A 56,586-nucleotide genomic window follows, 5' to 3' on the forward strand; every position below is an offset into this window, starting at 1 on the left:
GCGGTGGGGCCCCCGCGGGGGGCCCCGGGCGCGGGGGTGGGGTCCCCCCCCGGCCCCCCCCGGGGGGGGGCCCCCGGGGGGGGGGGGGGCCGGGGGGGGGGGGGGGGGGCCCCCCCCCCCCCCCCGCCCTCCCTCACGTCCCTCAGGCCCCGGAGACCTCGGCCAGGTAGGCGGACGTCTTCTCCGGGTCGAAGAAGAAGTTCTCGAAGTCCGCCGGGTCGTTGAAGCCGTTCGCGAAGCGGTCGGCGACCGGCTGGAGGCCGCCCGCGGCGCCGAGCAGGTTGAGGACGTGCTCCGGCGGGACGCCGAGCATCGCGTTCGTCCACTTGGTGACGTGCTGGGCCGTGTCCCAGTAACGGTCGAACGTGGCCTGCATCCACTCCTCGTCGAACGGCTTGTCGCCGTGCTCGACGATCGACGCCAGGTAGGCGGCGGCGCACTTCGAGGCCGAGTTCGAGCCCTGGCCGGTGATCGGGTCGTTGGCGACCACGACGTCCGCGACGCCCAGGACCAGACCGCCGCCGGGGAGGCGGCCGATCGGGTTGCGGACGGTCGGGGCGTAGCGGCCCGCGAGGGTGCCGTTGGCGTCGGTCAGTTCGACCTTGGTGGCGCGCGCGTACTCCCAGGGCGTGAACTTCTCCATCAGCTCCAGGGTGAGCGACAGGTGCTCCGCCGGGTCCTTGACGCCCTGGAAGACGTCGAGCGGACCGCCGGGGATGCCCTCCCAGAAGAGGATGTCCGCACGGCCCGAGGTGGTCAGCGTCGGCATGACGAAGAGCTCGCCGACGCCGGGGACCAGGTTGCAGCGTACGGCGTCGAAGTCCGGGTGCTCGGGGCGCGGGCCGAGGCCGTGGACGTACGCGACGGCCAGGGCCCGCTGCGGCTCGCCGTACGGGGAACGCGCGGCGTCCCGGCCGAACATGGAGACCAACTCGCCCTTTCCGGCGGAGACGAGCACCAGGTCGTACGTGCGGGAGAAGAAGTCCAGGTCGGAGACTGCCGCGCCGTGGATGACGAGCTGCCCTCCGCGCTGGGCGAAGGTCTCCATCCAGCCGGCCATCTTCACGCGCTGGTCCACGGACTGGGCGTAGCCGTCGAGCTTGCCGACCCAGTCGATCACACGCTGCTCCGGGCCGGCGACGGAGACGCCGAGTCCCTCGATCCGGGGGGCCTGGGACTCCCAGAAGTTGATGCCGAGGTCACGCTCGTGCTGGAGGGCGGTGTCGAACATGCACTGGGTGGACATGACCCGGCCGGCCCGGATCTCGTCCGCCGTGCGGTTGGACATGAGGGTGACTTCGTACCCCTGCGACTGGAGTCCGAGGGCGAGCTGGAGACCGGACTGACCGGCGCCGACGATGAGTATCTTCCGCATGGCGGGTGTTCCTTACGAGGGGTCCGACTATTCGGGGGAGGATTCGAGCGCGTGCCCGACCATCGCGAGCAGGGTCTCGACGACGCTGTACCGCTTGCGCGCGTCCATGATCACGACGGGTACGTGCGGGGGAACCGTGAGGGCCTCCCGGACGTCCTCGGGCTCGAACCGCTCGGTGCCCTCGAAGTGGTTGACGGCGACGATGTACGGCAGCCCGCAGCTCTCGAAGTAGTCGAGGGCGGCGAAGCAGTCGGTCAGCCGGCGGGTGTCGGCGAGCACGATCGCGCCGATCGCGCCCCGCACCAGGTCGTCCCACATGAACCAGAAGCGCTGCTGGCCGGGCGTACCGAAGACGTACAGCACGAGGTCGTCGTCGAGGGTGATCCGGCCGAAGTCCATCGCCACGGTCGTGGTGAGCTTCTCTGGCGTCGCGGAGAGATCGTCGGTCTCCTCGCTGGCCTGCGTCATCAGGGCCTCGGTCTGGAGCGGGGTGATCTCCGAGACGGCCCGGACGAAGGTCGTCTTGCCGACCCCGAACCCGCCCGCGACGACGACCTTGGTCGCGATGGGGGCCCTGGTGTGGTCGAGCTGCCAGTCCCGGGCGCCGTCCTCCGTGGCGACATCGGCGGGCCGGGGCTGCGCGGGGATTCCGGCGGACGCCGGGGCTACGGCTTCAGAGACGGCGGAGTCCACTCAGCACCCTTTCGAGGAGCGCGCGGTCGGGCTGGCCGGTGCCGTGACCGGTCCCGTACACACGGATCTTTCCCTGGTCGGCCAGGTCGCTGAGCAGCACCCGGACGACACCCAGCGGCATCTTCAGGAGCGCCGAGATCTCCGCGACGGTACGCATCCGGCGGCAGATCTCGACGATGGCCCGCATCTCCGGCATGAGCCCGCGGGCGGCGGGGCCGCCGTCCGTCAGGACCTTGCGCTCCGGCGCCGCCTCCAGCGCCGCGACGAACGTCTCGACGAGCAGGACGTGACCGAAGCGGGTGCGGCCGCCGGTGAGGGAGTACGGGCGTACGCGCGCGGGGCGGCGGCCCTCCCCCCGTAGCGGCAGCTTGTGGGCGTGGTAGACCGACGGCACGGACGTCACTGGGCGCTCTCCATCGATTTGCGCAGCTCACTGCGGAGTTCGGGGGTGAGTACGTGTCCGGCGCGGCCGACGAAGAGGGCCATGTGGTACGCCACGACGCTCATGTCGCAGTCCGGCTCGGCGTGCACGCCGAGCAGCGAGCCGTCGCTGATGGACATGACGAAGACACTGCCCTCGTCCATCGCCACCATCGTCTGCTTGACCCCGCCGCCGTCCATCAGCCGGGCGGCGCCGACGGTGAGGCTGCCGATCCCGGAGACGATCGTGGCGAGGTCGGCGCTCGATCCCCTCGGTCCGGCCGGGCGCCGCTCGGCGGGCGCGGCGTTCTGAACCGCCGGGTCGGACGACAGCAGCAGGAGTCCGTCGGAGGAGACGACGGCGACCGAACGGACCCCGGGCACCTCCTCGACGAGGTTGCCCAGCAGCCAGTGCAGATTGCGGGCTTCCCTGCTCAGTCCGAATGTTCCGGTCGCAGTCAACTGCGTGCCTCCTCGACTGTGTCCCCCGTCTTCTCCTCGGTACGCGCGGTGTCCACGGCCGCGTTCTCGGTCTCGGTCTCGGCCGTGGTCCCGGCCTTCTCGGTCTCGGCCGTGGTCCCGGCCTCGGCCCTCTTGGTCTCGGTGGCGGCCGCCCCGATCTCGGCCTCCACGTCGCGGCGCCCTTCCTTGGCCCCCTGGTGGAAGCCGCCGAGCCGGCGGCGCAGGGCCTCGGCGTCCACTCCGCCCGTACGGGGGGTGGGCGAGGTGCCGGCCTGCTGGACGATCCGCGGTGTGCGCTTGGGCAGGCCCTTGTCCGTGAGCCGCTGGGCGCCGGGACCGGCCTCCTCGGAGGCGCGCTCGTGGGCGTCGGGCTCCGGGGGCGGGTCGGGCAGGCGGACCTGGAGGGTGGTCTCGGCGAGCGTGGGTCCGTCGGCCTCGGTGCGCTCGGCGGGTCCGTCGGCCTCGACGGCTCCGTCGGCCTCGGTTCGCTCGGCGGGTCCGTCGGCCTCGACGGCTCCGTCGGCCTCGATGGGCTCGGCGTGCCCGGTGGGCTGCGCCGGCACGGCGGGTCCGGCCTGCTCCGGGGCGGCCTCGCCGGCCTCCACGGTCTCCGCGGCCTCCGCCGCCGCCCTCGTCTCCTCCGCCGCCGCCTCGAAGGCGCGCTCCGCGGCCTCCACGAGCGGGTCGCGGGTGCGGGACGGCAGGGTGTTGGAGTTGGCCTCGGCGACCGAGCCCGGAAGGTTCAGCGTGGGGGCCGCGCCCGCGACCGGGACGACCGGGGGGCCCGCGGTCGGCGGGGCCGACGGGAGGAGCGGGAGCGGCAGGACGACGACGGCCGCGATACCCCCCTGCTTCTGCTCCCGCAGCTGCACCCGTACGCCGTGACGCGCCGCGAGCAGGGCGGCGACGCGGATGCCGAGCCCCTCCCCCGCGACGTCGGCCGGATCGGCCTCGGCGAGCCGGGCGTTGAGCTCGGCGAGCCGGGACTCGGTCATGCCGATGCCCTCGTCCTGGACGGAGAGCATGACCTCGCCGGACTCCAGGAGCCAGCCCGAGAGCTGGACCTGGGTGTCGGGCGGCGAGAAGGAGGTGGCGTTCTCCAGGAGTTCGGCGATCAGGTGGCTGAGGTCGTCCGCGGCGAAGCCGGCGATCTGGGCGTGCGGCGGCAGGGACTGGATCGCGACCCGCTCGTACCGCTCGATCTCGCTGACGGCGGCGCGCAGCACGTCCACGAGCGGGACGGGCCCGGGGTGGCCGTGGACGTGCTCGTGGCCGGCGAGGACGAGGAGGTTCTCGCTGTGGCGGCGCATGACGGTCGCCATGTGGTCGAGCTTGAAGAGGGTGGCGAGCCGCTCCGGGTCCTGCTCGCGCTCCTCCAGCTTCTCGATCACTCCGAGCTGGCGCTCCACCAGTCCGAGGCTGCGCAGCGAGAGGTTGACGAAGGTGTGGTGGACGCTGTGCCGGAGCCGTTCGAGCTCGGCGGTGAGGAGCGCGGTGTGGCCCTGGAGTTCGGCGCGCTGGGCGGCGAGCTCCGCGGTGAGGGCCTCGCGGGCTCCGGTGAGGTCGGCGCGCTCGCTGTCGAGCTGCGCGGTGCGCCGGCCGAGGTCGGCGAGCTTGCCGTGGAGGGTGTTGAGGGACCGTACGACCTGGGCGAACTCGTCGTTGCGGCCGGTGAAGCGGACCGGCTCCTCGCTCTCCGGCTCCGGGGCCGCGGCGAGACGGGCGGCACCGATGCGCAGGACGGCGAGCGGGCGGGTGAGGGTGCGGGCGACGTAGGTGGAGATGCCGATCGCGACCAGGAGGCAGCCGCCGAGGAAGGCGATGCGGACCTCGAGCGCGGTGACGTCGTCGTCGCGGAGCTGGGAGAGCCGCTCCACCCTTGTGGCGGCGAGGGCGGACTCGACGCCGCGCATCTGCTCGACACGGGCGGAGAGCGCGGCCTCCAGCTTCTCCGGGTCGGTCTTGCGCTCGGACTTGCTGAGCTCCGGCTGGTCGGTGAGCCGCGCCAGGAGCCGCTCGGCGTTCTTGACGTCGGGGCCGGTGACGGTGGCGGCGAGGGAGTCACGTCCGGCGCTGGAGGCGGCCTGGTCGAAGTCGGCGAGGGTGGCCAGTTCGCGGACCCGGGCCTGCTGGGCGGCGGCCGTGAGGGCGTTGCGGATCCGCTCGGCCTCGTCGGCGCCCTCCGCCTTGACGGGGACGTACGTGCCGGTGACCGGGTCGTAGGTGACACCGCTGGACTCGGGCTGGGGCACGGCCAGGGCGGCGAGGAGCAGTCCGCGCGTGGCGGACGCCTGCTCGACGGCGCGGCCGAGGGCGGCGGGCGCCCTGGTGTCCTGGGCGGCGCGGGCCGGGGTCTGTTCGGCGAGCTCGTCGGCGAGGGCCTGGAGCTTGGCGATGACGTCCGTGTACGCCTTGTGGGCCTCCAGGGCGGTGCCCTTGCCGGTGAGCGCGGTACGGCGGATGGAGGGCAGGCCCGCGAGGTCGCGGCGCAGCTCGGCGGGGGCGGTGGGCCGGATCTCGTCGATCTGGCGGTCGACGCGGGTGGAGCGGGCGCTGGTGACCTGCCGCTTCTCGTCGCTGTCGCCCTTCTGCTCGTCGCGGCCCGCGGCGATGTACGCGACGACCTCGTCGCGCTCGTCGGCGAGGGAGTGCGCGAGGGTGACGGCCTGGCGGTCGAGTTCGGCGAGGGTGACCAGGCTCTGGGAGTCGTTCAGTTCGCCGGAGGCGGTGAGGACCGCGGGGGCGCCGGCGGCGAGGACGGTGACGCCGACGAGGGCGACTCCGGCGACGAGGCGGTTGCGGACGCGCTTGGACCGGCCCGGCTTCGCCTGCGGGGGCACGGCGGCGGCACCCGTGCCCGGCTGTGCGGGGACGACGACAGGGCCCGTGGCGCCGCCCGTGCTCAGCGGGTCACCGGGGGCCTGGCTCCGGCTGCCGTTGTTGCTCCGAGGCCGCTTCTTCTGCACCGGTGCTCGCATTCTCGACTCGTCCGCCCATGAAGCAGAGGTGACGACCGGTCATGTGCTAGAGCGCCCCCACCCCTGGTACGGCTTCCGACCATTCCAGCGCTTCTGGGAAGGGGACGCGCATCGGCCGCTCCGCCACCCGAACGAGTGAACAACACTCCTGAGTTGGGGAACAACTTCCGGCCGCGCCGTCCGCGCGCCCGCGCGGGCTGCCGGTTGGATCTTCCGCCCGACCTTTGGCAGGATGCGCGCCCGCAGCTTGCCGGAGGTTCCGCTTCCGCCTCTCGGGCGGCCCTGGAGAGCCTGGTGCGAGGCCCGTTCGTCTCTATGGAGACGCCGTGAAGGTGCCGTGCGGGCACGGTCGGCCGGAGGCAGACTGGGGATCATGCGCACCGAAGCCGCAACCCTCCCCGGCCACCCCGAACGCCCCAACGAGGACTGGGCGGCCACGGCTCTTCCCGCGTACGGCGCGGGCGGGACGGTGGTGGTCCTCGACGGGGTGACACCGCCGGCGGGCGATGACGGTTGTGTGCACGACGTGCCGTGGTTCACCGCCCGCCTCGGCGGCGCGCTGACCGAACTGTCCGCTTCGCGGCATGACATGACGCTGAGCGGGATCCTCTCGGAGGCAATCCGGCGCACCGCGGACGCCCACCGCGACAGCTGTGACCTTTCTCACGTCCGCACGCCCCAGGCGACTGTGGCGATGGCGCGTTGGGACGCGGTGACCGTCGAGTACCTGGTGCTGTCGGACGCCGTGCTCCTCCTGGCGGCGCCGGACGGGTCCGTACGGGCGGTGCTCGACGACCGTCTCGACCGGATCCCGGACGCGGTCAGGCGTTCGCTGGAGGCGACGGACCGGCTGCGGAACCGCGAGGGCGGCTTCTTCACGGCCGCGGCGGACCCGTACGTGGCACGGCGGGCGGTCACCGGAACGGAGCCCCGTGCGGCCGTACGGGCACTGGCGGCGCTCACGGACGGGGCGGCGCGCTGGGTGGAGCTGTTCGGGCAGGGCGACTGGGCCGACTGCATGGGGGTGCTCGGCAAGGAGGGCGCGCACGGACTGCTGGCGCGCGTCCGGTCGCTGGAGGAGGGGAACGAGGCGGCGGGCCGACCCCTTCGCGGGAAGCTCCACGACGACGCGACGGCGGCGTACGCGGTTCTCTGAGGCGGCCCCGCCCGGCCCCGCCCGGACGCACCCGGACGCACCCGGCCCGGAGGCACCCGACCCGGACGCACCCGGCCCGGGCCGGGGCTCAGCCCTCGGCGCGGGTGTTCAGCTGGTGGAGCAGGCGCGCCAGTTCGGCGACCTCGCCGCGGTCCCAGTCGGCGAGCTTGCGGACGTACCGCCCGCGCCGCGCGTCCCGCACCCGCCGGAAGCGGAGCCGGCCCTCCTCGGTCAGCCGGACGAGCGAGGCGCGCCCGTCGGCGGGGTCGGGGTCGCGGGCGACGAGTCCGAGTTCTTCCAGGGCGCGCAGCTGGCGGCTCATGGTCGCCTTGCCGACGCCGAAGTAGCCCGCGAGTTCGGTGGCGCGCTGGGGCCCGGTGTCGTCGAGCCGTACGAAGAGGCCGTACGCGGAGGATTCGAGCTCGGGATGGACCTCGCGGGCCATCTCGCCGGACTGGGCGCGGGCGCGGCGCAGAAAGACCGCCAGTTCCCGTTCCAGGGCCAGGAATTCCTGGTCCACACCACTCCTCGCCGTGGGTTCGCCTTCACTCCCCGTACCGCTTCCGTGCACGTCAGCACCCCTCGCGCGCTTTCCGGTCGCTGAAAGTTTCTTTCGTCCGCGGTCATCGCCGCAGCTCCTTCAGTATTTCGCAGGCATAGACCAACGGCGGCACCCGGCCCCCCTTCCGCCGAACCGGTCTACGTGCGTAGCGTCATCGGTGACATGTCCACACCAGGACTGTCCCGGCACGCTCCCCCACCGAGCCTTTCGGAGGCACGCAATGCCCGTGCACAGATCCGGAAAGACCCTCGCCGGCGCCGCTCTCGCGGCCCTGGCCCTCCTCCTGCCCCTCACCCTCTCCGGCCCCGCGAACGCTGCCGACGCCGACGCCGTCCCCCCACGCGGCTCCGCCCACATGGGCATGGGTGTCGTCGAGCACGACGGCCGGAGCGGCACGCCCGGAACGCCCCGGGCGGCCCAGACCGAAGGCGTGGACGTCTCCAGCCACCAGGGGAACGTGGCCTGGTCGACGCTGTGGAACAGCGGGGTGAAGTGGGCTTACGTCAAGGCGACGGAAGGCACCTACTACAAGAACCCCTACTTCGCGCAGCAGTACAACGGTTCGTACAACGTGGGCATGATCCGCGGCGCGTACCACTTCGCCACCCCGGACACGACGACGGGCGCGGCGCAGGCGGACTACTTCGTCGACAACGGCGGCGGCTGGTCGAGGGACGGCAGGACCCTGCCGGGTGCGCTGGACATCGAGTGGAACCCGTACGGCGCGACCTGCTACGGCAAGTCGCAGTCGGCGATGGTCACATGGATCCGCGACTTCCTCAACCGCTACAAGGCGCGGACCGGTCGTGACGCGGTGATCTACACGGCGACGAGCTGGTGGACACAGTGCACGGGCAACTACGGCGGTTTCGGCGCGAGCAACCCGCTGTGGGTCGCGCGGTACGCGTCGACGGTCGGCACGCTGCCGGCCGGCTGGGCGTACTACACGATGTGGCAGTACACCTCGACCGGTCCGACGGTCGGCGACCACAACCGCTTCAACGGCGACCTCTCGCGGGTACAGGCGCTGGCGAACGGCTGAGCAGGCCTTCGCCCTCGTTCGGCGGTCCCCCGGGTGCGCGGCGGCGCGCCCGGGGGACCGCCTTCGCCTTTCCCCTCCGCCTCCCTGCACTCTCCCCGTCATTTTCGCTCCCCCTCTTGCCGATTGGTATGGACCAATGCGAGTCTCTGGGGCGACGCGTGCGGCTTTCAACTTCCGTACGCCACCCGCTCATTGCTCGTTCCGTCCTCCCCCACGCACGAGAGAGAGCCCCGACATGCCGTCCTCGTACCGCCGCACCGCCGCAGCCGTCACCCTGTCCGCGGCCGCGCTGATCCCCCTCACCCCGTCCACCGCGGGCGCGCACGGCGCCGTCTTCAACCCGGTGAGCCGGGTCGCGGCCTGTTACGCGGAGGGGCCCGAGTCCCCCGACTCACAGGTCTGCAAGGACCTCGTCGCCGACTCCGGCACGCAGCCGCTCTACGACTGGAACGAGGTGAACATCGCCAACGCGAACGGGCAGCACCAGGTGGTCATCCCCGACGGCAAGCTCTGCTCGGCCAACCGCGAGAAGTACCGCGCGCTGGACTGGGCCCGGACCGACTGGCCCGCGACGGCGGTCGGGGCGGGATCCTTCGACTTCAAGGTGCGGGTCACGGCGGCGCACTCGGGCACGATGACGGTCTACATCACCAAGCAGGGCTTCGACCCCACGAAGCCGCTGAAGTGGTCGGACCTGGACGCGACGCCCGTGGCCACCTACGCCACGCCGCGCACCTCGGCGGACGGCTACTACAACTTCACCGGCAACCTGCCCGCGCGCACGGGCCGCCACATCGTCTACAAGGTCTGGCAGCGCAACGACAGCCCGGAGGCGTTCTACAGCTGCTCGGACGTCACCTACGGCGGTGCGACGACGGTGGCGGGCTCGGCGCCGAGCGAGGCCGGGATCGCCGCGGGCGCCGACCGTTCGACGGTGAGCCACGCGGGCCACGGTGGCGACGAGCAGGCCCCGGCGCTCTCCGCCGAGGCCGCGCGCACCTCCCCGTCCCCGCTTCCCCTGGCCCTCGCCGGAGCGGGCGCCCTGGCGGCTTTCGCCGCGGGCAGCCTGCTCCTGACGCGGCGCCGGAACGTGTCGTGACGGTACGGCCGGATCGGCAGGCTCCTCGTCAGACGCTCCGGCCCGTGGTGGAGGCGAAGCCGAGCCAGGTGTGACGGTTGTTCCACCAACACCATCCGACCTTCGGGGCGTTGCGCCGCTCGCGGCCGTCCCGCCCGGTCCCGTTGCTGATCCAGATCGCCGGGGTGCGTGCGTCGAAGGCGCCGTTCGCCTTGCGGAGCCGGGAGCCGATGGTCATGAAGCAGAGGTTCCGCTCCAGGGCCGCCGGCTGCTGGATGACCCAGTGGATGCCCTCGCTGAGCAGCAGCGGGGTGCGGTCCTCGGCGGCGAGGGCGGGCAGCGCCTCGTCGGGGCTCCAGTTGGACATGCGGTCTCCGCGGTCGACGCCGGAGACGAGGTAGAGGGGAGCGTCCGGCAGCTCGACGGTGTCGAGCGGCGCGAAGTCGTCGACGTCGGGCATGTCGACGACGACGAAGCCGGGCTTGTCGTCACGGCGGAGCAGCGGCGCGAGGGCGGAGGCGGGCGCGCGGTCGGGGTGCACGGCGAGCAGGGCGTCCACCCGCCCGCCGCCGGCTCCCGTGGCGAAGGCACGCAGCTCGTCCGCCGGAATCCCGGCGAGCTCGTGCACCCCGAGCTCGATCAGCCGCTCCGCCTGGGCGGTGAGCGACGGGAGGGCTGTGAGCGACGGGAGGGTGTGCGGGGGCGACGGGAGGGTTTGCGGGTCGGGGCCGGTCGACGGCGTCTGGGTCAAGGCACTCCTCGGTCCGTGGTGCGAGTGGTCGGCAGAGCGTCAACGGAGCGCCCTCCCTCGATGTTCCCGCCCCGCGCGCCGCCGGGCACGGGAGAAGCGGGGCGCCCCGGTGAGGGGCGCCCCGCTTCTCGCAGCCGCCGGAACCGCGAGCGGCGCCGGCGGCTGCGACCGGAACCCCTTACGCGGCCGCGCTCACCGTCACCTCCGCGGGCGCGAGGGCGATCTCCAGGACCTGGCGGACGTCCGTCACCGGGTGAACCTCCAGCTTCTCCAGGATCTCGGCCGGGACGTCGTCCAGGTCCGCCTCGTTCCGCTTCGGGATCACGACCGTCGTGATGCCGGCCCGGTGGGCCGCGAGCAGCTTCTGCTTCACACCGCCGATCGGGAGGACGCGACCGGTCAGCGACACCTCACCGGTCATCGCCACATCCGTCCGGACCAGCCGGCCGGAGAGCAGCGACGCCAGCGCGGTCGTCATCGTGATGCCCGCGCTCGGGCCGTCCTTCGGCACCGCTCCCGCCGGGAAGTGGATGTGCACGCCCCGGTCCTTCAGGCCGATCACGGGCAGCTCCAGCTCCGCGCCGTGCGACCGCAGGAAGGAGAGCGCGATCTGCGCCGACTCCTTCATGACGTCGCCCAGCTGGCCCGTCAGGGTCAGCCCCGCAGCGCCCGTCTCAGGGTCGGCGAGCGACGCCTCCACGAAGAGGACGTCACCGCCCGCGCCCGTGACGGCCAGCCCGGTCGCCACGCCCGGCACCGCCGTGCGGCGCTCGGCCGGATCCTGGGCCGACTCCGGGATGTGGTGCGGACGCCCGATCAGCCCGCGCAGATCGTCGACGCCGACCGCGAACGGCAGCTCCCGGTCGCCCAGTTCGTGCTGCGCCGCGACCTTCCGCAGCAGCCTCGCGATGGACCGCTCCAGGTTCCGTACGCCCGCCTCACGGGTGTACTCGCCCGCCAGCTTCCGCAGCGACGCGTCCTCGAGGACCACCTCGCCCGGCTCCAGACCCGCGCGCTCCAGCTGCCGGGGCAGCAGGTGGTCGCGGGCGATGACGACCTTCTCGTCCTCCGTGTACCCGTCGAGGCGCACCAGCTCCATCCGGTCGAGCAGCGCCTCCGGGATGGCCTCCAGGACGTTCGCCGTCGCCAGGAAGACGACGTCGGAGAGGTCGAGTTCGACCTCCAGGTAGTGGTCGCGGAAGGTGTGGTTCTGCGCCGGGTCGAGGACTTCGAGGAGCGCGGCCGCGGGGTCGCCTCGATAGTCCGAGCCGACCTTGTCGATCTCGTCGAGCAGGACCACCGGGTTCATCGACCCGGCCTCCTTGACCGCCCGCACGATCCGGCCCGGCAGCGCGCCGACGTACGTACGGCGGTGGCCGCGGATCTCCGCCTCGTCCCGTACGCCGCCGAGCGCGACGCGGACGAACTTCCGCCCCATCGCGTGCGCGACGGACTCGCCCAGCGACGTCTTTCCGACACCGGGCGGGCCGACCAGGGCCAGGACGGCGCCGCCGCGACGGCCGCCGACGACCCCGAGCCCGCGCTCGGCGCGCCGCTTGCGGACCGCCAGGTACTCGGTGATCCGTTCCTTCACGTCGTCCAGGCCCGCGTGCTCGGCGTCGAGCACCGCCTTGGCGCCCTGGATGTCGTACTGGTCCTCGGTCCGTTCGTTCCACGGCAGTTCGAGGACGGTGTCGAGCCAGGTGCGGATCCAGGAGCCCTCCGGGGACTGGTCGCTGGACCGCTCCAGCTTCTCGACCTCCTTGAGGGCCGCCTCCCGTACGTTCTCGGGCAGGTCGGCGGCCTCGACGCGGGCCCGGTAGTCGTCGGACTCGTCGCCGTCCGTCTCACCGTTGAGGTCGCGCAGCTCCTTGCGTACGGCGTCGAGCTGGCGCCGCAGCAGGAACTCCCGCTGCTGCTTGTCGACGCCCTCCTGGACGTCCTTCGCGATGGACTCGGCCACGTCCTGCTCGGCCAGGTGCTCGCGGAGCAGGGCCGTCGCGAGCTTGAGGCGGGCGACCGGGTCGGCGGTCTCCAGGAGCTCGACCTTCTGCTCCAGGGTGAGGAACGGCGAGTAGCCGGAGTTGTCGGCGAGGGCGGACACGTCGTCGATCTGCTGGACACGGTCCACGACCTGCCAGGCGCCGCGCTTCTTCAGCCAGCTGGTGGCCAGCGCCTTGTACTCCTTGACCAGCTCGGTCACGGAGCCGGGCAGCGGGTCGGGGAGGGCCTCCTCGACGACGGTGCCCTCGACCCAGAGGGCGGCGCCGGGGCCCGTCGTACCGGCGCCGATCCTGACGCGGCCGCGGCCGCGGATGAGCGCGCCGGGGTCGCCGTCGGACAGCCGGCCGACCTGTTCGACGGTGCCGAGGACGCCGGTCCCCGCGTACGTCCCGTCTACCCGGGGCACGAGGAGCACCCTGGGCTTGCCCGCCCCGGAAGGGGCGGCGGCCTGGGCGGCCTCGACCGCCGCGCGTACGTCGTTGTCGGACAGGTCGAGCGGCACCACCATTCCCGGCAGCACGACCTCGTCGTCGAGCGGCAGCACAGGCAGAGTGAGCGGCGCGGACGCCATGGACTCGGAAGCCATGATCTCCCCTTCGGCAGTCAAGTTGAGCTATGTGGACTCAATGCACATGAGCCTTGGGTTGTTCCCCGAGCGGCGTTCGCTCTGAGCGATCGGGGCACGGCAGGACGTATCGGATTCGGCCGGCCGTAGGCTGGATTCCTTCGCGAGCGAGGACGAGGAGACCGAGGTGACCGAGGTGACGACCGGGACTGCCGGGGCTGCCGGGGCTGCCGGGGCTGCCGGGGCTGCCGGGGCGACGCTGGCGCGGGTCATGACCGACCTGGCCGGGCTCGAGGACCCGAAGATGCGCGCGGCGAACGAGAAGCGCGGTGACGATCACGGCGTGAACCTCACCCGGCTGCGCGCGCTCGCGAAGGAGCTCAGGACGCAGCAGGATCTCGCCCGCGACCTCTGGGCGACGGACGACACCGCCGCGAGGCTTCTGGCGCTGCTGATCTGCCGCCCGAAGGCGTTCGGGCGGGACGAGCTGGACACCATGGTGCGTGAGGCGCGGGCCCCCAAGGTGCACGACTGGCTCGTGAACTACGTGGTGAAGAAGAGCCCGCACGCCGAGGAGCTGCGCCTCGCCTGGTCGGCGGACCCGGACCCGGTGGTCGCGAGCGCCGGGTGGGCGCTGACCGCCGAGCGTGTGGTGAAGAAGCCCGCCGGCCTGGACCTCGACGGACTGCTCGACGTCGTCGAGGCGGAGATGAAGGACGCCCCCGACCGGCTGCAGTGGGCGATGAACGCCTGCCTGGCCCAGATCGGGATCCAGCACCCCGAGCATCGCGCCCGCGCGGTGGGCATCGGCGAGCGCCTGGAGGTCCTCAAGGACTACCCGACCGCCCCGAACTGCACCTCTCCCTTCGCCCCCACGTGGATCGCCGAGATGGTGCGCCGCCAGGAGGCCGGCCGGCCGTAAGGGGTGGGGCGGGGCGCCGGGCGCCGGTATCCCGCGCATCGGGAAAAACACGCGGAACTGCAACCTCCGTACCCTTCCCGTGCGTTCACCGGTCGTGACGACGAGTTATCCCGGGTGCGGGCAGTGCACCGAGGACCGGCCGGCGGTCGAGGACGACGCGTGCGACGGGCAACTCGTCCACGCCGTCGCCGACGGCGACAAGGACGCGCTGTCCCGGCTCTTCGCCCGGCACGCGGGCCCCCTCTTCGCCCATCTCCTCAACCGCGGCTTCCCCGCCCAGACCGTCGAGGACGCCGTCCAGGAGACCTTCCTGACCGTGTGGAAGAGCGCCTCCGGCTTCCACGAGGGCAGCGTCCCCGCCTGGCTGCGGCGAATAGCCCACTGCCGCGCGATCGACCTCGAACGGGCCGCCGGCCGCCAGCGGGCCCTCGCCGACAGGGCCCGGGAGCACACGCCCGCCTCCGCCGGAACCGCGCCCTCGGCGGAGGAGTGCCTGCTGGCCTCCTCGCCCCGTTACGCGGCCGTCGCGTACGCGCTCGCCGGGCTCCCGGCCCCGCAGCGCGAGGTCATCGAGCTGCGCTACCTCCAGCACTACAGCGTCCGCGAGACCGCCGAGCGCCTGGCCGTCCCCGAAGGCACGGTCAAGGCCCGCGCAGCCCGCGGCTGCGCCCGGCTGCGCGAGTGGCTCGTGGCCCAGGGCGAGGCGGAGGCGATGGACGGCGCCCGGGGGAACGGCGGGGGCCCGGGAACGGGTGGAGGAGGTGCCCATGACCTCGACCGGGTCCCCCGCCCCCGCCCGTGACGGGGCCACCACCCCGGCTCCGGACCGGGCCGCCGCCCCGGCTCCGGACCAGGTCCCGGCCTCCGCATTCGCCTCCACCTCCACCTCCACCCGGATCCTCGCCGTCGTCCCTCACCAGGCCTCCGGCCCCACTCCGCCCCCACCTCCGAAAGCGGCCCCCGCATGACCGAGTTCTCGCCCCCCGTCACCCCCGCGCCCGCCCCCGCGTCCACGTCCCTGCCCACACTCGCCCCCGCGCCCGCGCCCGCGGGGCATCGGCATCTGCCCGCGGACTGGGTGGAGGCGTACGCCCGCGGGGAGCTCTCCACCGACGTCCTCGGCCACGCCGAGGCCCATCTCGAACGGTGCAGAGCGTGCGCGGACGCCGTCGACCTGGCGGTACGGAGCGGGCCGTACGGTCCCCGCCTCGATGCCGCGCTCGCGGCCCTGGTCAACCGGGTCGGGTGAGGGCAGGATCGTGTCCATGACGTTCAAGGGCGGTAACGCGAGGCTCTGGGCCGCGTCGGCGGCGCTGGTTCCGGTACTGGCGCTGACCGGCTGCGGCGACCAGGGCACCCCGCCGGGGCCCGCCGCGCCCCGGGAGGGAAGCCCGGCATCCGCATCGGTACCGACTCCGGACCGGACCGGCGACGTCTCCGTCCCGCCGGTCCCGACCGCGACGGACGGGACCGTGCACAACGACCACGAGCCCGGTCCGCGCGAGGTCCTCGTCGAGGTGAACGTCAACGGCGGGCTCGCCGGCGTCCGCAACCAGCTGGTCGTCCACTACGACGGCAGCTACACCACCCGCTCCGGGACGGAGGAGCCGCGCGCGGGCCGTATGACCGCCGCCGAAGTGGCCGAGCTGCGCGCGGCGCTGGAGGACCCGGCGTACGCCAAGGTCCCCGCCCGGCCGACGGGCGCGACCGTCCAGGACGGTTTCCGGTACGTCTTCACGTACCGGTACCGCGTCGTCGTCGCGGCGGACGGCGAGCGTCCTCCCGCCCTGCAACGCGTCTTCGAGGCCCTGCCCGACGGCGGCCCCCCGACCGGCCCCTGACGGCCCTCACGCCCGGACCCCTCACCGGGCGCCCGGGAGCCCCTCCCCCGTCGCCGAGATCCCCCTCAACTGGCGGTCCAGGTACTCCCGTACGCGCCCCGGCATGTCCATCGCCCCGGGATCCAGCGCCCACTGGAGCTGCAGACCGTCCATGACGGCGAGCTGCTCCTGCGCGACGGTCCGGCAGTCGACGCCCTCCCGCAGCTCCCCGCGCCGCACCGCCGCCTCCATCAGGTCGACGGTGTGGCGCAGCACGCGCGCGTACCGCTCCTTGAAGTAGGCGTGCCGAACGGGCGGCGGCGCTGATCGCCGACTACGGGGCGGGCGACGACGCCCTGCTCGACGTGGCGTTCGGCCGGGCGACGGCGGAGGGGCGGCTCCCCTTCGAGCTGCCGCGCTCGATGGCGGCGGTGGAAGCGGCCCGCCCCGACGTCCCGAACGACACGGCGGACCCGGTCTTCGCCCATGGCCACGGCCTGTCGATCTGAGACCGGATCCAACGGACCGGATCCAACAGATCGGATCCGGCCTCGCAGATCCGAGATCGCTGGATCCAATAGATCGGATCCACGATCCGATATCCAGGATCCGATCCCCTTCGACCGCGGGGTTCCTGACGACCCCGCACCCGGTCCGGGGCCGGCCCGTGGGGTCCCGGCCCCGGACCGCTCTCTTCCGGTTGTCCCGGCCACCGGCATCCCGCAAGGATGGACGGCCACGACGACCCCGAGAGCCCGATCGGAGCGAGTACCCATGTCCCAGCCCGTCACCCTCGACCGCCGCGAGGGACCGTACGGCGAGGTCGTGCTGCGCCGGCGCGACGAGCACTTCGAGATCATCGCCAACGGCACCTTCCTGATGGACACCTCCGACGGCCGCTCGGAGCGGCTGCTGATCGACGCGGCGATGGACGCGCTCGGCGGCCGGCCCGGCACCTCCGTGCTGATCGGCGGGCTCGGCGTCGGCTTCTCCCTCGCACACGCCGCCGCCGACCCCCGCTGGGCCAGGATCGTGGTCGTCGAGCGCGAGCAGGCGATCATCGACTGGCACCACGAGGGACCGCTGGCCGCGATCTCCGGAGCGGCTCTGGCCGATCCGCGCAACGTGATCCTTCACACGGACCTGGTCGAGCACCTCCACACCTCCCCGGACCACTACGACGCCCTCTGCCTGGACATCGACAACGGACCCGACTGGACGGTGACCGAGGACAACCAAAGCCTTTACTCCGCCGAGGGGTTGGAGGCCTGCGCACGGCGCCTGAACCCGGGCGGAATCCTCGCCGTGTGGTCCGCCCGGCCGTCCGCCGATTTCGAAGAGTCATTGCGGAATGCCGGATTCAGCGGGGTACGGACGGAAGAGATCCCGGTTGCCCGGGGCGTCCCTGACGTGGTGCACCTCGCCGTAAGGCCTGCGTAGCCGGGACGCTCCCCGTGCCTCTAGGCTGCTGGCCGACACCAGCGATGCGAGGCGGGGCAATGGAGCAGACACACACCACTCATCACGGTGCGGCGGCCACTCCGGGTGCGCAGCGACGAGTGCTGGTCGTCGAGGACGACACGACGATCGTGGAAGCGATCTCCGCGCGGCTGCGCGCGGAGGGCTTCCTCGTCCAGACGGCGACCGACGGCCCGGCGGCCGTGGACGCTGCCGAGGCCTGGCAGCCCGACCTGATGGTCCTCGACGTGATGCTGCCCGGCTTCGACGGCCTGGAGGTCTGCCGCCGGGTCCAGGCGCAGCGTCCGGTCCCGGTCCTGATGCTGACCGCGCGGGACGACGAGACGGACATGCTGGTGGGGCTCGGCGTCGGCGCCGACGACTACATGACCAAGCCGTTCTCGATGCGCGAGCTGGCCGCGCGGGTCCACGTCCTGCTGCGCCGGGTGGAGCGCGCCGCTCTGGCGGCCGTGACCCCGCGGAGCGGGATCCTGCGCCTCGGCGAGCTGGAGATCGACCACGCGCAGCGCCGGGTCAGGGTCCGCAACGACGACGTGCATCTGACGCCGACCGAGTTCGACCTGCTGGTCTGCCTGGCGAACACCCCGCGCGCGGTCCTCTCCCGCGAGCAGCTGCTCGCCGAGGTCTGGGACTGGGCGGACGCCTCCGGTACGCGCACGGTCGACAGCCACATCAAGGCGCTGCGCCGGAAGATCGGGGCCGAGCGGATCCGTACGGTCCACGGCGTCGGTTACGCACTGGAGACGCCGGCGTCATGAGACGCCGGGGGCAGCGCCCCGAGCGCCGGAGCAGGCGCCGGATCGTGATCTCGATCAAGACCAAGCTGGGCACGCTGGTCGTCGGGGCGGTCCTGCTGACCTCCGGGCTCGCGCTGGTGGCGATCCGGACCTCGACGGAGTTCCGCTACATCACGATCTTCGCGATGATCGCGACGCTGTTGATCACCCAGTTCGTGGCGCAGTCCCTGACGGCGCCGCTGGACGAGATGAACACGGTGGCCGGGTCGATCTCACGCGGCGACTTCAGCCGGCGCGTGCGCGGCGCGGACCGCCGTGACGAGCTGGGCGACCTCGCCTCGACGATCAACCGCATGGCGGACGACCTGGAGGCGGTCGACCTGAACCGCAAGGAGCTGGTCGCCAACGTCTCGCACGAGCTGCGCACCCCCATCGCCGCCCTCCGCGCCGTCCTGGAGAACGTCGTCGACGGCGTCTCCGAGGCCGACCCGGAGACGATGCGGACGGCTCTGAAGCAGACCGAACGGCTCGGCCGGCTGGTCGAGACGCTGCTCGACCTGTCACGTCTTGACAACGGTGTCGTCACGCTCAAGGCACGGCGTTTTGAAGTCTGGCCGTACCTCTCCGGCGTGCTCCGCGAAGCCAACCTCGCCGCCTCCCAGCGCGGTCTGTCCTCGACGTCGGGGCTGCACAACCGTACGGACGTCCATCTGCACCTGGACGTCTCACCGCCCGAGCTGACCGCGCACGCGGACGCCGAGCGGCTGCACCAGGTGATGGCGAACCTGATCGACAACGCGGTGAAGCACTCCCCTCCGCACGGCCGGGTGACCGTACGTGCGCGACGCGGGTCGTGGCCGGACTCGCTGGCCCTGGAGGTCGAGGACGAGGGCCCGGGCATCCCGGAGTCGCTCCGCCACACGGTCTTCGAGCGGTTCAACCGGGGGCAGGTGCCGGCGCAGTCCGGCAAGGGCAGCGACGGCGGTACGGGTCTGGGGCTCGCGATCGCCCGCTGGGCGGTGGATCTGCACGGCGGCGAGATCGGCGTGGCCGAATCGTCACGGGGCTGCCGGATCCAGGTCACTCTTCCGGGAAGCATTCCGGCGCGCGATTGACGTAGGGTCGAACCGGAAGCACATGTTCTGCGTGTACATGAACAGGACACGATCAGGACGTGGTCAGGGATGCGTGCCTCACGGGCCGCAACCCGGGTCTCCTGTACCCACGGGAGGCAGAACCACGCTTGTTTCCCGCCATTCCCTGCCCCGAAACACCGCGTCAAGTGTGACTTGCGCGACGTTGGAGCTGCCCGGCCTGCACCTGTCGGTCAGGGAGGCGTAGCCTTTATTTCCGCTGTCCATCACCTTGTGAAGCGGAAGAGGGCGGTTACCGCCGTGTCGTCTCAGTCCCCCAGTACCCCGAGTACCTCCACCGGCCAAGACGGGCAGGGTCAGAACCCTGCGACCGCCTTCGGCGCCAATGAGTGGCTCGTCGACGAGATCTATCAGCAGTACCTCCAGGACCCGAATTCGGTCGATCGCGCCTGGTGGGACTTCTTCGCCGACTACAAGCCCGGTGCGACGGAGACTCCGGCCGCCGCGCCGCAGGTGAGCCCCGCACAGGCCGCACCTGCCGCGCCCGCCGCTCCGGCGCCCGCCCAGGCTCCCGCCAAGGCCGTCCCGGCCCCGGCCGCCGCTGCCCCGGCCGCTGCCGCCCCGGCGCCCGCCAAGCCCGCCGCGGCGGCTCCGGCGAAGCCCGCCGCCGCCGCTCCGGCGCCCGCGAAGGCCGCGCCCGCCGCGAGCACCGGCTCCACCGGAGCGGCTGGCGCCGCGCGCCCTGCCGCCGAGGCGCCCGCCGGCCCCGAGCTGATCACGCTGCGCGGCCCCGCCGCCGCCGTCGCGAAGAACATGAACGCCTCGCTGGAGGTGCCGACGGCCACGTCCGTCCGCGCCGTCCCGGTGAAGCTGCTCTTCGACAACCGGATCGTGATCAACAACCACCTGAAGCGCGCCCGGGGCGGGAAGATCTCCTTCACGCACCTCATCGGCTACGCGATGGTGCAGGCGATCAAGGCCATGCCGTCGATGAACCACTCCTTCGCGGAGAAGGACGGCAAGCCGACCCTGGTCAAGCCGGACCACGTGAACTTCGGCCTCGCGATCGACCTGGTGAAGCCGAACGGCGACCGCCAGCTCGTCGTCGCCGGCATCAAGAAGGCCGAGACGCTGAACTTCTTCGAGTTCTGGCAGGCCTACGAGGACATCGTCAAGCGCGCCCGCGTCGGCAAGCTGACGATGGAGGACTTCACCGGCGTCACGGTCTCGCTGACCAACCCCGGCGGCCTCGGCACCGTCCACTCCGTGCCGCGTCTGATGCCCGGACAGTCCGTGATCATGGGCGTCGGCTCGATGGACTACCCGGCCGAGTTCCAGGGCACCTCCCAGGACACCCTGAACAAGCTGGGCATCTCCAAGGTCATGACCCTGACCTCGACGTACGACCACCGGGTCATCCAGGGCGCCGCCTCCGGCGAGTTCCTGCGAGTCGTCGCGAACTACCTCCTCGGCGAGGAGGGCTTCTACGACGAGATCTTCAAGGCCCTGCGGATCCCCTACGAGCCGGTCCGCTGGCTCAAGGACATCGACGCCTCGCACGACGACGACGTCACCAAGGCCGCCCGCGTCTTCGAGCTGATCCACTCCTACCGGGTCCGCGGCCACGTCATGGCCGACACCGACCCGCTGGAGTACCGCCAGCGCAAGCACCCCGACCTGGACATCACCGAGCACGGCCTCACCCTGTGGGACCTGGAGCGCGAGTTCGCGGTCGGCGGCTTCGCCGGCAAGTCGATGATGAAGCTCCGCGACATCCTCGGCGTGCTGCGCGACTCGTACTGCCGCACCACCGGCGTCGAGTTCATGCACATCCAGGACCCGAAGCAGCGCAAGTGGATCCAGGACCGCGTCGAGCGCTCGCACTCCAAGCCGGAGCGCGAGGAGCAGCTGCGGATCCTGCGCCGCCTGAACGCGGCCGAGGCGTTCGAGACCTTCCTGCAGACCAAGTACGTCGGTCAGAAGCGGTTCTCCCTGGAGGGCGGCGAGTCCGTCATCCCGCTGCTCGACGCGGTCATCGACTCCGCCGCCGAGTCCCGCCTGGACGAGGTCGTCATCGGCATGGCCCACCGCGGCCGCCTGAACGTCCTGGCGAACATCGTGGGCAAGTCGTACGCGCAGATCTTCCGCGAGTTCGAGGGCAACCTCGACCCGAAGTCGATGCACGGCTCCGGCGACGTGAAGTACCACCTGGGCGCCGAGGGCACCTTCACCGGCCTGGACGGCGAGCAGATCAAGGTCTCGCTCGCCGCCAACCCCTCGCACCTGGAGGCGGTCGACCCGGTCCTGGAGGGCGTCGTCCGCGCCAAGCAGGACGTCATCAACAAGGGCGGCACGGACTTCACCGTCCTCCCCGTCGCCCTGCACGGTGACGCGGCCTTCGCCGGCCAGGGTGTCGTCGCCGAGACGCTGAACATGTCGCAGCTGCGCGGCTACCGCACCGGCGGCACGGTCCACATCGTCATCAACAACCAGGTCGGCTTCACCGCCGCTCCGGAGTCGTCGCGTTCCTCGATGTACGCGACCGACGTGGCCCGCATGATCGAGGCGCCGATCTTCCACGTGAACGGCGACGACCCGGAGGCCGTGGTCCGCGTCGCGCGGCTCGCCTTCGAGTTCCGCCAGACGTTCAACAAGGACGTCGTGATCGACCTCATCTGCTACCGCCGCCGCGGTCACAACGAGGGCGACAACCCGCAGTTCACCAACCCGCAGATGTACAACCTGATCGACAAGAAGCGTTCGGTGCGCAAGCTGTACACCGAGTCGCTGATCGGTCGCGGTGACATCACGCTGGAAGAGGCGGAGCAGGCGCTCCAGGACTTCCAGGGCCAGCTGGAGAAGGTCTTCGCGGAGGTCCGCGAGGCCACCTCGGCGCCGGCCCCGGCGCACGTCCCGGACGCCCAGCCGGAGTTCCCTGTCGCCGTCACCACCGCGGTCTCCCAGGAGGTCGTGAAGCGGATCGCCGAGTCGCAGGTCAGCATCCCGGAGCGGATCACGGTCCACCCCCGTCTGATGCCGCAGATGCAGCGCCGCGCGGCCTCCATCGACGACGGCACCATCGACTGGGGCTTCGGCGAGACCCTCGCCATCGGCTCGCTGCTGATGGAGGGCACCCCGGTCCGGCTGTCCGGCCAGGACTCCCGCCGCGGCACCTTCGGCCAGCGCCACGCGGTCCTGGTGGACCAGGAGACCGGCGAGGACTACACCCCGCTGCTCTACCTGGCCGAGGACCAGGCCCACTACAACGTCTACGACTCGCTGCTCAGCGAGTACGCGGCCATGGGCTTCGAGTACGGCTACTCGCTGGCCCGCCCGGACTCCCTGGTCATCTGGGAGGCCCAGTTCGGTGACTTCGTCAACGGCGCGCAGACCGTCGTGGACGAGTTCATCTCCTCGGCCGAGCAGAAGTGGGGCCAGACGTCGGGCGTCACGCTGCTCCTGCCGCACGGCTACGAGGGCCAGGGCCCGGACCACTCGTCCGCACGCCCGGAGCGCTTCCTCCAGATGTGCGCGCAGGACAACATGACGATCGCCATGCCGACCCTGCCGTCGAACTACTTCCACCTGCTGCGCTGGCAGGTCCACAACCCGCACCACAAGCCGCTCATCGTCTTCACCCCGAAGTCGATGCTGCGTCTGAAGGCCGCGGCGTCGAAGGTGGAGGAGTTCACCACCGGCGGCTTCCGCCCGGTGATCGGCGATGCGACGGTCAACCCGGCCGACGTCCGCAAGGTCGTCTTCTGCGCCGGCAAGGTCTACTACGACCTGGAGGCCGAGCGGCAGAAGCGCGGTGTCACGGACACGGCGATCATCCGTCTCGAGCGCCTGTACCCGCTTCCGGGTGCCGAGCTCCAGGCCGAGATCGCCAAGTACCCGAACGCCGAGAAGTACCTGTGGGCCCAGGAGGAGCCGGCGAACCAGGGTGCGTGGCCGTTCATCGCGCTGAACCTGATCGACCACCTGGACCTGGCGGTCGGCGCCGACATCCCGCACGGCGAGCGCCTGCGCCGGATCTCGCGTCCGCACTCCTCGTCCCCGGCGGTCGGCTCGGCCAAGCGCCACCAGGCCGAGCAGCAGCAGCTGGTCAACGAGGTCTTCGACGCCTGATCCGCTGTTCCGGTACGCACGGAGGCCCGGCACCCCGCGAGGGGTGCCGGGCCTCCGGCGTGTCCGGGCGGCGCCGGGCTATCCGAGGTTGGCCTCGAAGTCCCAGTAGGGGCGGTTGCGGTGGCGGGCGGAGAGAGTGTGCGGGTGCTGGGCGCCCAGGGTGCGGGTGAGGGAGAGCAGCGCGGCCTCCTCCAGCTTTCCGGCCTCCTCGACCTCGCGCAGACCGCGCAGGTCGGTGGCGAGCGCGACCTGACAGGACAGGGTGAGCGGGTGCTCGTTGCCGAGGGTGTGGCGGGCCCGGCGCAGGGCGTCCCGGCTGAGCTCGGCGGCGTCGGCGACCCGCCCGTTGAAGTTGCGGGCGGCGGACGTGTTGAGCGCGCAGCCGAGAACCCAGGGGTGGTCGGCTCCGAGGGAGGCGGTGAGGCCGGCGAGCGCGCCCTCCAGGATGGCCATGGCGTCGGCGCGTTCTCCGGAGGCCTGCATGACGAGGGCGGTGTTGGCGAGCACGCCGGTGGCGACGGGGTGGGCGGGTCCGAGCAGGGAGCGGTAGCCGGCCTCGGCCTCGGTGACGAGCTCCCTCGCGTGGTCGAGGTCGCCGTGTTCGCGCAGGTAGTTGGCGTAGTTGTTGATGGCGGCGAGCGTGATGTAGTGCCCGCGGCCGTGGACCTGTTCGAGCTGTTCGAGCAGGCTGGCCATGGTGGCGCCGAGGTCCTGCTGGAAGCCGCCTTCGCGGCGCCGGCAGAGGGCCAGTTGGGTACGTGCGTACAGGGTCTGCAGGTGCTGTGGTCCGAGGACCTGCACGTGCACCCGGACGTTGGCCTCCTGGCGGGCGAGCGCCTCGCGGTACTGGCCGAGGAGCCGGAGGTCGTGGGCGAGGGCGTTGCCGGCGCCCAGGGTGTGGGCGTGACGGGTGCGCAGCACGGTCTCGCAGCGGACGAGGGACTCCGCGTCGAGGTCGTACGCCTCCTGGTAGCGGCCGAGCATCCGCAGGACGACGCCGAGGTTGTGGCGGGCGACGAAGGTGGAGAACTCGGTGTCGCCGAGGAGGCGTTCGGCGTCGGCGAGCACCTGGCGCTGGAGCTTCTCGGACTCCTGGTACTGGCCGAGGAAGCGCAGGTCGCTGGCGATGGCGCTGCCGGACAGGAGGGAGCCGAGCTCGTTGGGGGGTGTGGCGGCGCTCAGCCGCTCGCGCTGGGCCAGGTCGAGTTCGTACGCCTCGCGGAACCGGCCGAAGGAGCGCAGGACGTTGCCCTGCTGTGTGGTCAGGTCCAGCATGGGCTGGTCCAGCGGGTCCATGAAGGTGGACCAGGCGTCCCGGATGCGCTCGGCGAGCTGGGCGCCCGCCCGGAACTCGCCGCTGCGGTAGCAGTAGCGCAGGCTGTTGAGGACGGCGGTCTGCACACGGGGGCTGCGGCTGGTGAGGGCCCCGGACGGGCCGACGTGCGGCAGCAGTTCGGCGTACCGGGGCCAGTTGCGGCTGTCCATCGGGTTGCCGGGGTCGGCCTCGGCGAGCAGGGAGCGGACGGCCTTGCGGTGGGCCTCGCGGTTCTCGCCGTCGGTGAGGCGGGCGACGATGTCGTGGACGAGCCGGTGCATGTGCACGGACTCCTGGTGCGGTCCCACCTCGACGTTGGTGGCGGGGCCGCGGGTCTCGCGGGTGAGCACCGAGTAGTTGACGAGGGTGTCCAGGGCGCGGGTCCAGGCGGGCAGGTCGGTGGCCATCCAGCGCAGGTCCTCGGGAAGTTCGGCCTGCGGATAGGCGCGGACGAGTCCGAGGGGGATGCGGCCGGGGGCGAAGGAGGCGCACAGGCTGAGGACGTCGATGGCCTGCGGCTGGGAGCGTCGGAGCCGGTTGATCAGTATCGACCAGGAGGTGAGCGAGGCGTTGGGGTAGCCGTCGACGGCGGAGGGCTCCTCGACGGTGGAGAGACGCCCGTCGCGGACCATGCGCAGGTACTCGGGGACCTCCATGCCGGACTCGCCGAGCCAGGCGGCGGCCTGGACGAGCGGCAGGGGTACGTCGCCGAACTCGGCGGCGACCTCGTCCGCCTGGGGTGCGGTGATGTGGGAGGCGCGGCGCATCAGGTAGGCGGTGGACTCGGCGCGGTCGAAGCTGGGGACTTCGAGGACGTCGGTGTAGTCGCCCCAGCCGCGGTTGCGGGAAGTGATCAGTACGTGTCCGGGGCCGTGGGGCAGGAGGACCTGCGCGCCGTCGGTGTCGTCCCAGCCGTCGAAGATGACGAGCCAGCGGGAGTGGGGGTCGCCCCGGCGCAGGGCCTCGCGTACGGCGCGGATGCGTTCGCCGGGTTCGTTGCCGCTGGGCAGGCGGAGTTCGGCGGCGAGTTCGCCGAAGCGGTCGCGCTGGACGTTGCGGTCGTCGGAGTTGACCCACCACACGACGTCGTAGTCGGGGCTGAAGCGGTGGGCGTACTCGGCGGCGATCTGGGTCTTGCCGATGCCGGACATGCCGAGCAGGGTGCAGGCCGCGTTGCCGCGGTCGGCGTCCATGAGCCGTTCCTGGAGCTCGGTGAGGAGGTCGTCGCGGCCGGTGAACCGCGGGTTCCGGCGCGGGATCTCGCCCCAGATCTCGGGTGGGGTGTCGGGGTAGCGGACGGGTGTGCCGAGCGGGCCGCGGCGCCCGGAGGTGCGGCGGGGCTCGATGCCGAGCCGGCTCAGGAGGCGTGCTTCGGCCTCGTCCTCGCCGACGCCCCAGAGGCTGACGGGTTCGAGGACGGCGGTGGCGGGGAGCAGCGGCCGGTTGGTGAGGTTGACGGCGGCGAACCGGTCGGCGCGGGAGGCGACGAAGCCGCGCAGGACGTCGTTCCACTCACCGGCCGGCCGGGGGCCGAGCTGGAAGAACCAGTCGTTGAGCACGAGCAGCACCTGCCCGCTGGCGAGCAGCAGGTCGCTGAGGGAGTCCTCCAGGGGCACCTCGCGCGGCGGGTCCCAGCGCTGCAGGGTCGCGCGCACTCCGTGGGCTTCGAGGCGCTGGTTGATCCAGGCCGCCCACGGCCGGTGGTAGCCGGGGAAGACCACAAGGACGTGTTCGGGGGCGCCCCTGCCACCGTCGTCCGTCGCGCCGCCACCCGACCGCTGTTCCGCCATCTGATACGTCTCCCGTCCCGCTCACGCGCAACGCAGTGTCATGTGCCCTGGGCACAGTGTTACCCAGCTGCCCGGGGGGCCGCGCCGAGGCTCGCGTGATGCCGCCTCATTTGCTGGGCGAACTCCCGCCCCTCATTGGTCAGTTCATCGGATTCAAGCAGGATCGTCAGCGCCTCGCCCACCTGATCGTGCATATGGTCGAACTGTTGCCCGGCGCTGGACCGCCAGGGCCGGGGCGCCGCGCGGGCGGTCGCGGCGCGCCGCCAGAGGTCGGTCAGGGCCAGGTGTGCGTACGCGCCCTGGAGCACTCCGCCGATGGGCCGGGCGTCGGGGCGCCAGCCCACCCGGTGCACTGCCGCCCTGCCCTGCCGGTAGAGCGGTACGAGCTCGTGCAGGGTGGCGAGTTTGCTGTGGTGGAGTTCGTGGACGAGCGTCTCGGCCATGTCCTGGTCCCCGGCCGGCAGGGAGGTCAGGACGGCCCCGGGAGCCGAACGCAGTGTGGCTCCTTGGGAGCGGGAGCCGTGTGACAGCAGGGGGACGACGGCGCGCAGGGCGTGCCGGATCTCGGCGGCGCGTCCCGGGTCGGTGTGGGCGAGCAGCGCCTGCGCGCCGTGCCAGCGCGCCGACCAGACGGCGGGTTCGGTGTCGGCGGGGCCGGCGGCGGTACGGGGCGGGGTGCCGATCCCGCCGGGCGGCACCCGGTACGGGTCGAGGTCGTCGAGGCGGGCCGTGGAGTCGGGCAGGGTGTGCAGCCCGTCCCAGCCCGGGCCGCGGCCGACGAGGGTGCCGGCGCGCCGGTCGGTGAGCAGCAGGACGGTGGGGGCGGCCTGCGGGCCTTCGGGGTGGATCCGGGCGACGCGCGATCCCGCCCTGATCCGGAGGCGCCCGCCGTCCGCGGTCTGTCGGCCGACGCCGGGCAGCGACAGCCGGCCGTCGGGGGGCTCCACGGTGAGGTCCAGGGAGCAGTCGGCGCGGAGGGCCGCGGTGACGGCGATGCCTTCGAGGCGGATGAGGTGCCGGTCGAGGGCGGGGCCCACCGGCTCGGCGAGCGCGGCGGCGAGCCACGCGCCCGTCATGGGGTAGTCGAGCACGTCCCGTACGACGTCGGGGTTGCGGCTCTCGGCCCGTTCGAGCAGGTGCCAGGAGTCCTCGAAGCGGCGGAACACGGCGGCGTCGACCGCGCCACGGTGCCGGTGGACGCGGACCAGGAGGGCCTTGAGCAGCAGCAGGCGCCGCGCGTGCAGCGCGGAGCGCAGCAGGGCGACGTCGGCCGGGGCGGGGCGGGTGCGCGCCAGCTCGGTGAAGACCCCCGCGGGCAGGGGCGCGAAGTTCATTCCCGCCTCCTTCGGGGGAGCCTCGGCCATCGCGAGGATCCGGCCGGAAACAGACGGTGGCAGCGGCACCTGTCAGGCGGCTCGGTCCCCCGCGCCTTCGCACCAGGCGTCGACCAGCTCGGGTGAGCGCAGCAGCACCAGCTCGACCGCGGCCGCGAGTTCGGGATCGTCCAGGCCACGCAGGGTCCGCAGGTCCACAGCGGCGAGATCGGGCAGGTGCGCGGACCGGCCGTTGTCACGGTCGGCACCGGTCGCCCACTCGTTGTGCTCCAACACCCTCGGCTCCTCCTCACCGACGCCTGTCCCCCACCGTCGTAGCGGCGGAGCGGTTCTTCCCGACGCCAGGAAGACGGAAACCCGTTCGACTCAACTGCGCCCATGTGCGCCCCCGTTATTCAGCCGTTCTCCGTTTCGGCCCTCCGGCCGTCACCTACCCGCCCGTATCGCTCCACGCCCACCACGGCGGCGCGATCCGGCGCCGGTCCTCGCCGGAGAGCGGCGCGTGGGGCCGGTCCTGGTCCGCGGCCGCCTCCGTCAGGAGGCTCCTGGTCCGCTCGACGTCGCTCCAGTCCACCTCCACCAGCGCGGCGGTCAGCCGCCGCCACTGTTCGGCCGCGGCGCGCAGCACCTCGCTCGCCCTGCCCGTACGGCCCATGAGCCGGAGCACCGCTCCCTGCGCGTGGAGCGCGCGGGCGCCGGTGACCGTGCCCGGGGTGTCGCCGTGCGCCGACCGGGCGTCCTCCCAGGACCGTTCGTACGCCGTGAGCGCGTCGCCGAGGACGCCGTCCCGGGCCGACTCGCTCAACTCCAGTCTCACCCGTCCCAGTTGCAGCCACACCTCCGCACGCAGTCCGATGTCCCCGGTGGTGCGGGCCGCCTGCTCCAGGAGGTGGCGGCCCTCGTAGAGGTCGGGCAGGAACCCGGCGCGGTGGAAACGGAGGGCGAGGACGCTGCCGATCAGGATCCTGGCCCGGGCGCGCTCGGGCGCGTCGGCCGGGAGGCTGGTCAGCGCCTCGCGCAGGACTCCTTCGGCCCGGTCGACGGGGGCCTGGCCGGGGGCGTCCGCCGCGCGGCGCATCAGGGACTCCCCCCAGGACATCAGGATCCTGCCGCGGCGGCCGCTGTCGGCGGGGGCGAGCAGGGTGGCCTCCTCATAGGCGGTGTCCGCGGCCGGTCCGTCGCCGGCCGTGTCGTGCAGCCGGGCGCGCGCCGTCGTCCAGCGCAGCCGCAGGGAGACGCTGTCGCCGAGGTGCTCGCCGGCGCGGTCGAGTACCGAGCCGATCTCGGCCGTCTCGGCGCCGGCGAGGTGCAGGGCGTCGGCCAGGTCGAGGAGTGCGGCGCCGCTCTCCCGGAGGGAGAGCGCGGTGGTGAGTTCCGTCGCCGCGGCGGCGCCGTCGCCGCGCGCGAGCAGCAGGCGGCCCCGGCGCAGATGGAGGGTGTGGTGGTGGATCTCCGGCCAGTCCGGCACGTCTCCGAGGAGCGCGGCGAGGGCGTGGTCGAGGTGCCCGGGGTCGTCGGTGTGGCGCCACAACCCGTGGTGCGCGACCGCCTGTTCGAGCCGGGCCTCGGCCCACTCCGCGCTGCCCGGCGCCGCGAGGCTCCCCGCGCGCTCCAGCTCGGTCAGCGCGCGGCTGAGGAGCTCCCGGCGCCGCTCGCTGCCCCGGGCGGCGGCGGTGCCGGACTCGGCGTACAGCACGCGGCCGAGCAGGATCCCGGCCTCGACGGGGTGCTCCGGCAGTGCGGCCTCGGCCTGTTGGCGGCACCGGACGAGGAGCGAGGGGTCGGACTGGCCCAGCCACTGCTCGAAGAGCCGCCGCGCGGCGGCCAGCGGGTCGGGGGTGATCAGGTCGGGGTGGTAGAAGCGGAGCACGCGCGCGGGGATGCGGGCGAAGAGTTCGGGCTCCGTGCCGACCGGGCCGGTGGGTTCGTCGGTCCCCTCGACCGTGCCGGCCGCGGCCAGGCGGCCGTCGTCCGTGGAGTGTCCCGCGAGCCGGGCGGCCGCGAGCGCCGGGAAGTTCCGCATGCCCTGGCCGAAGTTGCGTTCCACGTACCCGGAGCAGTGTTTGAGGACCAGCGCGGCGGCGCTGCGGTCCAGGGAGCCGAGCAGATGCTGCTGGACACCCGGCGGATAGCTGAAGCAGGGGTACGGGGACGGGCCGGGCAGCTGCCGCAACAGCCCGCTGAGCAGGACCTCCGCGAGCTCCATGGGGCCGGTGTCGGGCAGCATGGCGCGCTGCACGAGCTGCATCACGGGCAGCGCGAGCGGCGCGGCGGCGAGATGGACGGCGAGCCGCAGTGCGCCCGGCGAGGCGCCCGCGGTGAAGGCGCGCATCAGCTCCTCGTCGCTACGCGGGGTGCGGGCCCGGGCGGGAGACGCGGCCCGGGCGGTGCTCCCCGTCGGGGCGGACGGTCGGGGCGGCTCGGGGGCGATCATGGCGGCCCAGCCGCGGACCCCGCCCGAGCCGTGACCGGCGTGCAGGCGCGCCCAGGAGGCGAACGCCTCGGGCGTCGGCGTGAGCACGGGAACCGCGCGCGTGTCCGGGGCGACGGGCTCCCAGGGCTCCTCGTCGGGCTGGAAGCCGGCGTGCCCGCCGGGGGAGGCGGGGCGGAGCAGCAGGCCCGGTTCGACGGTGAGCGCGGTCCGGGGCCAGAGCCTCGGGGGCAGCGGCTGGACGAGGGCGAGCGGGGACTGCCGGGGCCACTGGTGGATGAGCCGCTGGGCCGCGCCACGCTGCCAGAGAGGGCCGACGCAGTCGCTGACGATCAGGGTGAGACGACGGCCGGTCGGGTCGTGGAGCTGGTCGCCGGTGCGCAGCCGGGGCACGCCGTCCGCCCCGGAGGTGGTGGTGACCAGCGGGGCGCCGTCGCCGGTGTCGTACAGCCGGTGTACCTGGACGTCGCGGAAGGCGCCGGACTGCTGGCAGGCCTGGCGCAGCTCCTCCACCATGCGGGTCCAGACGACCATGGCGGGGCCGGAGTCCATGAGGAGCTGGATGTCGGGGCGGCGGCCCGCGGCCGGGCGCAGGACGGGGGTGAGGATGCCCGCGGCGGCGCTGCGTTCGGCGGTCGCCTCCTCGTCGAGGAGGCCTTCGCCGGGCCTGACCGGAAAGCGGGCGTAGTGGCGCAGCGGACGGAGCGCCTTCTGCAGACCGAGGAGGCCGGGCAGGGCGTTGGCACCGGGCGCGCGGACGGGGAGGGTCCTGTTCCGCTCCGTACGGGTGGCGCCGTGGCCCCCGGGCCCGACGAGCAGCGCGATGTCGACGTCCTCCGAGGGGCGGACGGGCCGGGGTCCGTCGTCGCCGGGGGCCGGGCCGTCGTCTGTGCCGTGCCCCGCGACCTGGCCCGTACCACTGCCGTGCCCGGGAGCGCGCTCGCCGTCGGCCTCCCTGAGGGCTGCGCCGAGTTCGCCGCCGCCGTCTCCCGTGGCCGGATCTCGCCCCTCCTCCTGCCCGCGGGCCTCGCCCGCGTCCTCCGCCCGCCCGTCTCGCCCGCCTACGGCGGCACCGTCCACGAGGTCCGGGGAGGCACGCGGCAGCCACTGGGCGAGCCAGACGGCGTCCGCGACCTCCTCGGCCGTGGGGTCCTGGCCGCCGGCCCGCAGTCTGCGGGTGAGCTCCTCCAGATGCATCCGGTGCATCCGGCCATCACCTCGGCTGATCGAGCGGCTGCATGAGCATGTCCGCGATGCGTTCCCGGGTCACCCGCTCGGTGCGCGGGGCGTGCTGGGTCAGATAGATCGCGTTCAGGAGCTGGTCGGTGGCGATGACCTCGCCGGGCTCGCGGTTCAGGAAGCGGCTGACCAGGCCCTCCTCCCCCGCTGCCGCGTCGGGACCGAGGTGCGCCTCGATCATGGCGCCGAGCTGCTCCTCGCCCGGCGGTTCCAGCTCCAGGCGGATGCAGCGGCGCAACAGCGCGGCGGGGAAGTCCCGTTCGCCGTTGGAGGTGAGCACGATGAACGGGAACGTGGAGCAGCGGATCCGTCCGCCCTGGACGGGCACCTTGCGGCCGTCGTCCGTCAGCACCTGGACCACCGGCTCACGGTCGGCCAGCCGCTCCAGCTCCGGAATGGCGAACTCGCCCTCCTCCAGGGCGTTCAGCAGGTCGTTCGGCAGGTCGAGGTCGCTCTTGTCGAGCTCGTCGATGAGCAGGACACGGGGCTGGTCGGAGGGGAGCAGCGCGGTGCCGAGCGGTCCGAGCCGGATGTACGAGCCGATGCCGGCGGGCGTCGCGGCGGGCACCGCCGACCCGGCCTGCGCACGCTCCAGCTGGACGTCCTGGAGCCGGCCGATGGCGTCGTAGCGGTAGAGCCCGTCCAGGAGGGTGGAGCGGCTCACGATCGGCCAGCGCAGCACCCGGCCCAGGCCCAGTTCGTGAGCGACGGCGTGGGCCAGCGTGGACTTCCCGGTGCCGGGGTTGCCGGTGACCAGGAGCGGTCGGCGCAGATAGAGCGCGGCGTTGACGGCGTCGGTCTCGGCTGGGCGGGGATGGTGGTTCTGGACCAGGCGGCGGCGCACCCCGAGCCGCCGGTCGGAGCCGGCGAGGGTGTCGTCGGCTCCGCCGGTCGAGAAGTCGCGCCACGGCGGCGGTGCGGGTAACCGCCTTATCTCGTCGTGCGGGTGGCCGGCACCACGGTAGATCCGCCAATCGTTCACGATGGAGTCCTCCTGGCTGTGGTGTCATGGCCCGGCCCGTCGAAAATACCGCCCGGCCCCCTGCGCTGCCGACGCTCAAACCGGACCGATTGCCCGGGTGTTCGCGGAGTCCACCGCACGGTCACCACTCCTCCTCGCCGAGCATGGGCGGTCCCTGGAGCGGATCCTCGCGCGGAGGCCGGTCGGGCGGATCGAAGAGCACGGCGAGATGCTCGGCCCAGGCGTGCTCGGAGCGCGCGGGCGGCGCCGGGGCCGCGACCGGACCGGTGCCCGGACCGGTGTCCCAGGACAGCTCCGTGCCCCCGTCCGTGCTCACGTCCATGGCAACGTCCGTGCCCACGTCCATGCCCACGAGGTCCGCGTCCGCGGCCACCCGTTTCCGCAGCGAGATGACCGGCCCGTGGAGCGCCTCGGCCCTTCCGACCTCCAGGAGCAGCCCGTCCGCGCGCTCGTGGAACTCGGCGCAGTCCGCGTGGTCGTGGGCCCCGCTGCGCCACAGGGCGATGGGGTGCCCGGCGGCGAGCGCGGCCGCCATGGCCCTGAGCCCGTCGCCGCTGCCCACGGGACCGCAGTAGACCGGCACCGAGCCGTCGTCGGCCTCGGAGAGCCGTACCCAGGCCTGGCGCGGGGACTCGCGGCGGGTCCGCGCCGCGTGGGCGGCGTCCCCTCCCGCCGTGAGCACCTCGGCGCGCAGCGGTACCGCCCGCAGGGGCCCGAGACCGGCCGTCCGCCAGCGCGTGTGCCACTCGGGCGCCGGCGGCCGCTTGTTGCGGGCCGCGTCCCGTATGACGACGATCCGCCGCTGACCGAGCGGCAGCGAGCGCTCGTCGAACAGCTCGTCGTCGGGCGAGAGCCGCCAGGTGTCGAGCGGTTCGTCGAAGAGCTCGCGCGGCAACAGCGCCTCCACCGCGGCGAGATGTTCCCCGCGGTCGCCCCGGGCCAGCGCGTCCGCCAGCGGCTCGCGCAGGGTGTCCCGGAGCCGCTCGCGCTCGACCCCCTCGTCGTCCCCGTGCAGCGGCGTGATCGTGTGCCCGTCGAAGAGGAGCTTCACCCGCCAGGGGAACTTCCGGCCGTACGGAGGGGTGTCGATCTCCACCAGGACGTCGGCCCGAGCTCCGGCCTCACGGACCGGCCGGCTCCCGGCGGGACGGCCGGCCGCCAGCACGGCGGCGATCGCCTGGCGGGTGAGCAGCGGCGTCCCGGCGGCTGCGTCGGTCACCCAGTCGGCCAGGTTCCGGACCGCCCGGCTCTCCCCGTGCCGCTCCCTGACGTGCCGGGCGACCTTCGCCGCGTACACGAGGACGGCGTTCAGCCCGAGGCCGGAGGCGGTCTCCTCCTCCTGGTGCGGATCGTGGAGTTCGTGAAGCAGTCCGACGCCCTCGCGCCAGGTACGCGGGGCGACTTCGAGCACGGGGCGCAGGTCGTGGCCGGCCGTCACCCTCCGGGCCTCGTCGACGAGGTGCAGCACGTCTCCCGGGCCGGCGGGCTGGGGCAGTTCGGCGAGCCGTCCGTAGAGATGGATCCGGCGCCCGGGGTCGAGGCCGCCCTGGGCGGTGGGCGGGCGGTGCCGGAGCTGCGCCCTGGTCCAGTCGGGCGTGCCGGAGAGCGAGCGGTAGCGGGCGAGGTGGTGCCGGTCGTGCTCGCGCATCACCTCGGAGAGCACCTCGCCGCCGCGCTCCCGGTAGAGCCGGCGCAGGGAGGTGATGGGGACGGCGGCGCCCTCGTCCGCGCCGCGCCCCTTGTTGAGGCCGATGACGACCGCGCGGTCGAGGTCGACCACGGGTCCGCCGGAGAGCCCCTCCACGGGCTGTGTCCCGCGCAGCAGGAGGGCATCGCCGTCGACGCCGTGGACCTCGCCGACGGCTTCGCGGATGCCGAGCCGGCCGGTCACCCGGGACCAGCCGTGCAGGCCGACCGGGATGGGCTCGGCGATCACGGGCCTGCGCTCACTGAGCCGTACGCAGCTCGCGTCCCGTGCGTCGGGGACGCGGACGAGCGCGAGGTCGGGGAAGTCCCATCGGTGGAGCTCCTCCTCGGGCACGGTGGGGCGCGGGCTGGCCAGGACGACCTCGCCGGTCGTCACGCCGCCGTCCCAGACGATGCCGACGGCCCGCTCGCCCTTCCACACCGCGCTTCCCCCCTTTGCCACGACATGGGCGCAGGTCAGCACCCAGCCGGGGGCGATGAAGAAGCCGGTGCCCCAGTACCGGTCGCCGAGCGGGTCATACCCGTCTCCGGGAGCCGCGACGCGTACCAGTGCGGGGCGCACGAGTGATTCGAAGGCGCTCATACGGCGCCATCGGCCGCCGGGCGGTGGCGCGGTCCGGTGTCGGGCGCCGGCGCGGGACCGGGCACGCGCGCGGGCGCGGATCCGGGTCCGGGCGCCTCGGCGGGGTCGGCGTCGAGACCCGGGCTCGCGGGCGGGCCGGCGTCGGGGCCCGGTTCGGTCCAGGTGAGCGAGACCGATATCGAGGCCGTACCGCCGCCCTCCGCGAGGACGCTGATCACCTTGCCCGCCTGGGCGGAGAGTTCGATGCCGAAGCTGACGGCGACCTCGACCGGCGATTGCGGGTCGAGCCCGTCCCGCAGCGAGCCGACGACCCCGCGCACGACGTCGGTGAGGCCCCCGGCCATCGAGATCACCCGGTCGCCGATGCCGGTGTCCGTGAAGCCGCCGCCCCGGCCGAGTTCCTCCGGCTCGCTGATGCGGGCCCAGACAGGTGTGCCGTCGTCCAGTCGTACCCGAGCGATCCCGTGCGTCACAGCGGCCCCCCGCTCCCCGAAACGATGATGAAGAAGGCTAATCGCTGCCCCCGACAAGCGCGAGGGTCCGTCGGGAGCACGGCATATCCTGATCGCATGTACTTCACTGACCGTGGCATCGAGGAACTGGAGAAGCGGCGCGGCGAGGAGGAGGTCTCCTTCGAGTGGCTCGCCGAGCAGCTCCGTACGTTCGTCGATCTCAACCCCGACTTCGAGGTGCCGGTCGAGCGCCTCGCGACCTGGCTGGCCCGTCTGGACGACGAGGACGAGGACGAGTAGGGACGAGCGGGGCCCCCTCCGGGGTCACTGACCGACGGTCCTGCCGGTCGGAGCGACGGGCCACGCCCCGGCGCACCGGCCCCGCCACCGCACGGTCGCGGCCGCACTGTCGGTCAGGCGGTGACCGGCCGGTCACCGCGCAGCCGGTCGTACGCGAGTCCCAGCGCGCCGTGCGCGACCAGCAGCACCCCCGCCGTCGTCCAGCCCCCGCTGCGGCGGGCGACTCCCCAGGCGAGCAGCGGCAGCCCCGCCCCGAGTTGGACCGCGCCGAGCAGCCGGGCCCTGGGGCCACGGAGGAACGGGCCGAGCGGACCGCCCTCCACCGCGTCGAGTTCGGCGCGCACGGCGTCTCGCCAGCCGGCCCATTCGAGCTCCTCCGCCCCCTGCGCCAGGGCGACGGAGCGGAGCCGGTCCGCGCTCTCCCCGGGGGTGAGGCCGGTGGGCAGGGCAAGGCCGACGCGGGCGAGGACGGCGGTCAGGCCGACGAGTCTGGCGTGCGCGTCGGCGTCCTTGTCCGGTCCGGTGAGCGGCTCCAGGGCCTGGAGATCGAGTACGGGATCGAGGGCCAGGCGGGCCGCGAACGTGCGCATGGCCTCGTCCTCGCCGACCGGGGTGCCGTCCGCGAGCCAGGTGTAGCCGACGGTGCGGCGGAACCCGGAGGCGAGGACGAAGCCGGCCCGGTCCGCGTCCCACCACAGCGCGAGGACGGGCCAGGTGGCGGCGGAGACGGCCAGGGCGGTGGCCCAGCCGCTGACGACCCGTTCGACGGGCTCGCCGCCGTGGAGCCAGGGCTTCCCCTCCGGGACGACGACGCTCCATTCGGTACCGGCCGGGGCGAGGAGGAGCTCTTCGCGCAGGAGTTGGGCCGGTGGGCGGACCGTCGACGGCTCGGCGCGGCAGAGCAGCAGAGCGCCGACGGGGCTCGATCCGGATGTCGCGTTCATGGGCCTTACGCTAGGGCAGTTTGTCCGCATAAGAGGGTGATTGATCGCTCGCGTCCACGCCGAACGGGGGTTGACTTCCGCGTACCGCGATATATCGTGTCTATCGAGGACGCGATATGTTGCGTCACCGATACGGGAGGTCAGCACGATGACAGAGTGGTCCGTGGCCGAGCCGACGAGACTCATGCTGACCGACCCTGTGGGCCGCCTCCAGGTGCGTGTCGTCGGCGGCACGGTGAATGTCGTGGGCACCGCCGAGAGCACCGCCCGCCTGGAGGTGTCCGAGATCCAGGGCCCCCCGCTGATCGTGACCCAGGAGGGCTCCACCCTCACCGTCACCTATGAGGACCTGCACTGGCAGGGCTTCCTCAAGTGGTTCGACCGCAAGGGGCACCGCCGCCGGGCCGTCGTGTCGGTGGCCGTCCCTGCCGGTGCGGACGTCGAGGTGGGCGTGGTGAGCGCGGGCGCGGTCATCTCCGGCATCAAGGGGCGTACGGACGTCAAGGGCGTCACGGGCGACACCACGCTCGTCGGGCTCTCCGGCCCGGTGCACGCGGAGAGCGTCTCCGGCTCCCTGGAGGCCCAGTCGGTCACGGGGGCGCTCAGGGTCAACACGGTGACGGGCGATCTGACGGTCATCGACGGCTCGGGATCCTCCGTCCGTGCCGACTCGGTCAGCGGCGACATGGTGATCGACCTCGACGCCGTCGACCTGGACGGCCCGCCGGCCGACATCCGGCTGACGAGCGTCTCGGGCGAGGTCGCCATCCGGATCCCGCATCCGTCGGACGCCCGGGTCGAGGCGAGCACGACGAGCGGCTCCGTCTCCAACGCGTTCGACGACCTTCGGGTCAGCGGGCAATGGGGGACCAAGACCATCACCGGCACGCTGGGCGAGGGCCGGGGCACGCTCAAGGCCACGACGGTCTCCGGCTCGATCGCCCTCCTGCGCCGCCCGGACCCGGTCGGCTCCGACGACCTCGACCACGCCCCCGGAAAGGTGCTGTGACATGCCGCCCGTCTTCGCCCACGGCCGACTGCGCCTCTACCTGCTCAAGCTCCTCGACGAGGCCCCCCGCCACGGCTACGAGGTGATCAGACTCCTGGAGGAGCGCTTCCACGGGCTGTACGCCCCCTCCGCCGGCACGGTCTACCCCCGGCTCGCCAAGCTGGAGGCCGAGGGTCTGGTCACGCACGCCACGGAGGGCGGCCGCAAGGTGTACTCGATCACCGACGCGGGCCGCGCGGAGCTGGCCGGCCGCGGCGGCGAACTGGACGACCTTGAGCGGGAGATCCGCGACTCGGTCTCCGAGCTCGCCGCCGAGATCCGCGACGACGTGCGCGGGGCCGCGGGCAAGCTGCGCAGCGACATGCGCGCGGCGGCGAGCGAGACCCGGCAGAAGGGCTCCTCGTTCGGCGACGCCAAGGAGGAGCTGCGCCGCGCCAAGCAGGAGTGGAGGGAGCAGACGCGCCAGGCCCGCGAGGAGGCTCAGTCGGCGCGCAGACAGGCGAAGGAGTTCCAGCGGATCGCCCAGCAGGTCCAGGAGCAGGTCCAGGACCGCTTCGCGCGCGGCGACTGGCCGTCGGGCGTCTGGGAGGGCATCTCGGACATCACCGCCCAGCTGGGCGGCCTGGTCACGGGTACGACGCACCCCAAGGCGTCGGGCCGTGCCACCTCCCCGGAGGAGGCCGTCTCGGACTGGGCCGTGACGGTCGAGCCCACCGGCGAGCCGGCCCGCGATCTCGACCGGCTCCTGGACCGCTTCCGCGACGACGTGCGCGACGCGGCCCGGGACCACGGGGTGACGTCGGCCCAGCTGACCGAGGCCCGCCGCCATCTGTCCACGGCGGCGGACCGGATCGCCTCGGTGCTGCGCCCGGAGCGCAAGGACGCCTAGGGCGACACCCTCTGACGGGTCTCCCGGGTGACCGTCACCGTCACCCGGGCCCCGGGCGCCGCGATCACCCAGGCCTTGCCCGCGCCCTCGCGGAGCACCACCGCCTTCCCCCGGGCCGTCACCTGCCAGGCGCCCGGGGGAAGCGACAGCTCGGTGACCCGGCTGCCGCGCCGTGACGACTCGTACGCGAGGCGGTAGACGCCCGCCCCGGAGTCGTACGAGGAGGAGGCGACCGTGCCCGCGACCGCCTCCGCGTAGGGCTCGGCCGTCAGCTCCTTGTTCGTACGGAAGGCACCGGCGCCGTCCACCGCGCAGTACCCGCCGCCGTAGCACCAGACATAGCCGGCCCACCCGCTGCCGTACCGGCCGAGAGAGGCCATCGCCTCACGGTAGAAGCGGTTCATGTTCGGCAGGGAGTTGTTGAGCGGCCCCCACTCCCCCACGACGACCGGGACCTTGTACTCCCGCGGGTACCGGGTCACCGCCTGCTCGTACGTCTCGATCCATCCCGCCGCCGGATCGTAGTCGGCTCCCGCCTCCATGGCGGTGTTGTAGAAGTGCGGGGCGTAGACGACCTTTTGGTCCTCGATCCTGCCGAGGCCGGTCGGCACGCCCTCGCCGACGATCGGCGTCGGCTCGACGAAGATCCAGGTGTTCCGGTCGACCGAACGGACGGCGTCCGCGAGCCGGTTGTACATCGGAGTCAGCTGCTCCCGTTCGATCCGGCGGGCGGCGTCCGGCAGGCCCTCGCCCTCGCGCAGCTCTCCCATCGGCTCGTTGATCAGGTCGTAGCCGAGGACGGCCGGATGGTGCTCGAAGCGGTCGGCGAGGACGCGCCACATCGCCGCCTGGGCCCGTCGCAGGTCCTCGTCCTCGTAGAGATGGGTGAAGGCGCGCTGAACGGCCGGCTCGAAGTACTCGGCGAACCAGTCGTCCGGGTGCGGGGTGAAGGGCAGGCCGTCCGTCCTGGTCGCCCAGGCCGGCACGCCCCGGTGGCCGAAGGCGGGGCCGAAGACGTCCTGGTGGGCGTCGATGAGGACATGGACGTCGTACTTCTCCGCCCAGTCCAGCACGCGCTCGATCTTCCGCAGGTAAGCCTCGCTGTAGCGGCCGCGCCTCGGCTCCAGGTCGTCCCAGAAGACGAGCAGCCGGGCGAAGTTGAAGCCCCTGGCCCGCATGTCCCTGAAGTGCCGCTCGGTGACGGCGCTGAGAGCCTGGTCACCGCGGTTCACCTTGTCCTCGACGTTCCAGCCGCGCAGGGTGAGGGCGCGGCCGCGGTCGTCCGTGACGGCGGGTATGCCGGTCGCCTGGGTCCCGGGGTCGGCGCGGGCGGCCGTGGGGGCCAGGAGCGCGGCGGCGACGGCGCCGACGGCAAGGGCCGTCCGCAGCGGTCGCAACCCCCGCGACGATCGAGATGTGCGAGATGTGCGAGACGTTCGCGGTGTTCGTGATGTTCGCGGTGTTCGCGGTGTTCGGGGCAACGGAACCTCCGGCACGAGGCGCTCGCGGTGAGCGCGGTGCCGGAGATCCCATCAGCAGATCTGACGATCCATCAAGACGTCGTCAGGACGATCTTCCCGAAGAGCTCGCCGGAGGCCATCTTCTCGAAGCCCTCGCGCGCCCGGTCCAGAGGCAGCACCTCGTCGATCACCGGCCGTACGCCCGTGGCGGCACAGAACGACAGGAGGTCCTCCAGCTCGTCCTTGGTGCCCATGGTCGAGCCGACGACCTTCAGCTCCAGGAAGAAGATCCGGGTCAGCTCCGCGTGCGAGGGGCGGTCGCCGCTCGTGGCGCCCGAGATCACCAGGCTGCCGCCGGGCCGCAACGACTTGACCGAGTGCGACCAGGTGGCGGCGCCGACGGTCTCGATGACCGCGTCCACCCGCTTCGGCAGCCGCGCGCCCGGCTCGTACGCCTCGACGGCGCCGAGCTCGACGGCACGCTTCCGCTTGGCCTCGTCCCGGCTGGTGGCGAAGACCCGCAGCCCGGCGGCCCTGCCCAGCACGATGGCGGCGGTGGCGACCCCGCCGCCCGCGCCCTGGACGAGGACCGAGTCGCCGGGGCGCACGCCCGCGTTGGTGAAGAGCATGCGGTACGCGGTGAGCCAGGCGGTCGGGAGGCAGGCGGCCTCCTCGAAGGAGAGCTCCTTGGGCTTGGGGAGCACGTTCCAGGACGGCACGGTGACGCGCTCGGCGAAGGTGCCCTGGTAGCGCTCGGTCAGGATGGAGCGGGGCTCGTCGGGGCCGACCCCGTGGCCGGACTGGCCGATGACGGAGTGCAGGACGACCTCGTCGCCGTTCTCGTCGATGCCCGCGGCGTCGCAGCCGAGGATCATCGGCAGCTTCTCCTCGGGCAGCCCGACACCGCGCAGCGACCAGAGGTCGTGGTGGTTGAGCGAGGCGGCCTTGACGGTGACGGTGGTCCATCCGGGACGTACCTCGGGCTCGGGCCGTTCCCCCAGCTCAAGGCCGTTCAGGGGCTGGTCGCGGTCGATTCGGGCGGCGTAGGCAGCGAACATGGGCCGAGCGTAGGGTCCGCCACCCGCGCGGCGGAACCACGCACGGCTGTGACACACGCATCAGCGCGTGACGACCGGAAGACCCGTACAGCCGCCCTCAGCGCGTCCACGCGACGCCTCGGCGGCGCAGCAACCGCACCCCCGCACCGTGCGGGGGCCGTCCGACGCCTCACGGCCCCGCACCCGGCCCCCGCCCCGTGTAGGGGGCCAGCCCCTGCCCCGTGTAGGCGCCCCGCACAGGCGCGTCCGCGGGCCCCGTACACGGCGAAGGGCCGCCCCGGGTTCGGGACGGCCCTTCGCGGTGTAGCGGGCGCGTCAGCGGCGCGCCACGCCCTCGGCGCGGGCGGCGGCGGCGACCGCGGCCGCGACGGCCGGGGCGACGCGCTCGTCGAACGGCGACGGGATCACGCACTCGGCGGAGAGCTCGTCGGCGACCACGCCGGCGATCGCGTCCGCGGCGGCGATCTTCATGCCCTCGGTGATCCGGGAGGCGCGGACCTGGAGGGCGCCCGCGAAGATGCCCGGGAAGGCGAGCACGTTGTTGATCTGGTTCGGGTAGTCCGAACGGCCGGTCGCCACGACGGCCGCGTACTTGTGCGCGACGTCGGGGTGGACCTCCGGGTTCGGGTTGGCCATGGCGAACACGAACGCGTTCGGCGCCATGGACGCGACCGCGGCCTCGGCGACCGTCCCGCCGGAGACGCCGATGAAGACGTCCGCGCCGGCCAGGGCGGTCTCCAGGGAGCCGGAGAGGCCGGCCTTGTTCGTGATCTCCGCGAGCTCGCGCTTGACCGGCGTCAGGTCGTCCCGGTCCAGACTGACGATGCCCTTGCGGTCCGCGACGGCCACGTCGCCGAGCCCCGCCTCGAGGAGGAACTTGGCGATGGCGACACCCGCCGCACCGGCGCCGGAGATGACTCCGCGCAGTTCACCGAGGGTACGGCCGGTCAGCTTCGCCGCGTTGCGGAGCGCGGCGAGGGTGACGACGGCGGTGCCGTGCTGGTCGTCGTGGAAGACGGGGATGTCCAGGCGCTCCTGGAGCTTGCGCTCGATCTCGAAGCACCGCGGCGCCGAGATGTCCTCCAGGTTCACTCCACCGAAGGACGGCGCGAGCCTGACGACGGTCTCCACGATCTCGTCGGTGTCCGTGGTCGCGAGCGCGATCGGCACCGCGTCCACGCCGCCGAACTGCTTGAAGAGGATCGCTTTCCCCTCCATGACCGGAAGCGAGGCCTCCGGGCCGATGTCGCCGAGTCCGAGCACCGCCGTACCGTCGGTCACGACCGCGACGACCTGGGACTTCCAGGTGTAGTCGTGGACCAGTTCCGGCTGCTCGGCAATCGCGGTGCACACCTTGGCGACGCCGGGCGTGTACGCGAGGGACAGGTCGTCCTTGTCGCGGAGCGGCACCGTGGCCGAGATGGCCATCTTGCCGCCGCGGTGCAGCGCGAAGGCCGGATCGAAGGGCTCCTGAGCCCCATCCGTACCGCTCTCGCTGCGAGGATTGACGATCTCCGCTGCCATTGGGTTGACCCCTTAAGTCTTCTTCATTTGAGGGTGGCCACTCCTGGTTGAGGAGGGGTGGGCGGGTCCCGCGGTCGCCGTGTCTGGCAACCGCGCGGGCGCGCCGCACAACGCGCCCTGAGCCCCGGATGAGGGGTGTAAGGATCCTTCTTACCGGACGTACATCACGGTAGACGAGTCCAATACGGAGCGGTGATGTGGCTCATACAGCCGTATTGGCACCTTGCGCACACCAGGCGCGTCGCCCGATGTCCGGATACGTTCGACCGTAGACCGAATCGTGGTATTCGTGTCGTCCGAATGGCGAGATCAACCGCAGATTTTCCGGCGGTAACAAGAAATCTCGGGAGAAGGTCCGGCCTTGATGTACCGGCCTGTCGGGATTCGGGGGTCACCCGTTATCCGATTTTGACATGCGAGGCCGTCCGATTCGGGCGGTCCGAATGGCAAGATGCGCGTAATCACACGAGGTCGCGACACCCGAAGGTGCGTGCGCGGCCTATGGCAACTCCCTCACACGCCGGAGGAACCCGACCATGACCGCACGCTCCACGCGCTGTACGACCGCCAAGACCCGCACCTCCCGTCTTGCCGCGGTCGCCGCCATCGCGGTCGCCGGCTCCATGCTGCTGACCGCCTGCGGCGACCAGACCGAGGGCGGCTCGACCCCCGAGGGCGGCACGACCAGCGGCGCCGCCAGCAACGCGCCCCTCTTCTCGAAGCTGCCCGCCGACATCCAGAAGTCCGGTGTCGTCAAGGTCGGCACGGACGCCTCCTACGCCCCGATGGAGTACACCGAGGGCGGCAAGATCGTCGGTGTCGACCCCGACATCGCCGAGGCGCTCTCCAAGCAGCTGGGTGTGAAGTTCGTGTTCACCTCCGGCACCTTCGACGGCCTGATCACCTCGCTGGAGACCGGCCGCCAGGACCTGATCATGTCCTCGATGACGGACAACAAGAAGCGTCAGGAGGGCCTGGACGACGCCGGGAAGAAGATCGGCAAGGGCATCGACTTCGTCGACTACTTCAGCTCCGGCGTCTCGCTCCTCGTGAAGAAGGGCAACCCGCAGGGGATCAACTCCCTCGACGACCTGTGCGGCAAGACGGTCGCCGTCCAGCGCGGCACCATCTACGAGGACACCTTCAAGGCGCAGGCCGAGAAGTGCGGCGCGAACAAGCTCACCATCCAGGCGTTCGACACCGACGCCGAGGCCCAGACCCGCGTCAAGGCCGGCGGCGCCGTCGCCGACCTGAACGACTACCCGGTCGCCGCGTACATCGCGAAGACCTCGGGCGGCGGCAACGACTTCGAGGTCGTCGGCAGCCAGAGCGACGTCGGTCTCTTCGGCATCGGCGTCTCCAAGGACGACACGCAGCTGCGTGACGCCGTCAAGGAGGCGCTCGACGCGATCATCAAGGACGGCTCGTACGAGAAGGTCCTGGAGAAGTGGGACGTCGCCGACAGTGCCGTCAAGCAGGCCACCGTCAACGCCGGCCAGTGATCACCACGCTCCGCTGAAGGGCAGTCATCGTGACTGACAAGATCGACAAGGGTCCGGCCGACAGTCCGGTCGGGCCCGGCGCCTCGGGCACCCCCTACGAGGCGATCAAGGCAATCCCCGTGAGGCACGTCGGCCGCTGGATCAGCGCCGTCGTCGTCGTCGCGCTGCTCGGCTGGCTCGTCTACGCCTTCTCCCAGGGCAACGTCATCTGGGACACGGTCTGGGACAAGCTGTTCGACCCCTCGGTCCTCGAGGGCCTCGGGAACACGATCATCATCAGCGTCGCCTCCATGGCGCTCGGCCTCGTCCTCGGCGTCGTCTTCGCCGTGATGCGGCTGTCGAAGAACCCGGTGACCGGCGCGGTCGCCTGGCTCTACATCTGGTTCTTCCGCGGCACGCCGGTCTACGTCCAGCTGCTGGTCTGGTTCAACCTGTCGCTGATCTTCGAGTACATCAACCTCGGACCGATCTACAAGAACGAGACCGTCGACGTCATGACGCCGTTCATGGTCGCGCTCCTCGGCCTCGGCCTGAACGAGGGCGCGTACATGGCGGAGATCGTCCGGGCCGGCATCCAGTCGGTCGACGAGGGCCAGACCGAGGCGGCGCACGCGCTCGGCATGTCCCAGACGAGGACCATGCGGCGGATCGTTCTTCCGCAGGCGATGCGGGTGATCGTGCCGCCGACGGGCAACGAGTTCATCAACCTGCTGAAGACCTCGTCGCTGGTCTCGGCGGTGCAGTACACGGAGCTCCTGAGGGCCTCCTCGAACATCGGCAGCACGGCCGGTGCCGTCATGGAGATGCTCTTCGTGGCGTCGATCTGGTACCTGGCTCTGACCAGTGTGTTCAGTGTGGGTCAGTACTACCTGGAGCGGCACTTCTCGCGGGGTTCGCTGCGGTCCCTGCCGCCGACGCCGCTGCAGCGCATCCGTACTAACCTGAACATGTTCAAGCGTTCTCCGGAGGCGACGCGATGACGGCCATGGTCAAGGCCGAGGGCGTTCACAAGTCCTACGGCGCGGCGCACATCCTGCGGGGCATCGACCTGGAGGTCGCTCCCCGTGAGGTCTTCTGCCTGGTCGGCCCCTCGGGCTCGGGCAAGTCGACGTTCCTGCGGTGCATCAACCACCTGGAGCGCATCGACGGCGGCCGGCTCTCGGTCGACGGCGAGCTGGTGGGCTACCGCCAGAAGGGCGACAAGCTCTACGAGCTGAAGGACAGCGAGGTCGCGGCCCAGCGCCGGGACATCGGCATGGTCTTCCAGCGGTTCAACCTGTTCCCGCACATGACGGCCCTGGCCAATGTCATGGAGGCGCCGATCCAGGTGAAGGGCGAGTCGAGGGCCGTGGCCCGCGAGCGCGCCGAGCGGCTCCTGGACCGGGTCGGCCTGGCCGACAAGGCCGGGAACTACCCCTCGCAGCTCTCCGGCGGCCAGCAGCAGCGTGTCGCCATCGCCCGCGCGCTGGCGATGGAACCGAAGCTGATGCTGTTCGACGAGCCGACCTCGGCCCTCGACCCCGAGCTGGTGGGTGACGTCCTGGACGTCATGCGCGACCTCGCCGAGGACGGCATGACGATGATCGTCGTCACCCACGAGATGGGCTTCGCCCGCGAGGTCGGCGACAACCTCGTCTTCATGGACGGCGGCGTCGTCGTCGAATCCGGCCACCCCCGCGACGTCCTGGGCAACCCCCAGCACGACCGCACCAAGGCGTTCCTCTCCAAGGTGCTCTAGCCGGCAGGGAGAAGGGGCGGTACGGGAATCCGTACCGCCCCTTCTCCGTACACACGGTCGGGTTACTTCACGGCCAGCACGAGGGTGTCCGAGGGCGAGGCCCAGACCGGCCGGGCCTCGGCGAAGCCGGCGGCTCGGAGGATCTCCGCGTGGCGGCGGGCGGACGGCATGTCGCCGTCGGCGTGCTCGCCGTAGATCTCGAAGCGGCGGGCGGTCGGTCCGGCGAGGACCGGGTCCTTGGCGGCCACGGCCCACCACTCGGCCCAGTCGAGGGCGCCGGCGGCCTTGGCTCGGTCCATGACGGCGTGGCGGTGGGCGCGCTCGGCGGCGTTGATCCGGGGGGTGGTCTCGTCGATCATGTGGTCGGCGTTCATGAAGACACCGCCGTCCCGGACGAGGCCGGCGAGCTGCCCGTAGAGCGCGGTGAGCGGCTCGGTGTGCAGCCAGTGCAGTGCGGTGGCGGTGAGCACGGCGTCGTACGAGTCGTACGGAAGCGCCGTGGCCCACTCGGGGTCCTTGAGGTCGGCGGTCACGAAGGTGGCGCGGTCGTCGCCCTCGAAGTACCCCTCGGCGATGGCGAGGAGCGCGGGGTCGAGGTCGACGCCGACGCTGGTCGCCTTCGGGAACCGCTTGAGGAGCCGATCCGTAATACTCCCTGTACCGCACGCCAGGTCCAGGACGCGGGGCTCCGGCCCCACCACGGCCTCGACCATGTCGAGCATCACGCGGAACCGCTCCTCGCGGTCCGGCATGTACCACTCCTGCTGGCGGTCCCAGCTCTCCTGCCAGGCCGCCCAGTCGGTTCCGGTCGTCGCCGCGTCCGTCATCGCTCTACCTCGCCCTCTTCGTAATACCCTCGAAGGGGGAACGTCCATTACCCCCTCCGCACCCGACCCTAGACCTCCGCAGTAAGGACTACAAGTGGAACTGGCCTATTACTCGGATTACGCCGTGCGTCTGGTCAACACCGAGGAGCCGGCCCGCGGCAAGGACTCCCTGACGTCGGTCGAGGCGGTCCGGGAGCTCTTCGGCGCGGCCTCCCAGATGGCCCGGCGCGTGACGGACGCCGACGTGACGCGCTTCCGTTCGGTACGGGCCCGGCTGCGCGCGGTCTTCACCTCGGCCGACGACGGCGACCACACCCAGGCGGTGGACCTGCTGAACTCGCTCCTCCTGGAGTTCCCCGTCAGCCCGCAGATCTCGGGCCACGACTACCTGGACGACGAGGGCCACCCGCGCTGGCACATGCACCTCGCCGATCACCCGTCGAACGCGACGGCGGGCTTCGCCGCGATCGCGGCGATGGGGCTGGCCTTCCACCTGACGGAGTTCGGCGCCGACCGGCTGGGCCTCTGCCAGGCGGCACCGTGCCGCAACGCCTATCTCGACACCTCGACCAACCGCTCCCGCCGCTACTGCTCGGACCGCTGCGCGACCCGCGCCAACGTGGCCGCCTACCGGGCCCGCAAGCGCCTGGAGGCCGAACGGCCGGACCGGACCGGCCTCAGCGCGGAGAACAGCCAGGAGACCACGACCGCCACCGAGCGCTGACGCCCGGGCGTGACGGGCCGGTACCGCGCCCGTACGCGCCCGAGGACCAGCTCGGCCGGCACGGCGCCGAAGACCCGGCTGTCGCCCTCGGCATCCGGGTTGTCCCCGAGCACCCACCAGCCGGCGCCCTGTCGCTCGATCAGACGCTTCACGATGAGCAGATCCTGCTGGAGCGGGTGACGCAGCACGGCCACGCTGCCGGGCCGCAACCGCCCGCCGTAGTGCACGAGGAGCTGGTCGCCGTGGAGCAGCGTGGGCACCATGGACACCCCCGTCACCTCGGCGATCCCGAACAGAGGCCCGGCCTCCCGCCCCGGCTCCCGCCCCGCGTCCGTCATTCCGGCACCTCCCGATCCGATCGTCCACTCGTACACGAGTCCCATGGTGACCCTGGACTTTTGTCCTAAGCCCTAGGGGGCGCTCGCGAAAACAGCCTTCTCGGGGAGTAATCTCCCACCTGAGAAGACGATCACGAGGAAGGACAGCCAATGCTCTCCCGCCTGTTTGCCCCCAAGGTGAAGGTCAGCGCCCACTGCGACCTCCCCTGCGGTGTCTACGACCCGGCCCAGGCCCGGATCGAGGCCGAGTCGGTCAAGGCCGTCCAGGAGAAGTACCAGGCCAACGAGGACGCGCACTTCCGCGCGCGTGCCACGGTCATCAAGGAGCAGCGCGCGGAGCTCGCCAAGCACCACATCTCGGTGCTGTGGAGCGACTACTTCAAGCCCCCGCACTTCGAGAAGCACCCGGAGCTGCACCAGCTCATCAACGACACCCTGAAGGCCCTCTCGGCCGCCAAGGCGTCGACGGACCCGAAGACGGGCGAGAAGGCGCTGGAGCTCATCGCCGAGGTCGACCGCATCTTCTGGGAGACGAAGAAGGCCTGACCCCCGGTCACGCCCTCGGACCCACGGCCCCCGGGCCGCAGGTCCCCAGCCCGCACCCGGCCCGCAGGCCGCCGAACCCGGCGTCCCTGACGGCCCGGGTGCGGTCTCTTTTCCGCCCCTCGATCGGCCTGACCGGCCCTCGTCACCACCGGACCACGCCTGGGGCGGTGATGGAGCTTCCGGAGCCGTCGTACCGATCAGTCCCAGGAGGACGGCGGCTGGTCGACTCGACCGCCCCTGTGGGCTGTGGTGATGTGGTCACGCACACCGCCGGGAAGGGAGGCGACGCACTCCGACGAGCAGGCGTTGACCAGCAGCGGCAACACGTCGGTGGCCACGCGCAGGGAGATCCACACCTGCTGGAGTCCGCCTCGTGGAACCGGACCGTCGCAGACGCTACAGCCTGGGAAGGCTGTGGGACCCCAACGCCCGGGATCCAGACGCTCCGGATCGAGGCCCGTGAGGGAGGCAGAGGACGACGTCAGCTTGGGGAACGGCGGCCGGAGCTTGAAGTTGCCGAAGAGGGCTCGCGTGCTCACCGTGCTGCGGGCCAGCCGTCGGCAACGGGTGATCTCGTAGGGAAACCAGTGCAACCGGTAGGAGGTGTATGGGGTGAACTCCTCCAGGCCGGTCATTGCCCCGATCTCGGGCGGAAGCCGAACCAGGTTGCTGCCGTAGAGCACGAGGTGCTTGACCGCAGTCAGTTTGGCGATGCTCGGCGGCAGGGTGATGACCTGCCGACGCTCCTCCGGGCTCAACTCGATCAGCGGTTTGAACTCTTCGCGCCCGTCGGCGGCAGCCTCCTCGACCAGCTCCAGAAGTCGCCGCCACCCCTGCGCAGTAGGGTCCTGCCGCTCCGCGTGAAACCCGACGCGGGCTCGCGGACGGGGCCTTGACTGGTCGAAGCAGGAGCAGAAGTCCCGGAAGACCGCGCGCCTTCCCTGCACCGGCACCGGCACATCGGCCCATCGGTTCGCAACGACCGGCGGCTCTCCCGTGTCCGTCATGGCGCAACGGTACCGAGGCCGTCGCAGGCCGTCGCAGGGCTTAGCCGCGAATACGCGATGAGGTGGCGGATCGCGACGGCCTCCCCGCCTGTGCGGTCGTGGCGCTCACTACGCTGGCAGGCATGAACACGCCGTCGGCCCCACGACTGACCCCGGAAGCCGCCCGTGCCCTGCAAGGCGTGCTTCGAACCGAGATCGCTCCGGGTCTCACCGAGCGGGAGCTCGACGCGGTCGAGACGAGGTTCGGCTTCACCTTCTCGGCAGACCACCGCGTCTTCCTCGCCACCGGGCTCCCGCACGGCTCGTCACGGTGGCCCGACTGGCGCGACGGCGACCCCGAGGACCTGGCCGGGCGGCTGGCGTGGCCGGTGGACGGGGTGCTCTTCGACGTGGAGCACAGCGGGTTCTGGCATCCCGCCTGGCCGTCCAGGCCGGCGGAGAAGTCCGAGGCACTGCGCGTCGCCAGGACCGAGCTGGAGAGCGTGCCGCAGCTGGTCCCGGTCTACGGGCACCGCTACCTGCCGGGCACGGCGGGCGAGCACGGTCACCCCGTCCTGTCCGTCTACCAGACCGACATCATCCTGTACGGGAACGACCTCGCCGACTACATCCAGTACGAATTCACCGGCCGGTCGAGCGGCCTCCGCGCCCACGCGACCGTCGACTTCTGGTCGTACTTCGTGGAGAGCGGACCGGGCATCGACGTCACCGCGCCCACACCGTTCACTCCGTACGCCGTGACCGCGCAGGAGGCCGTCGACTGCATCCGGATGCTGGCCCTGGAGCGCCTGATCGACCGTCGGCACCACCCGGAGCAGCTCGTCGAAGCCGGCCTGACGGCGTTGGTCCTCGGCGTCGAGACGGAGTCCCTCGCCCTCCTCGCCGGCCTCTCCCGCTCCGAGCACGAGCATGCCGACGCCCTTTTCGACCAGGTGCTGGACGAACTCGGCCTGCTCCAGGACCTCCCGGCCGACACCGCCGACCTCCCCTGGGAAGCGGCCCGCTGGGAACTCGTGCACCGGTGGCTCCAGCTGATCGTCAAAGGCAGCCTGGCCCCCGGCGCCGGCGGTGACCTGATCACGTACGAAGGGTGGCGCCCTTTGGCCCACCCGCAGCAGCTCAAGCCCCTGTTCGAGAAGACCGAGGCCTACAACGACGGGGCGGCGATCCGACAGAGAGACCGGGAACACCTGGCGGAACAGATCGTCGAGGAGGCGGGCCGCCTGCTGGACGGGCCCTGGCCGCCGCTGGACTGAACTCGGCGTCGAAGGGCAGGCCGGCGACTGCGGCGATCAAGTCCGCAGGTCACCGACCTGGTCGCCCACCAAAAGACGAAGAAGGCCTGACTCACGGTCATGCCCGGCGTCCTGGACCTGATGCTCCACCCCGAGCTCGTCGAAGAGGTCACGACCGGCCGCGAAGAGGCGTACCGCCTCCTTCGTCCGACCCTGGGCGAGTTCCGCGGCGCCCAGAGCCATCATGCTCTCGGCCACGGCCGCCTTGCTGCCCATGAACGACGAGACGTGCAAGGCGCGTCTGGCCAGACGGACAGCCAGACCTCCATCCTGTTCCAGGAGCGCCGCGCGTGAACGCTCGCCGAGCGCCAGCCGCTCCCCTTGGGCGTTGCCGATTTCCCGGAAGGCCCGGACCGCCCTGGCCAGGCTGACATTCGCCTCGGCCGCCGCGCCCTTCATCAGCATGAACACACCGGAGAGCAGAAGACAGTTGGCCTGGCCCAGACGGCTCTCGAGGTGCCCATAGGCTGTCGCAGCGCGAGTCACATGTGCGAGTGCCTCGTCGAGTGCGCCTTGGTGGGCCAGCACCTGGGCGCTCAGCAGGTTCGTGTCGGCCACGCCGAGCTCGTTGCCGATGGAGGAGTACAGAGCCGCGGCATCACGCAGCGATCCGTGGGCGGCGTCCGCGTCACCCTCTGTCAGCTCCAGGAAGGACAGTTCCGCCCGGGACGCCGCCTCGCCCAGACGGTCGCCGATCTCGCGGTAGAGACTCAGCGCTTCGTGAAGCGCGTTCCGGCCTTCCTCGGCACGCCCCTCGCGCAGATAGATCCCGCCTTCCTCTCGCAGGGCATTGGCCACGCCGAGTCTGAAGCCGAGGCCACGGTATTTCGAGACGGCCTGCCGGAGCGCCTCCCTGCTCTCGCCGAGCCGGCCGACCCTGCGCAGCGCAGAGCCGTGCTCCCAATGGACGTTGGCCTCCCCCAGTACGTCCCCGAGTTGCTCGTAGAGCTTCGCGGCCACGCTGAAGCACTCGGAGGCCGTGACGTAGTCGGCCTGCCGGGCCGCGACGGATCCCAGATGCAACTGGCAGTTCGCCCCGTTCTGGGTGTCCCCGGTGGTCAGGCAGATGTCGAAGGCCTGCCTCAAGAGCTCCTTTGCTCTGGTGAGCTCGCTCCGCCGCTGCGACACGGTCCCCAGGAGAAGCAGAGCCTTGGCTTCCTCTCGCCCGAGGTCCTCCTCGCGTGCGATCCGGAGTGCCTCTTCGGCGTCGGCGACCGCGTCGTCCAGACGGCCTTGGTGGAGGGAGATGTCGGACCTGAGCGTCAGGGCGTGGCTCACCAGGCCGGGCATCGTGCGGAGGAGGCCCTGGCGGACCTCGTGGGCGGTGACGAGCTCGATGACCCTGAGGCCTGAGTCGTAGTCGCATGCCAGGTTCGCCGCCTGGAAGAGGCGGTGCCACTCCCCGTCCTTGCTCGTGTCGCCGGAGCAGAACCGGTGGTACAGCTCGTCCTCCAGATCACCCGAGCGGGAGAAGTAGGCGGCCGCCCGCCCGTGCCACTCCAGGAGCCTCAGCGGCTCCTGCCCCTCGAGGTGGCTGAGGATGGCACCGCGGACCATGGGGTGGAAATGCCACGACGACCTCTGCCGGTGAGCCCTGCGCAACTGGACGAACGAGTACGCGGTGAGGCTCTCGAACCAATCGTCACCCTGGAGAGCATCCGCCAGAACAGCGGCGATGGCCTCCTTGACCACGGACCTCAGGGTCGCCGCAGCGACGACGACGGCTCTCCTGTGCTCCGGGATGCGGCTCAGGAACACGTGGGGGAGCCACTCCTCGGCAGGGCGGTCACGTGCCGTCCGTTCAAGCTCGAAGAGGTCGATCTCGCTCCAGTCGAGGATCGCCGCGGTGTCGCTCAGCATGCTGGTCCAGCCGGGATGGCCTTTGCACAGGCGGTAGACGGCCTGCTGGAATCCTGCGGCCGCTTGACCGCGCGAAGCCAGATAGGCGTCGCTGTCGGTCGGGGACCAGTTCCGCAGCTCTCGCCGCCGGCAACGGATGCCGGGCTTCATCGGAACCTCCTCGCGGCCGGCGAGCACCAGTCTCAGACCCTTCGCGCTGGTCAGGAGGTGCGGGACGAAGCGATTGGCGAACCAGTGACCGATCCCGTCCGTGCCCCGGGCTCCTCCGCCGGCCTCGAAATGGGCGACCTCGTCGAGGTAGTGAAGACGCTCGGTGGTGTCCACGAACAGGACCTGACCCGACAGGTCCGCCTTCCGCAGGTCGTCACACAGCGCCCGTACCAGCTTCGACCTGTTGAGCGCCCGGAGGTTCGCCAACGGCTCCGTGATGCTGCCGGCGCTCAGGGAGACCGGAGAGTCGACGATCGACGAGCCGCCTCGGGCGATCACCGACGCCTTGAGCGTGATGTTGCGGGTGAGCAGCGCCTGTTCGTCGGCGTCGGCCCGGTCCGCCGCACGGCGGTAGGTGGGGGTTCCGGTTCCGCACCAACCACCGAGCACGTCGGCGAGCTCGTCCAGAAGCTCCCGAGCGGCGTCGGCGGAGTGGGAGGAGGGAATCCGCCGACCGGCCGTGTACTCGAGGTCCACGACATATCCGTCCTTCGGACAGCGCGCGGCGAGGTGTTCGACCAGAGTGGACTTCCCCTGACCCGCCACACCCCAGTAGAGAAGCACCCGATCGTCACTCTGGAGGAACTCCTCGAATTCCGCCGTCTCGTCCTCGCGCCCCAGCAACGCCCCGCCCGCGTGGTCCGCCACGGTCCTCCCCCTCAGTGAACGGTGATGTCGCTGCCGCTGACTGTCCCTCGGTCGGAGGCATGCTGGGTCACCTCGGCGTCGCTGCCCACCGTCACGGTGCTTGCCTCGATGCTGCCGCCCTCCGCGGACCTGTCGACAGTGACGTGGGAGGCGGACGCGGCGACGTGGGTCGGAGAGCCGGCGATCCGCCCTCCATTCGTGGCACGGACACGCACCGCGATCCGGCGCTCGGCGTTCTGGGCACGTGCGCGCACGAACTCGAGGGTGGCCCAGACGAGAGCGCACGCCACCGTGGCGCCGATCAACGACAGGCTCCATTGATCAGTCATCAGGTTCACACAGACGCTCACCAGCACGCCCGCGACGACGGACGCACCGGCCATGAGCCCACGATGGTGCAACACCCTCACCCCCGATATTCGTAAGGCCATCAGAATTTCATACACCTCCCGGCGCGTTGCGAGGCAACGGGCACGACATCCGTCACCGTGGCGGCTCCACCGGGAGGCTGTAGCGGAGTTTCGGCTTCGCCGTGGCTACCAGGCGGTCGTAGAAGCGGATCGCGCCCTCGTTCCAAGTCGGGGTCAATGAGCCCCACTGGTCGGCGCCCTCCACCAGTCAACGACGGAGAACCGGTTGCTGCACCAGCAGCTCGCCGACCGCACCGGCGTAGTCCGCACGCTGCCGACGCAATCCCGCTCGGAGACAGCTCGCGCCCACTGTGGTCCAGGGCAACCGACGGAATTCGTTGACCAGCCATAACATGCTTCCGCCGGGTTGGCTTCCCGCGCAGGAGTGCCCACGTTCCCGCCCCTGCGGGTCGCCGCTGACCTGAACGCCCCCGATCACCGATGGGGGCAGCCGAACCGACTGTGTCTCGTCACCTGGAGCGGCACATTTCGTCGGTAACCCCAGGCTGCGGGCCTCCCACAACCTCTGTGTCACACCTCGGTGGCAGACTGCGGCACGACGAGGTTTCGGAAGGGCAGGGCGTCGCGGCAGGGGTCACCTGTCGAACGCACTGCTCGGGGGTGGCTGGTGCCACGGGGGAGATGTTCGGCTGTGATCTTCGACAGTCTTGATGTGTCGTACGGCGAGATGTGGGGTTCCTATCGGGGAATGACCCATCGGAGCCCGATGTCACGCGCGCTCGCGGCACGCAAGCATGCGGCCGGGAAGGATTACTCGGTTCTGCTGTCCGCGCGGGAGCAACCGCTGGCACTGGTCGAATACTGGCCGGGGCGGATGTGGCGTGTGTATCTGTTCGACGACAGGTCTTGGTGCATGCAGATGATCGACCTCAAGCCGCACGGCACGGGGATGTTGCTGGCTCAGCAGAGCATCCGATGGCAGTTTCCCAACGATCAGGCGCACTTGTACGGGAAGTGGGATGTTCAAGAGACCACCACCGTCTCAGCCGACGGACAGATCGAGGTGAAGTCCGAGTTCGCCGGACGGCAGGGCGGATCGACGGAGTCATCGCACGATCGAGCATCCGGCCCGTCGAGCGTCCCCGGACGGCGGTTCGCGACGCCCGTCGAGGACTTCCTCTGTCCCGCACCGGACTTCGGCGACTGGCAAGTGTTCGCTCCGCTCCTCACCCAACAGGGCCACGAGTCCGCCACGACCGTAGTGCTGAACGACAGGTCGGTGGACGAAGGATCGGGACCGCTGCGCGCCACCGGAATTGAGCAACTGTTCAATCCGGGTGCGTGCGACACCCGGGAGGGGCCGGCCGTCGTCGAGCCCATTGACGCCGGCATGCTGCGGATCACCTCAGGGCAGCTGGCGGTCTCGGACCCCGGCTGGATCAGCAACCCGCGGACCGTCGCAGTGCCGCTAGGCGACTTCCCGGTCACACTGTCGCTTTTGCGCACGAAACACGGGGCCGATGTCGCCGCGGCCAGGGTGACGTTTCTGGACGCCCCTCCCCATAGGTGGGAAATGACCCTCCGGCCCGACGAGGACCTGGGGCTGCTTGGCGAGGGCCAGTTCTACGGGGTTGGCGTGGATACCGGCACAGCGGCTTTCATGGATGCGACGCGGACCGTGACCGAAGACCAGCTGGACGACGACATTTTCATACCCCTCGACAGCGACAGCCATTTCAGCGTCGAACTGCCCGGCCCAGAGCCCGAGCCGAATCTCATCGCCTTCCGTGCCGGCCGAGGCGACGGCTCCTACCCCGTCTGGACCGGCCGCACCGAAGACGGACAGGTTGGTTGCGTCGTCGTCGACTTCCAGCTCCATTCCGCCGCCGGGACAGAGTAAGGATCGCCGACCACCTGCGCGAGGCTGCACCGGCCGGTCAGTTGGGCGGACTGCTTCACTTCAACACGCTGAACTTGAAAGAGAAGTGATCCGCGGCCAGTTCGGCGACCCGGTCCCGGTCCTCCGGCCACGCGTGCCGTACGCCGCACCGGCCGATGGCGGCCTCTCCCCGGGGTGGTCCGCGTCGGGCGAGGTGTCTGCGCGGTCCGTCATGCCGTCATCATGCCCGCCCCCACCGACATCCCGTGGTGGCGGAGCCACCGGCGGTACGGCGCCGCGCGGTGCGCCGCCTCGCGGTACGCCTCCGCGAGGTCCGCGTACAGGGGGTCCAGGAGGGCCTCCTCGCGGGCGTAGAGCAGCAGGCGTACCGCCAGGGGGTCGTCGCGCAGGGGGCGGATCGCCATGTCCTCCCGTGGCAACGATGTCGGTTGGCAGGGTGCCACCGCCTCGCCGAGCGCGATCAGGGACGCCGCCGTGTGGTAGTCGCCGTGGAGCAGCGGCGGGTCGATGCCGGCCTCGCCCAGGACCCGTCGCAGCCCGTCCCATTCGCCGTCCACCGTCGGGTCGACCATCCAGCGGTCCTCCGCCAGGTCGGTCAGCTCCACCACCGGCAGCGCGGCGGCCGGGTGGTCGCGGGCCAGCGCGACGAACTGCGGCTCCCGTTCGACCAGGACCCGGGCCAGCAGGCCGTCCGGTACCCGCAGCGGACAGCCCTCGACCTCGTGGACGAAGGCGACGTCCAGCTGCCCCGCCGCGAGCGACCGCAGCAGCGCGTTGGCGGAGACGTCCATGTGGAGTGCGATGTCCGTGCCGGTGAGGCCCTGGCGGAGCCGGCGCAGCCAGCCCGGGAGGGCCCTGCTCGCCGTCGACCCGACCCGCAGGAGCGGCCCGTCGGTGCGCGCCGCCGCGGCCCTCGCCTCGGTGATCAGCGTGGCCATCTGGTCGACCAGCGGGCGGGCCCTGCTGAGCACCGAGCGGCCGAGCGGTGTGGGACGGCAGCCGGTGCGCCCGCGCGCGAAGAGCTCCGCGCCCAGGGAGTTCTCGATCCGGCGCAATTGTGTCGTCAACGAGGGCTGGCTCATGCCCAGTTGCCGTGCCGCCTTGTGCAGGCTGCCCGTCTCCGCGATGGCGCAGAGTACGCGCAGATGTCTCACCTCCAGCTCCATGCCCCGAGAGTAGGGCGGCACCCCGCGCCGCACCAGACACCCTCATCCCTCCAATTGGCGTGAAATCGGAGGGAGTTGGGTTAACCGGAGCGGGATCGACCGGAGGAGGACGGCGCAGGGACGGCCCTTCCGCGCACCCCGGTGGCGTGATGCGTTCGCGCTATCGCCTGC

Annotated in this window: 48 protein-coding genes and 1 pseudogene; 23 read left to right on the forward strand and 26 right to left on the reverse strand. The window is 71.8% G+C overall.

The window, feature by feature from the left end; genetic code table 11:
* Positions 1 to 142 precede the first annotated feature (142 nt).
* From ACF1G2_RS13915 to ACF1G2_RS13935, 5 genes are read right to left on the reverse strand one after another with little or no spacing between them, the layout of a single operon-like run.
* The gene (locus tag ACF1G2_RS13915) at positions 143 to 1,375 is read right to left on the reverse strand and encodes a styrene monooxygenase/indole monooxygenase family protein (RefSeq protein ID WP_391798463.1); all 1,233 of its coding nucleotides are present in this window, start codon (positions 1,373 to 1,375) and stop codon (positions 143 to 145) included.
* A 27-nt stretch (positions 1,376 to 1,402) separates the two neighbouring features.
* A complete protein-coding gene (locus ACF1G2_RS13920; RefSeq protein WP_391798464.1) occupies positions 1,403 to 2,068 on the reverse strand; it encodes an ATP/GTP-binding protein in 666 nt (221 codons plus the stop codon).
* The gene (locus tag ACF1G2_RS13925) at positions 2,049 to 2,471 is read right to left on the reverse strand and encodes a DUF742 domain-containing protein (protein WP_391798465.1); all 423 of its coding nucleotides are present in this window, start codon (positions 2,469 to 2,471) and stop codon (positions 2,049 to 2,051) included. The genes ACF1G2_RS13920 and ACF1G2_RS13925 overlap by 20 nt, the downstream gene beginning before the upstream one ends.
* Positions 2,468 to 2,950 carry a roadblock/LC7 domain-containing protein gene (locus ACF1G2_RS13930; RefSeq protein ID WP_391798466.1) on the reverse strand — a complete coding sequence of 161 codons (483 nt, stop codon included), beginning with the start codon at positions 2,948 to 2,950 and terminating at the stop codon, positions 2,468 to 2,470. The genes ACF1G2_RS13925 and ACF1G2_RS13930 overlap by 4 nt, the downstream gene beginning before the upstream one ends.
* Positions 2,947 to 5,916: a nitrate- and nitrite sensing domain-containing protein gene (locus ACF1G2_RS13935; RefSeq protein ID WP_391798575.1), complete on the reverse strand. Its 2,970-nt coding sequence runs from the start codon at positions 5,914 to 5,916 to the stop codon at positions 2,947 to 2,949. The genes ACF1G2_RS13930 and ACF1G2_RS13935 overlap by 4 nt, the downstream gene beginning before the upstream one ends.
* Before the next feature lie 385 nt (positions 5,917 to 6,301).
* Here ACF1G2_RS13935 and ACF1G2_RS13940 point away from each other — a divergent pair, with 385 nt between their 5' ends.
* Positions 6,302 to 7,084, forward strand: a complete 783-nt coding sequence (locus ACF1G2_RS13940; RefSeq protein WP_391798467.1) for a hypothetical protein — start codon at positions 6,302 to 6,304, stop codon at positions 7,082 to 7,084.
* Between the two features lie 88 nt (positions 7,085 to 7,172).
* On the opposite strand, the gene ACF1G2_RS13945 is transcribed toward ACF1G2_RS13940, so the two are convergent.
* A complete protein-coding gene (locus tag ACF1G2_RS13945; RefSeq protein WP_352189036.1) occupies positions 7,173 to 7,655 on the reverse strand; it encodes a MarR family transcriptional regulator in 483 nt (160 codons plus the stop codon).
* A gap of 211 nt (positions 7,656 to 7,866) precedes the next feature.
* Here ACF1G2_RS13945 and ACF1G2_RS13950 point away from each other — a divergent pair, with 211 nt between their 5' ends.
* Together ACF1G2_RS13950 and ACF1G2_RS13955 are read left to right on the forward strand one after the other, a co-directional pair.
* Positions 7,867 to 8,688, forward strand: coding sequence for a lysozyme (locus ACF1G2_RS13950; protein WP_391798468.1), 822 nt, complete (start codon positions 7,867 to 7,869; stop codon positions 8,686 to 8,688).
* Between the two features lie 235 nt (positions 8,689 to 8,923).
* Entirely contained in the window at positions 8,924 to 9,787 is an 864-nt protein-coding gene (locus ACF1G2_RS13955; RefSeq protein ID WP_391798469.1) for a lytic polysaccharide monooxygenase, read from the forward strand.
* A 28-nt stretch (positions 9,788 to 9,815) separates the two neighbouring features.
* On the opposite strand, the gene ACF1G2_RS13960 is transcribed toward ACF1G2_RS13955, so the two are convergent.
* Both ACF1G2_RS13960 and lon read right to left on the reverse strand, forming a co-directional pair.
* Entirely contained in the window at positions 9,816 to 10,409 is a 594-nt protein-coding gene (locus ACF1G2_RS13960; RefSeq protein WP_391798576.1) for a DUF5701 family protein, read from the reverse strand.
* 286 nt (positions 10,410 to 10,695) lie between these two features.
* Positions 10,696 to 13,107: an endopeptidase La gene (lon, locus tag ACF1G2_RS13965; protein WP_391798470.1), complete on the reverse strand. Its 2,412-nt coding sequence runs from the start codon at positions 13,105 to 13,107 to the stop codon at positions 10,696 to 10,698.
* 250 nt (positions 13,108 to 13,357) lie between these two features.
* On the opposite strand from lon, the gene ACF1G2_RS13970 reads away from it, so the two are divergent.
* From ACF1G2_RS13970 to ACF1G2_RS13990, 5 genes are all read left to right on the forward strand, one after another.
* A complete protein-coding gene (locus tag ACF1G2_RS13970; RefSeq protein ID WP_391798577.1) occupies positions 13,358 to 14,008 on the forward strand; it encodes a DNA alkylation repair protein in 651 nt (216 codons plus the stop codon).
* A gap of 79 nt (positions 14,009 to 14,087) precedes the next feature.
* The gene (locus ACF1G2_RS13975) at positions 14,088 to 14,810 is read left to right on the forward strand and encodes an RNA polymerase sigma factor (protein ID WP_391798471.1); all 723 of its coding nucleotides are present in this window, start codon (positions 14,088 to 14,090) and stop codon (positions 14,808 to 14,810) included.
* Positions 14,776 to 14,976, forward strand: coding sequence for a hypothetical protein (locus ACF1G2_RS13980; RefSeq protein ID WP_391798472.1), 201 nt, complete (start codon positions 14,776 to 14,778; stop codon positions 14,974 to 14,976). The genes ACF1G2_RS13975 and ACF1G2_RS13980 overlap by 35 nt, the downstream gene beginning before the upstream one ends.
* The gene (locus ACF1G2_RS13985) at positions 14,973 to 15,257 is read left to right on the forward strand and encodes a hypothetical protein (RefSeq protein ID WP_391798473.1); all 285 of its coding nucleotides are present in this window, start codon (positions 14,973 to 14,975) and stop codon (positions 15,255 to 15,257) included. The genes ACF1G2_RS13980 and ACF1G2_RS13985 overlap by 4 nt, the downstream gene beginning before the upstream one ends.
* 16 nt (positions 15,258 to 15,273) lie before the next feature.
* Positions 15,274 to 15,849 (forward strand): hypothetical protein, encoded by a 576-nt coding sequence (locus tag ACF1G2_RS13990; protein WP_391798474.1) that lies wholly within the window; start codon positions 15,274 to 15,276, stop codon positions 15,847 to 15,849.
* Positions 15,850 to 15,870: 21 nt separating this feature from the next.
* Here ACF1G2_RS13990 and ACF1G2_RS13995 read toward each other — a convergent pair.
* A pseudogene (locus tag ACF1G2_RS13995) lies at positions 15,871 to 16,113 on the reverse strand (TetR family transcriptional regulator C-terminal domain-containing protein); the annotation flags it as partial.
* A gap of 80 nt (positions 16,114 to 16,193) precedes the next feature.
* Between ACF1G2_RS13995 and ACF1G2_RS14000 the strand changes: the two are divergent.
* From ACF1G2_RS14000 to ACF1G2_RS14020, 5 genes are all read left to right on the forward strand, one after another.
* Entirely contained in the window at positions 16,194 to 16,337 is a 144-nt protein-coding gene (locus ACF1G2_RS14000) for a hypothetical protein (protein ID WP_391798581.1), read from the forward strand.
* Positions 16,338 to 16,602: 265 nt separating this feature from the next.
* Positions 16,603 to 17,268 (forward strand): spermidine synthase, encoded by a 666-nt coding sequence (locus ACF1G2_RS14005; protein ID WP_391798475.1) that lies wholly within the window; start codon positions 16,603 to 16,605, stop codon positions 17,266 to 17,268.
* Positions 17,269 to 17,327: 59 nt separating this feature from the next.
* The gene (locus ACF1G2_RS14010; protein WP_391798476.1) at positions 17,328 to 18,065 is read left to right on the forward strand and encodes a response regulator transcription factor; all 738 of its coding nucleotides are present in this window, start codon (positions 17,328 to 17,330) and stop codon (positions 18,063 to 18,065) included.
* Positions 18,062 to 19,159, forward strand: a complete 1,098-nt coding sequence (locus ACF1G2_RS14015; RefSeq protein WP_391798477.1) for an ATP-binding protein — start codon at positions 18,062 to 18,064, stop codon at positions 19,157 to 19,159. Before ACF1G2_RS14010 ends, ACF1G2_RS14015 begins: the two co-directional genes overlap by 4 nt.
* A gap of 279 nt (positions 19,160 to 19,438) precedes the next feature.
* Positions 19,439 to 23,266 (forward strand): multifunctional oxoglutarate decarboxylase/oxoglutarate dehydrogenase thiamine pyrophosphate-binding subunit/dihydrolipoyllysine-residue succinyltransferase subunit, encoded by a 3,828-nt coding sequence (locus tag ACF1G2_RS14020; RefSeq protein ID WP_391798478.1) that lies wholly within the window; start codon positions 19,439 to 19,441, stop codon positions 23,264 to 23,266.
* 78 nt (positions 23,267 to 23,344) lie between these two features.
* Here ACF1G2_RS14020 and fxsT read toward each other — a convergent pair whose 3' ends face one another.
* The 7 genes from fxsT to ACF1G2_RS14055 form a co-directional block, all read right to left on the reverse strand.
* Positions 23,345 to 26,371 (reverse strand): FxSxx-COOH system tetratricopeptide repeat protein, encoded by a 3,027-nt coding sequence (fxsT, locus tag ACF1G2_RS14025; protein ID WP_391798479.1) that lies wholly within the window; start codon positions 26,369 to 26,371, stop codon positions 23,345 to 23,347.
* 59 nt (positions 26,372 to 26,430) lie between these two features.
* Positions 26,431 to 27,705: an aKG-HExxH-type peptide beta-hydroxylase gene (locus ACF1G2_RS14030; protein WP_391798480.1), complete on the reverse strand. Its 1,275-nt coding sequence runs from the start codon at positions 27,703 to 27,705 to the stop codon at positions 26,431 to 26,433.
* A gap of 72 nt (positions 27,706 to 27,777) precedes the next feature.
* Positions 27,778 to 27,981 (reverse strand): hypothetical protein, encoded by a 204-nt coding sequence (locus ACF1G2_RS14035; RefSeq protein WP_391798481.1) that lies wholly within the window; start codon positions 27,979 to 27,981, stop codon positions 27,778 to 27,780.
* A 154-nt stretch (positions 27,982 to 28,135) separates the two neighbouring features.
* Positions 28,136 to 31,342, reverse strand: coding sequence for an SAV_2336 N-terminal domain-related protein (locus tag ACF1G2_RS14040; protein WP_391798482.1), 3,207 nt, complete (start codon positions 31,340 to 31,342; stop codon positions 28,136 to 28,138).
* Positions 31,343 to 31,349: 7 nt separating this feature from the next.
* Positions 31,350 to 32,357: an AAA family ATPase gene (locus ACF1G2_RS14045; protein WP_391798483.1), complete on the reverse strand. Its 1,008-nt coding sequence runs from the start codon at positions 32,355 to 32,357 to the stop codon at positions 31,350 to 31,352.
* Positions 32,358 to 32,478: 121 nt separating this feature from the next.
* Positions 32,479 to 34,647 (reverse strand): trypsin-like peptidase domain-containing protein, encoded by a 2,169-nt coding sequence (locus ACF1G2_RS14050; RefSeq protein WP_391798484.1) that lies wholly within the window; start codon positions 34,645 to 34,647, stop codon positions 32,479 to 32,481.
* The gene (locus ACF1G2_RS14055; RefSeq protein WP_391798485.1) at positions 34,644 to 35,120 is read right to left on the reverse strand and encodes a CU044_2847 family protein; all 477 of its coding nucleotides are present in this window, start codon (positions 35,118 to 35,120) and stop codon (positions 34,644 to 34,646) included. The genes ACF1G2_RS14050 and ACF1G2_RS14055 overlap by 4 nt, the downstream gene beginning before the upstream one ends.
* A 96-nt stretch (positions 35,121 to 35,216) precedes the next feature.
* Between ACF1G2_RS14055 and ACF1G2_RS14060 the strand changes: the two genes are divergently transcribed.
* Positions 35,217 to 35,399 (forward strand): DUF6104 family protein, encoded by a 183-nt coding sequence (locus tag ACF1G2_RS14060; protein WP_037695221.1) that lies wholly within the window; start codon positions 35,217 to 35,219, stop codon positions 35,397 to 35,399.
* 113 nt (positions 35,400 to 35,512) lie between these two features.
* Here the strand turns inward: ACF1G2_RS14060 and ACF1G2_RS14065 are convergent, their stop codons facing one another.
* Positions 35,513 to 36,343, reverse strand: a complete 831-nt coding sequence (locus tag ACF1G2_RS14065) for a hypothetical protein (RefSeq protein ID WP_391798486.1) — start codon at positions 36,341 to 36,343, stop codon at positions 35,513 to 35,515.
* A gap of 148 nt (positions 36,344 to 36,491) precedes the next feature.
* Between ACF1G2_RS14065 and ACF1G2_RS14070 the strand changes: the two genes are divergently transcribed.
* Both ACF1G2_RS14070 and ACF1G2_RS14075 read left to right on the forward strand, forming a co-directional pair.
* Positions 36,492 to 37,352, forward strand: coding sequence for a DUF4097 domain-containing protein (locus ACF1G2_RS14070; protein ID WP_391798487.1), 861 nt, complete (start codon positions 36,492 to 36,494; stop codon positions 37,350 to 37,352).
* Between the two features lies 1 nt (position 37,353).
* A complete protein-coding gene (locus ACF1G2_RS14075) occupies positions 37,354 to 38,241 on the forward strand; it encodes a helix-turn-helix transcriptional regulator (protein ID WP_391798488.1) in 888 nt (295 codons plus the stop codon).
* Here the strand turns inward: ACF1G2_RS14075 and ACF1G2_RS14080 are convergent.
* The 3 genes from ACF1G2_RS14080 to ACF1G2_RS14090 all read right to left on the reverse strand — a co-directional run bounded on the left by ACF1G2_RS14080 (position 38,238) and on the right by ACF1G2_RS14090 (position 42,283).
* Positions 38,238 to 39,638, reverse strand: coding sequence for a cellulase family glycosylhydrolase (locus ACF1G2_RS14080; RefSeq protein ID WP_391798489.1), 1,401 nt, complete (start codon positions 39,636 to 39,638; stop codon positions 38,238 to 38,240). The two genes, ACF1G2_RS14075 and ACF1G2_RS14080, sit on opposite strands and share 4 nt — an antisense overlap.
* Positions 39,639 to 39,793: 155 nt before the next feature.
* Positions 39,794 to 40,759 carry a zinc-binding dehydrogenase gene (locus tag ACF1G2_RS14085; RefSeq protein WP_391798490.1) on the reverse strand — a complete coding sequence of 322 codons (966 nt, stop codon included), beginning with the start codon at positions 40,757 to 40,759 and terminating at the stop codon, positions 39,794 to 39,796.
* Between the two features lie 315 nt (positions 40,760 to 41,074).
* Complete coding sequence (locus tag ACF1G2_RS14090; protein WP_391798491.1) at positions 41,075 to 42,283, reverse strand: NADP-dependent malic enzyme; 1,209 nt, start codon at positions 42,281 to 42,283, stop codon at positions 41,075 to 41,077.
* A gap of 536 nt (positions 42,284 to 42,819) precedes the next feature.
* On the opposite strand from ACF1G2_RS14090, the gene ACF1G2_RS14095 reads away from it, so the two are divergent.
* The 3 genes from ACF1G2_RS14095 to ACF1G2_RS14105 are packed head-to-tail and all read left to right on the forward strand — an operon-like array spanning position 42,820 to position 45,523.
* Positions 42,820 to 43,785, forward strand: a complete 966-nt coding sequence (locus ACF1G2_RS14095; RefSeq protein ID WP_391798492.1) for an ABC transporter substrate-binding protein — start codon at positions 42,820 to 42,822, stop codon at positions 43,783 to 43,785.
* 29 nt (positions 43,786 to 43,814) lie between these two features.
* Complete coding sequence (locus ACF1G2_RS14100; protein ID WP_391798493.1) at positions 43,815 to 44,765, forward strand: amino acid ABC transporter permease; 951 nt, start codon at positions 43,815 to 43,817, stop codon at positions 44,763 to 44,765.
* On the forward strand, positions 44,762 to 45,523 hold the full coding sequence (locus ACF1G2_RS14105; RefSeq protein WP_391798494.1) for an amino acid ABC transporter ATP-binding protein: 762 nt from the start codon (positions 44,762 to 44,764) through the stop codon (positions 45,521 to 45,523). The genes ACF1G2_RS14100 and ACF1G2_RS14105 overlap by 4 nt, the downstream gene beginning before the upstream one ends.
* Positions 45,524 to 45,585: 62 nt before the next feature.
* Here the strand turns inward: ACF1G2_RS14105 and ACF1G2_RS14110 are convergent, their stop codons facing one another.
* On the reverse strand, positions 45,586 to 46,350 hold the full coding sequence (locus tag ACF1G2_RS14110; protein ID WP_391798495.1) for a class I SAM-dependent methyltransferase: 765 nt from the start codon (positions 46,348 to 46,350) through the stop codon (positions 45,586 to 45,588).
* 94 nt (positions 46,351 to 46,444) lie between these two features.
* On the opposite strand from ACF1G2_RS14110, the gene ACF1G2_RS14115 reads away from it, so the two are divergent.
* On the forward strand, positions 46,445 to 47,074 hold the full coding sequence (locus tag ACF1G2_RS14115; RefSeq protein WP_391798496.1) for a CGNR zinc finger domain-containing protein: 630 nt from the start codon (positions 46,445 to 46,447) through the stop codon (positions 47,072 to 47,074).
* Here ACF1G2_RS14115 and sodX read toward each other — a convergent pair.
* On the reverse strand, positions 46,978 to 47,412 hold the full coding sequence (sodX, locus tag ACF1G2_RS14120) for a nickel-type superoxide dismutase maturation protease (protein WP_391798578.1): 435 nt from the start codon (positions 47,410 to 47,412) through the stop codon (positions 46,978 to 46,980). The two genes, ACF1G2_RS14115 and sodX, sit on opposite strands and share 97 nt — an antisense overlap.
* A gap of 150 nt (positions 47,413 to 47,562) precedes the next feature.
* Here sodX and sodN point away from each other — a divergent pair, with 150 nt between their 5' ends.
* Positions 47,563 to 47,958 carry a superoxide dismutase, Ni gene (sodN, locus tag ACF1G2_RS14125; RefSeq protein ID WP_352187010.1) on the forward strand — a complete coding sequence of 132 codons (396 nt, stop codon included), beginning with the start codon at positions 47,563 to 47,565 and terminating at the stop codon, positions 47,956 to 47,958.
* Between the two features lie 197 nt (positions 47,959 to 48,155).
* Here the strand turns inward: sodN and ACF1G2_RS14130 are convergent, their stop codons facing one another.
* Positions 48,156 to 48,965: a leucine-rich repeat domain-containing protein gene (locus tag ACF1G2_RS14130; RefSeq protein WP_391798497.1), complete on the reverse strand. Its 810-nt coding sequence runs from the start codon at positions 48,963 to 48,965 to the stop codon at positions 48,156 to 48,158.
* A 122-nt stretch (positions 48,966 to 49,087) separates the two neighbouring features.
* On the opposite strand from ACF1G2_RS14130, the gene ACF1G2_RS14135 reads away from it, so the two are divergent.
* The gene (locus tag ACF1G2_RS14135; protein ID WP_391798498.1) at positions 49,088 to 50,221 is read left to right on the forward strand and encodes a hypothetical protein; all 1,134 of its coding nucleotides are present in this window, start codon (positions 49,088 to 49,090) and stop codon (positions 50,219 to 50,221) included.
* A 36-nt stretch (positions 50,222 to 50,257) separates the two neighbouring features.
* Here ACF1G2_RS14135 and ACF1G2_RS14140 read toward each other — a convergent pair whose 3' ends face one another.
* Both ACF1G2_RS14140 and ACF1G2_RS14145 read right to left on the reverse strand, forming a co-directional pair.
* The gene (locus tag ACF1G2_RS14140) at positions 50,258 to 52,978 is read right to left on the reverse strand and encodes a hypothetical protein (protein WP_391798499.1); all 2,721 of its coding nucleotides are present in this window, start codon (positions 52,976 to 52,978) and stop codon (positions 50,258 to 50,260) included.
* Positions 52,979 to 52,989: 11 nt separating this feature from the next.
* The gene (locus ACF1G2_RS14145) at positions 52,990 to 53,361 is read right to left on the reverse strand and encodes a hypothetical protein (protein WP_391798500.1); all 372 of its coding nucleotides are present in this window, start codon (positions 53,359 to 53,361) and stop codon (positions 52,990 to 52,992) included.
* Between the two features lie 679 nt (positions 53,362 to 54,040).
* Between ACF1G2_RS14145 and ACF1G2_RS14150 the strand changes: the two genes are divergently transcribed.
* The gene (locus tag ACF1G2_RS14150; protein ID WP_391798501.1) at positions 54,041 to 55,249 is read left to right on the forward strand and encodes a DUF4241 domain-containing protein; all 1,209 of its coding nucleotides are present in this window, start codon (positions 54,041 to 54,043) and stop codon (positions 55,247 to 55,249) included.
* 209 nt (positions 55,250 to 55,458) lie between these two features.
* On the opposite strand, the gene ACF1G2_RS14155 is transcribed toward ACF1G2_RS14150, so the two are convergent.
* The gene (locus tag ACF1G2_RS14155) at positions 55,459 to 56,415 is read right to left on the reverse strand and encodes a LysR family transcriptional regulator (RefSeq protein ID WP_391798502.1); all 957 of its coding nucleotides are present in this window, start codon (positions 56,413 to 56,415) and stop codon (positions 55,459 to 55,461) included.
* Between the last annotated feature and the right edge of the window lie 171 nt (positions 56,416 to 56,586).

Origin of the sequence: Streptomyces sp. NPDC013457 (assembly GCF_043089925.1) — a bacterium.
Classification (GTDB): domain Bacteria; phylum Actinomycetota; class Actinomycetes; order Streptomycetales; family Streptomycetaceae; genus Streptomyces.

Coding starts and splice junctions, on each gene's coding strand:
- ACF1G2_RS13990 (WP_391798474.1), top strand. CDS start 15,274: ATGACGTTCAAGGGCGGTAACGCGAGGCTCTGGGCCGCGTCGGCGGCG.
- ACF1G2_RS13955 (WP_391798469.1), top strand. CDS start 8,924: ATGCCGTCCTCGTACCGCCGCACCGCCGCAGCCGTCACCCTGTCCGCG.
- ACF1G2_RS14070 (WP_391798487.1), top strand. CDS start 36,492: ATGACAGAGTGGTCCGTGGCCGAGCCGACGAGACTCATGCTGACCGAC.
- ACF1G2_RS14005 (WP_391798475.1), top strand. CDS start 16,603: ATGTCCCAGCCCGTCACCCTCGACCGCCGCGAGGGACCGTACGGCGAG.
- ACF1G2_RS14065 (WP_391798486.1), bottom strand. CDS start 36,343: ATGAACGCGACATCCGGATCGAGCCCCGTCGGCGCTCTGCTGCTCTGC.
- ACF1G2_RS14095 (WP_391798492.1), top strand. CDS start 42,820: ATGACCGCACGCTCCACGCGCTGTACGACCGCCAAGACCCGCACCTCC.
- ACF1G2_RS14040 (WP_391798482.1), bottom strand. CDS start 31,342: ATGCACCGGATGCATCTGGAGGAGCTCACCCGCAGACTGCGGGCCGGC.
- ACF1G2_RS14130 (WP_391798497.1), bottom strand. CDS start 48,965: ATGACGGACACGGGAGAGCCGCCGGTCGTTGCGAACCGATGGGCCGAT.
- ACF1G2_RS14050 (WP_391798484.1), bottom strand. CDS start 34,647: ATGAGCGCCTTCGAATCACTCGTGCGCCCCGCACTGGTACGCGTCGCG.
- sodX (WP_391798578.1), bottom strand. CDS start 47,412: ATGACGGACGCGGGGCGGGAGCCGGGGCGGGAGGCCGGGCCTCTGTTC.
- fxsT (WP_391798479.1), bottom strand. CDS start 26,371: ATGGCGGAACAGCGGTCGGGTGGCGGCGCGACGGACGACGGTGGCAGG.
- ACF1G2_RS14030 (WP_391798480.1), bottom strand. CDS start 27,705: ATGAACTTCGCGCCCCTGCCCGCGGGGGTCTTCACCGAGCTGGCGCGC.
- ACF1G2_RS14135 (WP_391798498.1), top strand. CDS start 49,088: ATGAACACGCCGTCGGCCCCACGACTGACCCCGGAAGCCGCCCGTGCC.
- ACF1G2_RS14145 (WP_391798500.1), bottom strand. CDS start 53,361: ATGGCCGGTGCGTCCGTCGTCGCGGGCGTGCTGGTGAGCGTCTGTGTG.
- ACF1G2_RS13940 (WP_391798467.1), top strand. CDS start 6,302: ATGCGCACCGAAGCCGCAACCCTCCCCGGCCACCCCGAACGCCCCAAC.
- ACF1G2_RS13985 (WP_391798473.1), top strand. CDS start 14,973: ATGACCGAGTTCTCGCCCCCCGTCACCCCCGCGCCCGCCCCCGCGTCC.
- lon (WP_391798470.1), bottom strand. CDS start 13,107: ATGGCTTCCGAGTCCATGGCGTCCGCGCCGCTCACTCTGCCTGTGCTG.
- ACF1G2_RS14110 (WP_391798495.1), bottom strand. CDS start 46,350: ATGACGGACGCGGCGACGACCGGAACCGACTGGGCGGCCTGGCAGGAG.
- ACF1G2_RS13950 (WP_391798468.1), top strand. CDS start 7,867: ATGCCCGTGCACAGATCCGGAAAGACCCTCGCCGGCGCCGCTCTCGCG.
- sodN (WP_352187010.1), top strand. CDS start 47,563: ATGCTCTCCCGCCTGTTTGCCCCCAAGGTGAAGGTCAGCGCCCACTGC.
- ACF1G2_RS14010 (WP_391798476.1), top strand. CDS start 17,328: ATGGAGCAGACACACACCACTCATCACGGTGCGGCGGCCACTCCGGGT.
- ACF1G2_RS13980 (WP_391798472.1), top strand. CDS start 14,776: ATGACCTCGACCGGGTCCCCCGCCCCCGCCCGTGACGGGGCCACCACC.
- ACF1G2_RS14105 (WP_391798494.1), top strand. CDS start 44,762: ATGACGGCCATGGTCAAGGCCGAGGGCGTTCACAAGTCCTACGGCGCG.
- ACF1G2_RS14060 (WP_037695221.1), top strand. CDS start 35,217: ATGTACTTCACTGACCGTGGCATCGAGGAACTGGAGAAGCGGCGCGGC.
- ACF1G2_RS13970 (WP_391798577.1), top strand. CDS start 13,358: ATGACCGACCTGGCCGGGCTCGAGGACCCGAAGATGCGCGCGGCGAAC.
- ACF1G2_RS14155 (WP_391798502.1), bottom strand. CDS start 56,415: ATGGAGCTGGAGGTGAGACATCTGCGCGTACTCTGCGCCATCGCGGAG.
- ACF1G2_RS14090 (WP_391798491.1), bottom strand. CDS start 42,283: ATGGCAGCGGAGATCGTCAATCCTCGCAGCGAGAGCGGTACGGATGGG.
- ACF1G2_RS14015 (WP_391798477.1), top strand. CDS start 18,062: ATGAGACGCCGGGGGCAGCGCCCCGAGCGCCGGAGCAGGCGCCGGATC.
- ACF1G2_RS14085 (WP_391798490.1), bottom strand. CDS start 40,759: ATGTTCGCTGCCTACGCCGCCCGAATCGACCGCGACCAGCCCCTGAAC.
- ACF1G2_RS13915 (WP_391798463.1), bottom strand. CDS start 1,375: ATGCGGAAGATACTCATCGTCGGCGCCGGTCAGTCCGGTCTCCAGCTC.
- ACF1G2_RS14075 (WP_391798488.1), top strand. CDS start 37,354: ATGCCGCCCGTCTTCGCCCACGGCCGACTGCGCCTCTACCTGCTCAAG.